Origin of the sequence: Streptococcus mitis, from assembly GCF_000722695.1 — a bacterium.
GTDB lineage: Bacteria > Bacillota > Bacilli > Lactobacillales > Streptococcaceae > Streptococcus > Streptococcus mitis_O.
The window spans coordinates 230,686-287,831 of sequence record NZ_JPFU01000013.1 but is presented as its reverse complement, the minus strand read 5'-3'; the positions used below and the strand labels follow the sequence as shown (position 1 = coordinate 287,831).

Genomic DNA, 57,146 nt, shown 5'->3' with positions numbered 1-57,146 from the left:
TTACAAAAGCCAATAAGTCTTAGCAGGTTTACGAAACGAAGCTTGGGGATATGGAGAAACTTCTTGAGACCTTGCAAGCTGGTTTGCACCGTTCCAAGTCCAGTCAAACGGTGGCTAGTCTGGAAGCGTCTGATTGTGAGCGTGATGATGCGCTTTCTACCTTGACTGGTTTGGTCGAGGCCTTCTCTCGTGTGAAAGAGGCAAGTAGCAAGGAAGCTTACGACAAACTCAGCAAACTTTTCAAAAATTATGCTGGGCTAACGAGTATGAGCTACGAAAAAGAGACAGAAGCTATTAACCATTTGCTCAAGGAGCTAAAAGATACTGACTACCAAACTGCTCTTTCAACCCTGCATTTGACAACTCATGTGGAAACCTTGACAAAGGCGCAGGCTCAGTTTGAAAAAGCCTATAAGGAGCGCTTGGCTGAGCAAAAAGGCAAGGCACCTAGTCAAAACAAAGAAGTCCGTGCGAAACTACAAGAAATCTATGACTTCCTTGTGGACTTTACTGCAATCAACGCCTATGCTTATCCAGATAAGAAGCACTATGCCGATCTCCGTGACCGTCTCAACGCTATCCGTAGTCGCTATAAAAAACGCAAACCAAGCAAAAAAATTGCCCCAACACAACCAGAAGAAGCTAAGTAGGTTGTTCTGTTTAATTTATGTCAGTCAAAATAAATCTTAGAAAGTGAATATAGGATATAAAGATGAATGAATTAGTGATTGGATTATTTGCGGCTCTGTTAGGTGCAATTGTGTCAATCTTTACCTTATATACCAATTATAGAAGTTCTTTAGATAGCATTTCAGGCTGGCGCTCAAAGCTTTTTGATGCAGCTTCTGCTAAAGAAATTACGCTTAAAGAAGTTCAGGTGTTAAGGACAGCTCTACGCTATGAACTAACTAGGGAAGTCCAAGAATACACTTTTGCTTGGATATCTAATATCATGATTTACTATTGTGATTATATTTCGTTAAAGTATTTTGAACATCATGAAACAAGTCTTTTGTATCAAGAACAGGAAATCATTAGAGTATTTATCAGGTGTCTGTTGAAGAACCATTGGGAATACAATGCTTCTATGGTATCTTCGTTGAAATTCTTGAAGATTCATTACAAAGCTTCAAAACAACCAGAATTTATTCGTGAAACGTATGATAAAGCAAAGGCAATAAGTAGGACCTTAGAGAATGACGATGAAGAATACGATCTGATTGAAAAAATCAATAAAAAGATGATGGGAAGTGCATGAAATGAAACTTGAACTAGATGTTAAAATTAATAAAAATGGTGAAGATAAGATAAATAAATTTTCTGCTCAAGATTATTTGGATAAATATGTAAAGCTTGATACGCCTAATCCCGATTCATTTAGCTCGGCAGATGAATCATGCTGCAAGAAAATTGGAGGATGGCTATTGACTAATATATTTAGCATGTATTTGATTTTCTTATATGTAATTGTAGGGGTTAATTTTGCAAGTGATCAAGGCTGGCTAGGGTTGAAGGAAATTAAACATCAAACAAATGTATTAGCTGTTTTGTTAGTAGTTTTTCTTATTATTAATAATCTGTTTAAAAAGAAGAAATAAAAACAAAGATGTCTGTCAAAGTCATGAAAAAACTAGTCATGGGATTTTTCAAAGAATTTGATAACGAAAAAGTTCCAGCTGATAGTCCGCTTTATAGACATACCCTCTACAGAATCGAGAGTTTTCACTAAAAAGGCAGGTATTCCTATGAGAACTGAACCCGAAATGCTAGATTTAATTTTGCAAACTGCAAAAGTGCTACAAGTCGACGCTATCGCCATGTCTGGTTCACGAACTGATACAAAAGCACCAAAAGATGAGTTTCAGGATTACGACGTGGTCTATATTGTGGATGATTTTGATAATCTGACAAGTGACCTTTCTTGTCTAGACCAGTTTGGCAAACGCATTATCGAGCAAGAGATTAGGTTGGGACATCGCCGTTTATTTCTTATGCTCTTTGAAGATGGCAATCGCATTGATTTGACCCTCTGCCCCAAAGACTACATTCAAGAGTGGATAGACAGTGAGGCCGGATTCACTGTTTTAGAAGATCCAGAGCATTTATTTGAACCCTATTCCCCAAATATAGAGCGTTACTGGATAAGTCCAGCTAGCGAGATAGATTTTGAAAAAGTCTGCAATGAATTTTGGTGGGTGTCGGCTTATGTAGTCAAAGGCATTTGTCGTAATCAAGTCATCTATGCGACCGACCATCTCTATGGCATTTGTCAACAAGAACTCCTGAAAATCTTAGCTTGGCAGGTAGCAAGTGATAATGGGGCTGTTGATGTTGGCAAGAACTATAAATATCTATTTAACTATTTACCTGCTGAGAAAAAGAAAGAATTCTCAAATCAGCTTGATTTTTCAAGTAAAGAGAAAATCACTCAGTCTTTGTATGCTACAATGCAACTTTTCCACCAAGAAGCTCAATCCCTTGCTCAAAAAATGGGCTTTGGCTACGATAAGGAAGTGGCTGAGAAGATGATTGAGTATGCTGAGGAAAGAGTGAAGAAGTTTGGTAATAACTAGAAAAATGAAAAAGCGAGAGGAGAAGACTCATGATTGAAAAAGTGGAACGCCTCATTACAGAGATTAATCGTATTCATCTAGAATATTCTAAAGATTATTTTGAAACGGGTAAGGTGGAAAAAATCAATCTCAAGCATACCTTTTCAAAAGTTCCGACGAAAGCGATTTTGTCCTACCGTCTGAATTTACATGAGTCAATTAATGACTATCTGATGAAAGCAGATGTTCAAGATATTGCCTATGTTTATCGTGTCAAGACTTCTGAGTCTATTTTAGATAAAATTACACGTTTTTCAGAGCGTCAAGAGGGCTATCCTGTGAATTCCATTCTTAATGATATTTTTGGTGCTCGTATGATTTTAAGTTCCAAAGAGATAGCTCAAGTCATGGATAAATTAGATGATTGGCAAGAGTTGTACGGACTAAAAAACTGGTATTTACGTGATAAAGATGGCTATGTTGGTATTCATATCTATTTTAAAAATAAGAGTAATTTTTACTACCCATGGGAACTTCAACTTTGGGATAAGAAAGATGTAGATAGCAATATCGCCAGTCATATTAAGTATAAACGAGGATTTGTGGAGTAGACATTTCAAGTGGAAATGACGGTATAGGCATTGGATGAAGCTCACTTATTCTATATTTTTTCTTTTTCCATAATATTTACTTTCCATTCTTCGAAAGGAGTTGAACACGCCCTAAATGCTATGTGAAATTCCTTATTACTCGCTGAAGAAACAAATTTTAAACACATTAAACTACAGAAAGGGTCGTTTGATTAGTTATAGTAACTGAACACGGGACTAATCCTTTCTACATTCTTTTATCATTACACACTCTACATTCTTTGAAAGGAGTTGAACATGCTCTAGATACTGTGTAAAAAAAATAAATTCTCTTGAGAGCTTACTTCAAGAATTTATCTTTACACTTGGTATTTTACGGGCTTTATATCTTATGTCTAACATTCAAAATATGTCCCTGGAGGACATCATGGGAGAGCGCTTTGGTCGCTACTCCAAGTATATTATTCAAGACCGGGCCTTGCCAGACATTCGGGATGGATTGAAGCCGGTTCAGCGTCGTATTCTTTATTCGATGAATAAGGATGGCAATACCTTTGACAAGAGCTACCGTAAGTCGGCCAAGTCAGTCGGGAACATCATGGGGAATTTCCATCCACACGGGGATTCTTCTATCTATGATGCCATGGTTCGTATGTCTCAGGATTGGAAAAATCGTGAGATTCTAGTCGAAATGCACGGTAATAACGGTTCTATGGACGGAGATCCGCCTGCGGCTATGCGTTATACTGAGGCGCGTTTGTCTGAGATTGCAGGCTTTCTTCTTCAGGATATCGAGAAAAAGACCGTTCCTTTTGCATGGAACTTTGACGATACGGAGAAAGAACCGACTGTTTTGCCAGCAGCCTTTCCAAACCTCTTGGTCAATGGATCTACTGGTATTTCAGCTGGATATGCCACAGATATTCCTCCCCATAATTTGGCTGAGGTCATTGATGCTGCGGTTTACATGATTGACCACCCAACAGCCAAGGTTGACAAGCTGATGGAATTCTTACCTGGACCAGATTTTCCGACAGGAGGAATTATTCAGGGCCGTGATGAAATCAAGAAAGCCTATGAAACTGGGAAAGGGCGCGTGGTTGTTCGTTCCAAGACTGAGATTGAAAAGCTAAAAGGTGGTAAGGAACAAATCGTTATTACTGAGATTCCCTATGAGATTAATAAGGCTAACTTAGTCAAGAAAATCGATGAAGTTCGTGTCAATAACAAGGTGGCAGGTATCGCTGAGGTTCGTGATGAATCTGACCGTGACGGTCTTCGTATCGCTATTGAGCTCAAGAAAGACGCAAATACCGAGCTTGTTCTCAACTATCTATTCAAATATACTGACCTACAAATCAATTACAACTTTAACATGGTGGCGATTGACAATTTCACACCTCGTCAGGTCGGGATTGTCCCAATTTTGTCTAGCTACATCGCCCACCGTCGTGAAGTGATTCTGGCTCGTTCCCGCTTTGACAAGGAAAAGGCTGAGAAACGTCTCCATATCGTCGAAGGTTTGATTCGAGTGATTTCGATTTTGGATGAAGTCATTGCCCTTATCCGTGCTTCTGAGAATAAGGCTGACGCCAAGGAAAACCTCAAGGTCAGCTATGAATTTACAGAGGAGCAGGCTGAGGCCATCGTGACCTTACAGCTTTACCGTTTGACTAATACAGACGTGGTTGTCTTGCAGGAGGAAGAAGCAGAACTTCGTGAAAAGATTGCCATGCTTGCGGCGATTATTGGTGATGAACGGACTATGTACAATCTTATGAAGAAAGAACTTCGTGAGGTCAAGAAGAAATTTGCGACTCCACGTTTGAGTTCTCTAGAAGACACTGCGAAAGCAATCGAGATTGATACAGCTAGTCTTATCGCTGAGGAAGATACCTATGTCAGCGTGACCAAGGCAGGTTACATCAAGCGTACCAGTCCACGTTCCTTTGCTGCTTCAACGCTGGAAGAAATTGGCAAACGTGACGACGATCGTTTGATTTTTGTTCAATCTGCCAAGACAACACAGCATCTTTTGATGTTCACAAGTCTTGGAAATGTCATCTACAGACCAATCCATGAATTGGCAGATATTCGCTGGAAGGACATCGGAGAGCATCTGAGCCAGACCATTACAAACTTTGAAACCAACGAAGAAATCCTTTATGTGGAAGTGGTGGATCAGTTTGATGATGCCACAACCTACTTTACTGCAACTCGTCTCGGTCAAATCAAACGCGTAGAACGAAAAGAATTCACTCCATGGCGGACCTATAAATCTAAGTCTGTCAAGTATGCTAAGCTCAAAGACGAGACAGACCAGATTGTAGCAGTGGCTCCAATTAAACTAGATGATGTTCTCTTGATTAGTCAAAACGGTTATGCCCTTCGTTTCAATATCGAAGAGGTTCCAGTTGTGGGTGCCAAGGCGGCAGGGGTCAAGGCTATGAATCTGAAAGAAGATGATGTACTCCAATCGGCCTTTATCTGCAACACCTCATCCTTCTACCTCTTGACTCAGCGTGGTAGCTTGAAACGTGTTTCTATTGAGGAAATTCCAGCAACCAGCCGTGCCAAACGAGGGCTACAAGTCTTGCGTGAGTTGAAAAACAAACCACATCGAATTTTCTTGGCAGGAGCAGTTGCCGAGCAAGACTTCGTTGGTGACCTCTTTAGTACGGAAGTAGAAGAAAATGATCAAATTCTGCTTGTCCAATCCAACAAAGGAACTGTCTATGAAAGCCGATTGCAAGACTTGAATTTGTCAGAACGAACTAGCAACGGTAGCTTCATCTCTGACACGATTTCAGATGAAGAAGTTTTTGACGCTTATCTTCAGGAAGCTTATACAGAATTTTAATCTAAGAAATGATAAAAACAATGAAAAGCTTTTCAGTAAGAAATTTCTTAAGCTATAGATTTAAAAGTTGAATTTGATTATATATACAAAAACGAACAGTGCTACGTCCCAACTGATAGGGACGTAAGCCTGGTCGTTTTCTTGTTTTTATTGGTATAGACCACTCGGTTTTTGAATATTTATATGTTAATGTATTAGCAGCTATATAAGTTGACCTAATAAAAAATACTAGCTTTTTTAAAGTAAACGATTGCGTCTATAATATTTTTATGATATAATCTTGTCGTTTAAAGAAAGCGCGCTTAAGAAATAATTAGCTCAAATATATTAAAGGAGTTTTGTATGATTAAAAATAAAGGGATTAGTAAGCGTAGTATTGGAGTATGTGGCGTTGTCATTGCAACATTTTTACTAGGTTCTGGACTAATTTTTCAATCAAATGTAGTAAAAGCTACAGAGCCAAGTGTAGCTACAGTTTCTGGTGAAAACATTGCTGCTCACAAACCTGCAAGTCAAAGTTCAATTGCCTATGGCGGAGATGCTTCTAGAGCAGTTGATGGCAATCGTGATAACGCATGGAGCCACCGTTCCGTTACCCATACAGATTTTCAAGATCATTCTTGGTGGAAAGTTGATTTAGAGAAAGAAGAATCAGTAGGAACTGTTCGTATCTACAATCGTGGAGATGGGGATGTAGCAAAGCGTTTATCTAATTTTGATGTTATTTTGTTGGATAAAGCTGGAAATGAAGTAACTCGTCAACATATCGATAGCTTAAACAATCAACCAACAATTGATGTTCAATTTTCTGGAGTTCATGCGCAATATGTTAAAATTGAACTAAATAACCCCAAAACACCTCTTAGTTTGGCAGAAGTCGAAGTGTATCGCTCTGTAAAAGAAAAGAGTGTAACAAGCAATAAATCAGAAAATAGATCAAAAACAGATTTTACTGCTGAACTCAATCACTATTTGTTTGATTTGAATTATGATAAAACAGATATTTTAACTAGACGGGGTGAGGCGATAGAAAATTACACGAATACAAGCACAAAGCAACAAGGAAATGAGTTTGTGGTTGTAGAGAAAGTGAAGAAGAGTCTTTCCAATGGTTCTTCTGATGTTGCCATTAATAGCAATGGGGATATTTACCTAGGTGCTTTGTTTAAAGTAAATCAAGACCTTCTAGAAAATAAACCACAACAAATTAGTTTAGATCGTAGCAAAGGTAGGATTAGTGTTGACTTACCAGGAATGGTAGGCGGAGATAGCTATGTAGATGCTAATCCAACTGTAAGTGGTATGCAGGAAGGTGTGAATACCTTGTTAAATCGTTGGCATGAAAAGTATGCTGCGAAAAACGCTACTCCAGCACGTATGCAATACGAATCAACTTCTGCTTATAGTATGAATCAATTGAAAGCAAAATTTGGAAGTGATTTTGAAAAAGTAGGAGCGAACTTAAAATTTGACTTTGAGGCTGTGAACAAGGGTGAGAAACAAATTGAGGTCGTCGATTTTAAACAAATTTACTATACTGCTAACTTTGATGCTCCAAAAAATCCATCAGATGTATTTGCTCCAGGAGTAACGGTTGATCAATTGAAAGCACGTGGAATTGATGAAAAAACACCTCCTGTATACGTGTCAAGTGTTTCATACGGACGTCAAATGTATGTCAAATTTGAAACAACAAGCAAGAGTACAGAATTGAAAGCAGCTATCGATGCTGTAATTAAGGGAGTACCGATTAAAGCCGAATCTGAATGGGCGCGTGTCTTGAAGGATACCAAGGTAACAGTTTCAATCGTAGGTGGAAATGCTGATAGAGCTGGACGTGTTGTGACAGGTACAGTAGAAGATTTGAAGAGTTTGATTCAAGAAGGAGCTACTTTCAGTACACAAAACCCTGCTGTTCCAATTTCTTATAAGACTGCATTCTTGAAAGATAATCAAGTGGCCACAATTCAAAGCAATACAGACTACATTGAAACGAAAGTCACTTCATACAAAAATGGTTTCCTCAATTTACATCATAAGGGAGCCTATATCGCTCGTTACTATGTTTACTGGGATGAAGTAACTTATGACAAGGATGGTATCGAAAGTATCCGCTCACGTCAATGGGAAGATAATGGTAAAAGTAGAACAGCTGGTTTCCAAACTGAAATTCAATTTAGAGGAAATGTGCGCAATATACGTGTGAAGATTCAAGAAAAAACAGGTCTTGTTTGGGAACCATGGCGTACAGTTTATAATCGCACAGACCTTCCTCTTGTTCAAAAACGTACCATTGTTAACTCAGGTACAACAATCAGACCAAAATACGAGGAAAAAGTTGAAAATAACTAATTTTTAACTTGTAAAAGGAATCAGTTCTTAGAGCTGGTTCTTTTTATTGAAGAAATTTTCTGAAAATTACAAAATATACTTGCTATTTTAGAAAAATAGTGTAGAATAAAAGAAATAAGTTTTTAGAATAAGGAGTGGAATATGACAGTAACGATTGATTGGGAAAACCTTGGTTTCTCCTATATGAAATTACCTTATCGCTATATTGCTCATTTTAAAAATGGACAATGGGATCAAGGAGAGCTTACAGAGGATGCAACTTTGCATATTTCAGAGTCTTCTCCAAGTCTTCACTATGGACAACAAGCGTTCGAAGGTTTAAAAGCCTATCGTACTAAGGATGGTGGTATTCAACTTTTCCGTCCTGATGAAAATGCTAAACGCTTGCAACGTACTTGTGACCGTCTCTTGATGCCACAAGTTCCGACAGACATGTTTGTAGAAGCTTGTAAGGCAGTTGTCCGCGCCAATGAAGAATACGTACCACCATATGGAACAGGTGGAACCCTTTATCTTCGTCCACTTTTGATTGGTGTTGGAGATATCATCGGGGTAAAACCAGCAGAGGAGTATATTTTTACTATCTTTGCTATGCCAGTTGGAAATTACTTTAAGGGTGGTTTGGTTCCAACCAACTTCTTGATTCAGGATGAATACGACCGTGCAGCGCCAAATGGTACAGGTGCGGCTAAGGTTGGTGGGAACTATGCTGCCAGTCTCTTGCCAGGGAAATTGGCCAAGTCACGTCATTTTTCAGATGTTATCTATCTAGACCCATCAACTCATACAAAGATTGAAGAAGTCGGTTCAGCTAACTTCTTTGGAATTACAGCTGATAATGAATTTGTAACACCATTGAGTCCATCTATCTTGCCATCTATTACCAAGTATTCCTTGCTTTATTTGGCAGAACATCGCTTGGGCTTAACTCCTATTGAGGGAGATGTCCCAATTGATAACCTTGACCGTTTTGTAGAGGCAGGTGCCTGTGGTACAGCAGCAGTTATTTCGCCAATTGGTGGAATTCAGCACGGTGATGATTTTCATGTGTTCTATAGTGAAACAGAAGTTGGCCCTGTGACTCGTAAACTCTATGATGAATTGACAGGTATTCAGTTTGGTGATATTGAAGCGCCAGAAGGTTGGATTGTAAAAGTAGATTAAAATAAACAAAAGGAGATTTTTGATGAAATCGAAAAAGTGGCTCTTAACAGCAGGAGTAGTCCTGAGCACAACAGCTTTTTTAGTAGCTTGTGGAAAAGCTGATAAAGAAGCAGATGCACCGACAACATTTTCTTATGTCTATGCAGTGGATCCAGCATCTTTGGACTACAGTATAGCGACTCGGACATCGACGACAGACGTTATTGGAAATGTTATCGATGGCTTGATGGAAAACGACCAATACGGAAATGTTATTCCTTCCTTGGCTGAAGATTGGTCTGTGTCAAAAGATGGTTTGACTTATACTTATAAACTTCGTAAAGGAGTGAAATGGTACACTTCTGAGGGTGAAGAATATGCAGAAGTAACAGCCCATGACTTTGTGACAGGACTAAAACACGTAGCTGATGGCAAGTCAGACGGTGTCTCTCTCATCCAGAATTCAATCAAGGGATTAGATGCCTACATGACTGGTGAAACAAATGATTTCTCTACAGTTGGTGTCAGGGCCTTGGACGATTACACAGTCGAATATACCCTAAATAAACCAGAAAGTTTTTGGAATTCTAAAGTTACAACAGCAACGATGTTACCTGTAAATGAAGAGTTTCTGAAGGCGTCAGGTAAAGATTATGGAGCAGTTACTCCAGCGGGAATTCTCTACAATGGTCCTTATTTCTTGAAGACATTGACTTCTAAATCGTTGATCGAATACGAGAAAAATCCAAACTACTGGGATAAAGAAAAGGTAAAAATTGAGAAGATTAAATTGACTTACTACGATGGTTCAGATCAGGAATCCTTGATTCGAAGCTTCTCTTCTGGTTCCTACACAACAGCCCGTCTCTTCCCAAGTAGCTCAAACTTTGCTTCAACTTTAGAGCAATACGGAGATAAAATCACTTATAGCCCACAGGACTCAAGTAGCTATTACTTCACCTTTAACGTAAATCGTCAGTCATACAATAAAACTGCGAAAACAAGTGAAGAACAAAAGACTTCTACAAAAGAAGCGATGCTTAATAAGGACTTCCGTCAGGCTATCAACTTTGCCTTCAACCGCCATTCTTACGCTGCCCAGCTAAATGGTGAAGACGGTGCGGACAAGATTATTCGTAACAGTTTAGTTCCAGATAACTTCGTGCAAGCAGGTGGTAAGAACTTTGGTCAAATCGCTCAAGCAGAGTTGGTGAACTACGGTGACCAATGGAAAGGTGTTGAGCTAGTTGATGGTAAGGATTCTATCTACAATCCTGACAAGGCTAAGGCTGCCTTTGAAAAAGCTAAGAAAGATTTGGAATCTAAAGGGGTAACCTTCCCAATTCACTTGGATGTCCCAGTTGAACAGACAGATACCATCGCCGTTCAACAAAGCAACTCTTTCAAACAGTCAATCGAATCAACTCTTGGTGCTGAAAATGTTGTTATCGACGTTCTTCAAATGACAGATAATGAAAAGGAAACAATCACTTCTCAAGCGCGTGTTCCTTCTCAAAAAGACTATGATTTGAACAGTACAGGATGGGCTCCAAGCTATCAAGACCCAGCATCTTATTTAACTATCATGGATCCTAAATCAGGTTCTGCTATGAAACACCTTGGTATCACTAAAGGAAAAGATAAGGATGTTGTAGCTAAGATTGGTTTGGATCAGTATAAGAAATTATTAGATGATGCCGATTCAGAAACTACGAATCTTGAAGAGCGCTATGAAAAATATGCCAAGGCTCAAGCTTGGTTGACAGATAGTTCATTATTGATGCCAACAGCCTCATCTGGTGGTTCTCCAGTTGTAAGTAATGTTGTGCCATTCTCAAAACCATACTCACAAGTTGGTATTAAAGGTGACCCATATATCTTTAAAGGAATGAAATTGCAAAAAGATATTGTTACGACCAAAGAATATGAAGAAGCACTGAAAAAATGGCAAAAAGAAAAATTGGAATCAAACGGTAAGTACCAAAAAGAACTAGAAAAACACATTAAATAAAGCAGAAAACTCTATATCAGACACGGAATGATATAGAGTTTTTTCTTGCTAGTTTTTGGATTTTCTTGTAAAATAGAAAAAGTGAAGAGAGGTATGAAATGAGTAAGAAAGATAAGAAAATCGAAATTCAAGTAGCAGATGCCAAAGTTAATGTAGGAAAAGACAGTTTTGAAGGTTATACCTTGACCATTGGTAAAAAAGTTATCGGAGAAATTGCCGAATTAGATGGACAGTTTGCTATTATAAAGAATGGGAATGTCGATAGTTTTTATAAAAAATTGGAAAAAGCTGTGGAAATTTTGATTGAAAATTATAATTTAGCAAAATAAGTCTTGTTTTTTTGAAATTTTCATGATATAATAGTCCATGTTAATTGTAGGAGAGATAGCGAAGAGGCTAAACGCGGCGGACTGTAAATCCGCTCCTTCGGGTTCGGGGGTTCGAATCCCTCTCTCTCCATTTCATCAATGGGGTATAGCCAAGCGGTAAGGCAAGGGACTTTGACTCCCTCATGCGTTGGTTCGAATCCAGCTACCCCAGTTCTTAGGTAATGATCAAGATAAAAAGCAAAATATCTTAGGGTATTTTATTTTTATAATTGAAAGACGTGAACGATATAAACATGTCCTTGCGGGTGCTTAGGAAAAAAATTATAAGTATGTCAAGTTTAAGAAAAACTTGATTGTTGGAGGATTTTTTAGATGAACGAATTTGAAGATTTGCTAAATAGCGTTAGCCAAGTTGAGACTGGTGATGTTGTTAGTGCTGAAGTATTGACAGTTGATGCGACTCAAGCTAACGTTGCAATCTCTGGAACTGGTGTTGAAGGTGTCTTGACTCTTCGCGAATTGACAAACGATCGCGATGCAGATATCAATGACTTTGTTAAATTAGGAGAAGTATTGGATGTTCTTGTACTTCGTCAAGTAGTTGGTAAAGATACTGATACAGTTACATACCTTGTATCTAAAAAACGCCTTGAAGCTCGCAAAGCATGGGACAAACTTGTTGGTCGCGAAGAAGAAGTTGTTACTGTTAAAGGAACTCGTGCCGTTAAAGGTGGACTTTCAGTAGAATTTGAAGGTGTTCGTGGATTCATCCCAGCTTCAATGTTGGATACTCGTTTCGTACGTAACACTGAGCGTTTTGTAGGTCAAGAATTTGACGCTAAAATCAAAGAAGTTGACGCTAAAGAAAACCGCTTCATCCTTTCACGTCGTGAAGTTGTTGAAGCAGCTACAGCAGCAGCTCGCGCTGAAGTATTCGGCAAATTGGCTGTTGGTGATGTAGTAACTGGTAAAGTTGCACGTATCACAAGCTTCGGTGCTTTCATCGATCTTGGTGGTGTTGACGGATTGGTTCACTTGACTGAATTGTCACACGAACGTAACGTTTCACCAAAATCAGTTGTAACTGTTGGTGAAGAAATTGAAGTGAAAATCCTTGATCTTAACGAAGAAGAAGGACGCGTGTCACTTTCACTTAAAGCAACAACACCTGGACCATGGGATGGCGTTGAGCAAAAATTGGCTAAAGGTGATGTAGTAGAAGGAACAGTTAAACGTTTGACTGACTTCGGTGCATTTGTTGAAGTATTGCCAGGTATCGATGGACTTGTTCACGTATCACAAATTTCACACAAACGTATTGAAAATCCAAAAGAAGCTCTTAAAGTTGGTCAAGAGGTTAAAGTTAAAGTTCTTGAAGTTAACGCAGATGCAGAGCGCGTATCACTTTCTATCAAAGCTCTTGAAGAGCGTCCAGCTCAAGAAGAAGGACAAAAAGAAGAAAAACGTGCTCCACGTCCACGTCGTCCAAAACGTCAAGAAAAACGTGATTTCGAACTTCCAGAAACACAAACAGGATTCTCAATGGCTGACTTGTTCGGTGATATCGAACTTTAATCAAATTGAAAATTTATAAAATCCTTTGTTTTCTAAACAAGGGATTTTTCTTTTGTCTGTAAGCCTTTTTTGATATAATAGTTCTATGTTAGAATCAGAAAAACAATCACGTTATCAAATGTTAAATGAAGAACTCTCTTTTTTATTGGAAGGTGAAACCAATGTTTTGGCTAATCTTTCCAACGCCAGTGCTCTTTTAAAATCACGCTTTTCCAATACTGTATTTGCAGGCTTTTATTTGTTTGATGGAAAGGAATTGATTTTAGGTCCCTTCCAAGGCGGTGTTTCCTGCATCCGTATTGCACTAGGAAAGGGTGTTTGTGGTGAGGCAGCTCACTTTCAGGAAACTGTTCTTGTTGGAGATGTGACGACCTATCCCAACTATATTTCTTGTGATAGTCGGGCCAAAAGTGAAATTGTTGTGCCTATGATAAAGAATGGTCAATTACTTGGAGTTCTGGATTTGGATTCTTCAGAGATTGATGATTATGATGCTATGGATCGAGATTATTTGGAACAATTTGTCGCTATTTTGCTTGAAAAGACAGAATGGGACTTTACAATGTTTGGGGAGAAAGCCTAATGTATCAAGCACTTTATCGAAAATATAGAAGTCAAAACTTCTCCCAGTTGGTTGGTCAAGAGGTTGTGGCTAAGACTCTTAAACAAGCAGTGGAGCAAGAGAAAATAAGTCATGCTTATCTTTTTTCTGGTCCTCGTGGAACGGGAAAAACCAGTGTAGCTAAGATTTTTGCCAAAGCTATGAACTGTCCAAATCAAGTGGGTGGGGAACCTTGTAATAACTGCTATATTTGTCAAGCAGTGACGGATGGTAGTTTAGAAGATGTCATTGAAATGGATGCGGCTTCTAATAATGGGGTCGATGAAATTCGTGAAATTCGTGATAAATCTACCTACGCCCCTAGCCTTGCCCGTTATAAGGTTTATATCATAGATGAGGTTCACATGCTGTCTACAGGGGCTTTTAATGCCCTCCTAAAGACGCTGGAAGAGCCAACACAGAATGTGGTCTTTATTTTGGCCACTACTGAATTGCACAAGATTCCTGCCACTATTCTATCCCGTGTGCAACGTTTTGAATTTAAATCAATTAAAACACAGGATATTAAGGAACATATCCACTATATCTTAGACAAAGAAAATATCAGTTCTGAACCAGAGGCTGTGGAAATCATTGCTAGACGGGCTGAAGGTGGGATGCGAGACGCCTTGTCTATTTTGGACCAAGCCCTGAGTTTGACACAGGGAAATGAGCTGACGACTGCCATCTCTGAAGAAATTACTGGCACCATTAGTCTATCAGCCTTGGATAATTATGTGTTTGCCTTATCTCAACAGGATGTTCCCAAGGCTTTGTCTTGCTTGAATCTTCTTTTTGACAATGGTAAGAGCATGACTCGTTTTGTGACTGACCTTTTGCACTATTTAAGAGATTTGTTAATTGTTCAAACAGGGGGAGAAAACACTCATCATAGTCCAGTCTTTGTAGAGAATTTGGCACTTCCCCAGGAAAATTTGTTTGAAATGATTCGCTTAGCGACAGTCAGTTTAACAGATATAAAGTCTAGTTTACAGCCCAAGATTTATGCTGAGATGATGACTATCCGTTTGGCAGAGATTAAGCCTGAAGCAGCTCTTTCAGGGGCGGTTGAAAGTGAAATTTCTGCATTGAGACAGGAAGTTGCGCGTCTTAAGCAAGAACTAGCAAATGTAGGAACTATACCCAAGCCAACTAGTCCAGCACCTAGTCGCCCAGCAGCGGGCAAGACAGTCTATCGTGTGGATCGCAATAAAGTTCAATCTATCCTACAAGAGGCCGTTGAAAATCCTGATTTAGCACGTCAAAACCTGATTCGTCTGCAGAATGCCTGGGGAGAGGTGATTGAAAGTCTAGGAGGCCCTGATAAGGCTCTACTAGTTGGCTCTCAACCGGTTGCGGCCAATGAACACCATGCTATTCTTGCTTTTGAGTCTAACTTCAATGCTGGTCAAACCATGAAACGGGACAATCTTAACACCATGTTTGGAAATATCCTCAGTCAAGCAGCAGGTTTTTCACCTGAGATTTTAGCTATTTCTATGGAAGAATGGAAAGAAGTTCGCGCAGCCTTTTCAGCCAAAGCTAAATCTTCTCAAGCTGAAAAAGAATCCGAAGAAAGTCTGATTCCGGAAGGATTTGAATTTTTGGCAGATAAAGTGAAGGTAGAGGAAGACTAAAGAAAGATTTCATGATACAATAAGTTTATGAATAGACAACAATTTATTATCATAGCACTGTTTACAGCTGCTGAGACCTATTTTTTTAATGAAGCCTGGATGACTGGTCGCTATATTATGGCAGCCTTTTGGGCCATTTTGCTCTTTAGAAATTTTCGAGTCAGTTACTTGATGGGGAAAATAGTAGATGTCATTGACCAGCACTTGAAAGGAAAAGACTAGTCCTCAGCTTCTAGACAAAATCAAAGCCATTTAGGCTTTTTTTGTTATACTATAAAAGTATATTTATTGACCTTTTATACTCTTCGAAAATCTCTTCAAACCACGTCAGCTTTATCTGCAACCTCAAAGCGGTACTTTGAGCAGCCTGCGGCTAGCTTCCTAGTTTGTTCTTTGATTTTCATTGAGTATTACCGTATTTTCTAGAGACAACTAGTATGTTTTTAGTAAGCACTGTAAAGGTCTTGAAAAAGAAAGGAACTATCATGTCAGTATTAGAGATCAAAGATCTTCACGTTGAGATTGAAGGAAAAGAAATTTTAAAAGGGGTTAACCTGACCCTTAAAACAGGAGAAATTGCCGCTATCATGGGACCAAATGGTACTGGTAAATCAACTCTTTCAGCCGCTATCATGGGAAATCCAAACTATGAAGTTACCAAAGGTGAAGTCTTGTTTGACGGTGTAAATATCCTTGAGTTGGAAGTAGACGAGCGTGCGCGTATGGGACTTTTCCTTGCTATGCAATATCCGTCTGAAATTCCTGGAATTACCAATGCTGAGTTTCTTCGTGCAGCCATGAATGCTGGTAAAGAAGATGATGAGAAGATTTCAGTTCGTGAGTTCATTACTAAACTGGATGAGAAAATGGAATTGCTCAATATGAAAGAAGAAATGGCTGAGCGTTATCTCAACGAAGGCTTCTCTGGTGGTGAGAAAAAACGTAATGAAATTCTTCAGCTTTTGATGTTGGAACCAACTTTCGCTCTTTTGGACGAAATTGACTCTGGTCTTGATATTGACGCCCTTAAAGTTGTATCTAAAGGTGTGAATGCCATGCGTGGTGAAGGTTTTGGTGCTATGATTATCACTCACTACCAACGTCTTTTGAACTACATCACACCTGATGTGGTACACGTGATGATGGAAGGGCGTGTTGTCCTTTCTGGTGGTCCAGAATTGGCTGCGCGTTTGGAGCGTGAAGGATACGCAAAACTAGCTGAAGAACTTGGCTACGACTACAAGGAAGAATTGTAATTCCCTCGTATCTTTTAGGAGAAGTAAATGACTAAAGAAAATATTAAACTTTTTTCAGAAATGCACGCTGAACCAAGCTGGTTGGCTGACCTCCGTCAAAAAGCTTTTGATAAGATTGAGAGCCTAGAATTACCAGTTATTGAGCGTGTTAAATTCCACCGTTGGAATCTGGGCGATGGAACGATTACAGAAAGTGAGCCATCAGCAAATGTTCCAGATTTCACTGCACTAGATAACCACTTGAAGTTGGTTCAAGTAGGGACTCAGACTGTTTTTGAGCAAATTCCAGTTGAGTTGGCTCAACAGGGTGTCGTCTTCACAGACTTCCACTCAGCTTTAGAAGAAATTCCAGAGCTGATCGAAGAATTCTTCATGTCATCTGTCAAGTACGATGATGATAAATTAGCAGCCTACCATACAGCTTATTTCAATAGTGGTGCTGTTCTCTATATTCCTAATAACGTGGAAATTGCTGAACCAATCGAAGGAATTTTCTATCAAGACAGTGATAGTGATGTGCCGTTTAACAAGCATATTATGATTATCGCTGGTAAAAATTCTAAGATTAGTTATCTGGAGCGTCTAGAGTCACGCGGTGAAGGAAATGCCAAAGCAACTGCTAATATCACAGTCGAAGTAATTGCACGTTCTGGTGCTCAAGTGAAGTTTGCAGCTATTGACCGTCTAGGTGAAAACGTCACTGCCTACATTAGCCGTCGAGGTAAATTAGGCAACGATGCAAGCATTGACTGGGCTATTGGTGTCATGAACGAAGGGAATGTCGTTGCTGATTTTGATAGTGACTTGATTGGTAACGGTAGCCATGCAGATCTCAAAGTTGTAGCTCTTTCAAGTGGCCGTCAGGTACAAGGGATTGATACTCGAGTGACTAACTATGGTTGTAACTCAATCGGAAATATCCTTCAACATGGGGTTATTCTTGAAAAAGCAACCTTAACCTTCAATGGTATTGGCCACATTATCAAGGGTGCCAAGGGAGCAGATGCGCAACAAGAAAGTCGAGTTCTCATGCTTTCAGACCAAGCGCGTTCAGATGCCAATCCAATTCTTTTGATTGATGAAAATGACGTAACTGCAGGACACGCGGCTTCTATCGGTCAGGTAGATCCAGAAGATATGTATTACCTCATGAGCCGTGGCTTGGACAAGGCAACTGCAGAACGCTTGGTTGTCCGTGGTTTCCTTGGTTCTGTTATCGTTGAGATTCCAGTCAAGGAAGTTCGTGATGAAATGATTGCAACTATTGAAGAAAAATTGTCAAAACGCTAAGGGGTAGCCTATGATAGATGTAGAAGCGATTCGCAAGGATTTTCCGATTTTAGACCAGATTGTTAACGATGAACCTCTGGTCTATCTGGACAATGCTGCGACAACACAAAAACCACTAGCAGTTCTGGAGACGATTAACCGCTACTATGAGAACGACAATGCCAATGTTCATCGTGGCGTTCATACCTTGGCTGAAAGGGCGACAGCATCTTATGAAGCTGCCCGTGAAACCATTCGTAAGTTTATCAATGCAGGCTCTACAAAGGAAGTCCTCTTTACCAGAGGAACGACAACCAGTCTTAACTGGGTGGCACGCTTTGCTGAGGAAATTCTGACTGAGGGAGACCAGGTCTTGATTTCTATCATGGAACACCATTCCAATATCATTCCATGGCAGGAAGCCTGTCGCAAGACTGGAGCGGAGCTTGTCTATCTCTATCTCAAGGATGGATCCTTGGATATGGAGGATTTGCGAGCTAAATTGACTGACAAGGTCAAGTTTGTTTCGCTAGCCCATGTCTCAAATGTCCTAGGTGTGGTCAATCCAATCAAAGAAATCACTCAATTGGCCCATCAAGTTGGAGCCATCATGGTGGTGGATGGTGCTCAATCTACGCCTCATATGAAGATTGATGTTCAGGACTTGGATGTGGACTTCTTTGCCTTTTCAGGTCACAAGATGGCTGGTCCGACTGGTATCGGTGTTCTTTATGGCAAAGAAAAGTATCTGGAGCAAATGTCACCAGTTGAATTTGGTGGTGAGATGATTGATTTCGTCTATGAGCAATCTGCTAGTTGGAAGGAATTGCCTTGGAAATTTGAGGCTGGAACTCCTAACATGGCAGGTGCGATTGGACTTGCTGCCGCAGTGGATTATCTAGAAAACATCGGTATGGCTGCCATTGAAACCCATGAACAGGAACTGATTGAATACGTCTTTCCAAAACTGCAGGCGATTGAGGGATTGACTATTTATGGTTCGCAGGATTTGGCTCAACGTTCAGGTGTCATTGCTTTTAACCTAGGCGACCTTCATCCTCACGACCTTGCGACTGCTTTGGATTATGAAGGAGTGGCTGTTCGAGCAGGTCACCACTGTGCGCAACCCTTGCTTCAGTATTTGGATGTCCCAGCAACAGCTCGCGCAAGTTTTTATATCTACAATACCAAGGCAGATTGCGATAAACTAGTCGATGCCTTACAAAAGACAAAGGAGTTTTTCAATGGCACTTTCTAAACTAGATAGCCTTTATATGGCAGTGGTAGCAGACCATTCGAAAAATCCACATCACCAAGGAAAGTTAGAAGACGCTGAACAAATCAGTCTCAACAATCCAACCTGTGGGGATGTCATCAATCTCTCTGTCAAGTTTGATGCAGAGAATCGTTTGGAGGATATCGCTTTTCTAAACTCAGGCTGTACCATCTCAACTGCCTCTGCTAGTATGATGACAGATGCAGTTTTGGGAAAGACCAAACAAGAAATCTTAGAACTTGCGACTATTTTTTCTGAAATGGTTCAAGGGCAAAAAGATGACAGACAAGATAGTCTTGGAGATGCAGCCTTCTTGTCAGGTGTTGCTAAATTCCCTCAACGAATTAAGTGTGCAACCCTAGCTTGGAATGCCCTGAAGAAAACAATTGAAAATCAAGAAAATCAGTAAGACAAGTTTCTTTTGTCTTATGAATCAGTAGAAATGAAGAATGAAAGAAAGGATATTATGGCTGAAGAAAGAGTAGAACCAAAACCAATTGACCTTGGTGAATATAAATTTGGTTTCCATGACGATGTAGAGCCTGTCCTATCGACAGGAAAAGGATTGAATGAAGATGTCATTCGTGAACTATCAGCTGCAAAGGGAGAACCTGAGTGGATGTTAGAATTCCGTTTGAAGTCTTACGAAACCTTCAAAAAAATGCCTATGCAAACTTGGGGAGCAGACTTGTCAGAGATTGATTTTGATGACTTGATCTACTACCAAAAACCATCTGATAAGCCAGCCCGTTCTTGGGATGATGTTCCTGAAAAAATCAAAGAAACCTTTGAACGTATCGGGATTCCAGAAGCTGAGCGTGCTTATCTAGCTGGTGCCTCTGCCCAGTACGAGTCAGAGGTGGTTTACCACAATATGAAGGAAGAGTTCCAAAAATTGGGGATTGTATTTACAGATACGGATTCTGCCCTCAAGGAATACCCAGACTTGTTTAAACAATACTTCGCTAAGTTGGTACCGCCGACAGATAATAAGTTGGCTGCCCTTAACTCAGCAGTATGGTCAGGTGGAACCTTTATCTACGTACCAAAAGGGGTCAAAGTGGATATTCCACTTCAAACTTACTTCCGTATCAACAACGAGAATACTGGTCAGTTTGAACGTACCTTGATTATCGTTGATGAGGGAGCAAGTGTCCACTACGTAGAAGGATGTACAGCGCCAACTTATTCAAGTAACAGTTTGCATGCTGCCATCGTAGAAATTTTTGCCTTGGATGGTGCTTATATGCGTTATACAACCATCCAAAACTGGTCTGATAACGTCTATAACTTGGTAACCAAACGTGCTAAAGCTCAAAAGGATGCTACTGTTGAGTGGATTGATGGGAACTTGGGTGCCAAAACGACTATGAAATACCCATCTGTTTACCTTGATGGAGAAGGAGCGCGTGGTACTATGCTTTCTATTGCCTTTGCTAATGCAGGGCAACACCAGGACACTGGTGCTAAGATGATTCACAACGCTCCACATACAAGCTCGTCTATCGTGTCTAAATCAATCGCTAAAGGTGGAGGTAAGGTTGACTACCGTGGACAAGTAACCTTTAATAAAAACTCTAAGAAATCTGTCTCTCACATCGAGTGTGATACCATTATCATGGATGACTTGTCAGCATCAGATACTATTCCATTTAATGAAATTCACAACTCGCAAGTGGCTTTGGAACACGAAGCCAAAGTATCTAAGATTTCAGAAGAACAATTGTATTACCTCATGAGCCGTGGATTGTCAGAATCTGAGGCAACTGAGATGATTGTTATGGGATTTGTAGAACCATTTACAAAAGAGCTTCCAATGGAATATGCAGTTGAGCTTAATCGTTTGATTAGCTATGAGATGGAAGGATCAGTTGGGTAAAATTTGATTTTAGATTTACCCAAAATCAAGAACTTTGAAGATGAACTTGTAACAAAAAATCACGGTTTAAATCGCGATTTTTTTATAATTTTTCGTTGATGAAGCGGATAAACTGATTCCACCAAACTTTTAAGAAGAAGGCTTTTTCAACATTCTTTTCTGCTAGCATTTCGAAACTAGGACGTTCAGTGGTAATGTAACCTTGACCAATCAAATCCTTGTCTTCATAATTCAAATGGCCAACTACTGTTCCAGCTTCAAGTGGTGCTGGGATTGCTTTGGAATCAGGTGTGAATTGAACAGATTGGGAAGATTGATTCCCAACACGTTCAATTAGAGTGATATCATCTTTGGCAACAGCAGTGACGGTATCTTCTTTTCCATCTTGTACAGGGACTTTGCTATCTTGATAGGCATCGCCTTTTTGAACGATTTTGCGAAGTGTGAATGTAGAAGAGATATAATCCATTAGTGAAGATGTAGCTGTAAACCGAGCGTAAGGATTATTGTCTTGATGGTCTGCATTCAAAACAACTGTAATAACCCTCATTCCTTTCTCGACAGTAGTACCAACAAAAGATTCACCAGCTTTGTCTGTCGTTCCTGTCTTAAGTCCGTCAAAGCCCCCCCGATGAGCAGGCATTCCTTCTAACATGTAGTTAGTAGAAGTGATTGTCATTCCAGCAAAAGTAGAAGAAGGTTTTTTGGTGATTTCCAAGACTTGTGGGTACTTTTTGATGAGGTTACGAGCAACAATAGCGACATCATAAGCACTAAGCTTATTTTCTTCATCTTTTTTAGAACCTGGGTAAATGTTATCCCCTAGAGTTTCATTGTTAAGACCTGTCGTATTGACAACAGTGGCATCCTGAATTCCCCATTCCAAGAGTTTTGCCCGCATCATATCGACGAAGTCTTTTTCTGAGCCAGCAATTTTCTCAGCTAGAGCAATGGCGGCGCTGTTGGCACTAGATACTAGTGTTGCTTCCAGTAGTTGTTCGACGGTATAATTACGAGCTTCCATAGGAACGTTACTTGCTTCAGAATTTGTTGTTAGCTTATAAGGATAATCAGAAATATCTACAGGAGTTGATAAGGTGATTGTTCCTTTATCTAATGCATCATAAACAAGGTAGACTGTCAGTAGTTTTGTAATAGAAGCGATTTCGACTGGCTGGGTTGCATCTTTCTCATAGAGAATTTTACCAGTATTTGCTTCAACAGCAATGGCATGTTTTGCAGCAATATTAAAATCTTGAGCAGCAACAGTAGATGCTGAGCCAATCACGGATAAGCTTAGTAGAGTTAAAATGATTTTTTTCATAGTAAGTTTATTCTAACATAAAGGAAAAAATATTCCCAGTTTCATGATAGAAGAAAGAAGCTTTTTTGAAAGTATGGTAAAATAGATGAATGGAGGTAGCTCATGTTTCGTAAGAATAAATTATTTTTTTGGACCAGTGAGATTTTATTATTAACCATCATCTTTTATTTATGGAGAGAGATGGGGGCGATTATTACGCCTTTTGTAAGTGTAGCGAACACCATAATGATTCCATTTTTATTGGGTGGTTTTTTATATTATTTGACCAATCCTATTGTAAATTTTTTACAAAAGTATTTCAAAATTAATCGTATCATTGGTATTCTACTAACTTTGTGTTCTTTGGTTTGGGGGCTTGTCATTGGGATAGTCTATCTCTTACCGATTTTGGTCAATCAGTTGACCAGCTTGATTGCGACTAGCCAGACTATCTACAGCCGTTTACAAGATTTGATTTTGGATTTATCTACTTATCCAGCCTTTCAAAATTTAGATATTCAAGCGACTATTCAACAGTTAAATCTCTCCTATGTGGATATTTTACAAAATATCCTAAATAGTGTGACGAATAGTGTAGGAAGTATCCTATCAGCTCTTTTTAGTACTATTTTAATTATTATCATGACACCTGTGTTTTTGGTTTATTTTTTGTTAGATGGTCACAAATTTTTACCGATGCTTGAACGTACTGTTTTAAAGAGAGATAAGTTGCATATTGCAGGCCTCTTAAAAAATTTGAATGCGACAATTGCTCGATATATTAGTGGAGTCGCCATTGATGCGATTATTATTGGTTGTTTGGCCTTTATCGGATATAGCGTAATCGGTTTAAAATACGCTTTGGTCTTTGCCATCTTTTCAGGATTGGCCAATCTCATTCCGTATGTAGGACCAAGTATCGGCCTGATTCCAATGATTATCGCAAATGTCTTTACTGATCCTCATAGAATGCTGATTGCAGTTATTTATATGCTGATTGTTCAGCAAGTGGATGGGAACATCCTTTACCCTCGAATCGTTGGCGGAGTGATGAAGGTTCATCCAATTACGATTTTAGTATTACTTTTATTATCAAGTAACATCTATGGCGTCATTGGTATGATTGTCGCTGTACCAACTTATTCTATCTTAAAAGAAATTTCTAAGTTCTTATCTCGCTTGTATGAAAATCATAAAATAATGAAAGAACGAGAAAGAGAATTATCCAAGTAAAAGTCAGGAAATTCCTGATTTTTCTTTTTGGTACGACGGGCATGTCGTACATCTGAGGTGTAAGTCCTCCGTGGGCACCCGCTACCGGTGAACCCAATAGCGATTCCCAAGCCTGACTATCGTGAGGTAGCGGGGAGAGGAAGGGATAGCGAAATCGTGGCTCTACGAACAGGAACGTGATAGTAAGGCGTATATAGCGGATAAGGGGGCCTAAAACTCTAAAGTCCAAAAAGGTAGTCGTAACCTATATGCGTAAATCACGAGAGTAAACGAGGAAAGATGTACAACTTATCCCGTGAGGTCTCATGAGCGCTGAAAGCGTAGTAACAACGAATCATGAGAAGTCAGCCGAGCCCATAGTAGTGAGGAAACTTCTGTAATGGAAGTGGAGCGAAGGGGTGAACAACTAATTGAAGTAATCCTACTTCACTTGTGTCTGTAAAACGAGCGGTCTGATAGAACTGGACTCTATCACGTATTGACTAGATGAAGGTTCACCAATATAAGATGTCCCTCAGGCACCAAAACAAGAAAGGAATACGCACATGTCAAAATTGCTAGATAAGATATTATCACGCGAAAATATGCTGGAAGCCTACAATCAAGTAAAATCCAATAAGGGCTCAGCTGGGATTGATGGAATTACTATCGAAGAGATGGATAATTATCTCAGACAAAACTGGCGCCCGACTAAGGAACGGATAAAACAAAGAAAATATAAGCCTCAACCAGTTCTCAGAGTTGAGATTCCCAAACCAAACGGAGGCATCCGTCAACTAGGAATTCCAACGGTTATGGATAGAATGATTCAACAGGCCATTGTTCAAGTCATTAGCCCTATTTGTGAACCCCATTTCTCTGAAACGAGTTATGGGTTCCGACCAAATCGGTCATTTGAAAAAGCCATCATGAAGCTCTTAGAGTACTTAAATGACGGCTATGAGTGGATAGTGGATATAGACCTAGAGAAATTCTTCGATACAGTTCCTCAAGATAGATTGATGTCCTTAGTACATAACATTATCGAAGACGGAGATACGGAATCCTTGATTCGTAAGTATCTTCATTCAGGTGTTATCATTAACGGTAAGCGTCATAAAACGCTAATTGGCACACCACAGGGAGGAAATTTATCTCCTCTCTTATCCAATATCATGCTTAATGAATTGGATAAGGAATTAGAAAAGAGGGGACTTCGATTTGTGCGCTACGCAGATGATTGTGTGATTACGGTCGGAAGCGAGGCTGCCGCTAAGCGTGTGATGTATTCAGTCAGTCGTTTTATTGAGAAACGGCTAGGTTTGAAAGTAAACATAACCAAGACTAAGATTACCAGACCAAGAGAGTTGAAATATTTAGGTTTCGGGTTCTGGAAATCATCAGCTGGTTGGAAAAGTCGCCCCCATCAAGATAGTGTTCGGAGATTTAAGCTTAAATTGAAGAAACTAACACAGAGGAAGTGGAGTATAGACTTAACAAGACGTATTGAGCAACTGAATTTGTCTATTCGAGGATGGATAAACTATTTCTCATTGGGAAATATGAAAAGTATAGTCACCAGCATAGATGAGCGCTTGCGCACTCGCCTACGAGTGATTATCTGGAAGCAATGGAAGAAGAAATCTAGACGATTATGGGGATTGCTTAAGTTAGGGGTTCCTAAATGGATAGCAGATAAGGTATCTGGCTGGGGTGACCACTATCAATTAGTAGCTCAGAAGTCGGTACTTAAACGTGCTATATCAAAACCAGTCCTTGAAAAACGTGGACTGGTTTCGTGTTTGGATTATTACCTTGAACGACATGCGTTAAAAGTTAGTTGAACCGCCGTATGCCGAACGGCACGTACGGTGGTGTGAGAGGGGCTAGAGATTATCCCCTACTCGATTTTAGCTAAGTGATAGGAGTAGAAGTGTCGTTTAGATTAGCAGATTAAGAATAATTCACAAAAACTTTGTAAAACACTTGCAATTTAGCTGAAATTTGATAAAATAGTAAGGAAAGTTAGACTGTATTGCCTACTGTCTATCTATAAAATATATTTTATTGGAGGCTTTTACTCAAATGGCAAAAGAAAAATACGATCGTAGTAAACCACACGTTAACATTGGTACTATCGGACACGTTGACCACGGTAAAACTACCCTAACTGCAGCTATCACAACTGTTTTGGCACGTCGCTTGCCTTCATCAGTTAACCAACCTAAAGACTATGCGTCTATCGATGCTGCTCCAGAAGAACGCGAACGCGGTATCACAATCAACACTGCGCACGTTGAGTACGAAACTGAAAAACGTCACTACGCTCACATCGACGCTCCAGGACACGCGGACTACGTTAAAAACATGATCACTGGTGCTGCTCAAATGGACGGAGCTATCCTTGTAGTAGCTTCAACTGACGGACCAATGCCACAAACTCGTGAGCACATCCTTCTTTCACGTCAGGTTGGTGTTAAACACCTTATCGTCTTCATGAACAAAGTTGACTTGGTTGACGACGAAGAATTGCTTGAATTGGTTGAAATGGAAATCCGTGACCTATTGTCAGAATACGACTTCCCAGGTGACGATCTTCCAGTTATCCAAGGTTCAGCTCTTAAAGCCCTTGAAGGTGACTCTAAATACGAAGACATCGTTATGGAATTGATGAACACAGTTGATGAGTACATCCCAGAACCAGAACGTGACACTGACAAACCATTGCTTCTTCCAGTCGAGGACGTATTCTCAATCACTGGACGTGGTACAGTTGCTTCAGGACGTATCGACCGTGGTATCGTTAAAGTCAACGACGAAATCGAAATCGTTGGTATCAAAGAAGAAACTCAAAAAGCAGTTGTTACTGGTGTTGAAATGTTCCGTAAACAACTTGACGAAGGTCTTGCCGGAGATAACGTAGGTGTCCTTCTTCGTGGTGTTCAACGTGATGAAATCGAACGTGGACAAGTTATCGCTAAACCAGGTTCAATCAACCCACACACTAAATTCAAAGGTGAAGTTTACATCCTTACTAAAGAAGAAGGTGGACGTCACACTCCATTCTTCAACAACTACCGTCCACAATTCTACTTCCGTACTACTGACGTTACAGGTTCAATCGAACTTCCAGCAGGTACTGAAATGGTAATGCCTGGTGATAACGTGACAATCGACGTTGAGTTGATCCACCCAATCGCCGTAGAACAAGGTACTACATTCTCTATCCGTGAGGGTGGACGTACTGTTGGTTCAGGTATGGTTACAGAAATCGAAGCTTAATTCGATTTAGTTCCCAGAAGAACAATTATTTAAGTCAGACACTAAAAGAATCTTGCTTTGCAAGGTTCTTTTTTTCTGATATTGAACTAAAATGAAAGAATTGCTTACAGAAAAAGCTCCATACACTAGATGTGCATAGAGCAATTGGGCTTTATTTGATATAGAGTTCTTGATTTTTTAGGACAATTTCACGTACGATTGCAAACTTCTTGAGTTTTTTGATTTCTTCTGGATGAGTGACGAGAGTGATAACATAACCTTCCTTGCCCATACGACCTGTACGGCCAGCACGGTGAGTATATGTTTCGATATCTCTAGGGACATCAAAGTTTACAACACATTCGAGGCTATCGATATCAATTCCACGAGCCAAAAGGTCTGTTGCAAGAAGCAGGGTTAGTTGTTTGTCTTTAAACTTTTCTAAGATGACTTTTCTAAATTTAACATTGACATCACTAGCTAGAGAAACAGCCAAGATATCCCGATACTGTAGTTTTTCTTCTGCGCTTCCAAGGTCTGATAGACTGTTAAAGAAGACCAGACCACGAAAATCCTCTACATGAGCTAGTTTTCGTAGCATATCCACTCTGTGACGTTGATCTACCTGCATATAGAAATGTTGGATGTTGTCCAATTTTTGGTCAGAAAGATCAATGATACGTGTGTTAGGCGCAATCTTTTCTTGGTCAAACTTGGTCGTCGCACTCATGTAGACCAGTTGGTGGTCACGCGGTGCGTAGTGAGTGATTTTCTCGACAAAGTGAATCTGAGAATCATCTAGCAATTGGTCGAATTCATCCAGGATGATGGTTTCCACATTCATCATCTTGATTTTTTTCAATTTAATCAACTCAAAGATACGACCAGGAGTACCGATTAGAATTTCTGGTCCTTTTTTGAGTCGTTCAATTTGGCGTTTCTGACTTGAACCCGATAGGAAGAGTTGGGCTGTCAAACCGATGGCTTCTGCCCATGTTTTACATACATCAAAAATCTGTCCAGCTAGTTCTGTATTTGGTGCTAGAATCAAGAGTTGCTGGGCTTTTTTCTTTTGTAGTCGGAGAAGACTTGGTAGGAGGTAAGCTAGGGTCTTACCAGTTCCAGTTGGGCTCACTCCTAGAAGGTTCTCTCCAGCAAGAAAGGGCTCAAATAGTTGGGTTTGAATGGGGGTGAATTCTTGGAAACCGAGTTGGTCACTCAGTTCTTGCCATTCAGTCGGTAGTTTGGTTTTCATTTTTCTGCCTCAAATCTAATGCCAGCAGTCTGGCGCATGGTATATAGTAGGTCATGAACAGAGCCTGCATCGTCTAGCCAAGTTTGGTAAAGTTTCTGGTCTGGTTGCTGAATCATCTGTGCAAATGCAGCGACTTCCTCAGTCATCGTATGAGGAGCCTGTTGGATAGGAAGATGGACTTGATTTCCTTGGTGGTCGCTAAAAATAGCTGAGCTGACATGTTCAATCGTGTTGAGTGTCAAGGTTCCATTTGCTGTATAAATCTCACAAGGAAGATTGGAAGTGATGTTTTTTCCTGCCTTGATGTGAACTTGAAAGTCAGGGTAGAAGAGAGTGCCGTCTCCATTTAGGTCAATGCTATTGTCAAGCTGTTGCCCCTGATAGGTTGCGTCCTGAGCCTTTCCAAAGAGACGAACGGCAGCGTAGAGGGGATAAATCCCCAAATCCATAAGGGCTCCACCGGCAAAACGGTCTGAAAAGACATTTGGTGTCTGACCAGCCAACAAGTCAGGCATCTTGGAAGAGTATTTGGCATAATTGAAATCAGCCCCTAACACTTGCTTGTCTGCTAAGAAGTTTTTGATAGTTGTGAAAGCTTCCTCGTGATAATTACGAGCTGCTTCGAAGATAAAACAGTGATTTTTCTCAGCTGTATGAATCAGATCCAGCCATTCTTGTGGCTGAGTGACAGCTGGCTTTTCAAGAATGACATGTTTACCTGCAGACAATGCAGTTTTTGCCTGAGCAAAATGCAAGGAGTTTGGGCTAGCAATATAGACTACATCAAAGGAGCTTTTGAAGAAGTCCTCTACTTGATCAAAGAGTTGGATATCCTGGTAGCGAGAAGCAAAGGTTGCCGCAGTTTCTAGTTGTCTAGAATAGACTGCGACCAGCTTGTATTCTCCACTGGTATGGGCTGCTTCTATGAAGTGGTGGCTGATAGCTCCTGTTCCGATGATACCTAATTTAAGCATAGTTACTCCTTTTCTGATTTCAAATCCTTCTTTCATTATAACATAGATAGACGGGACTATCCAACAGAGGGGAAAAAATTTCAAATAAGCTACTAGGTCTTTTCCAAAGAAAGTGGTACAATAATGAGATGAGTAAATGAAATGGGAGGGAAAATGAGGTTATTACCGATAAGAAAAATATCACGTCAGTCTAAGAGGCTAGCGCTTTTTTTGACTTTTTGTGCAGGTTATGTAGATGCCTATACGTTTATTGTGCGAGGGAACACTCTTGTAGCTGGACAAACTGGGAATGTTGTCTTTCTTTCAGTAGAATTAATCCAGAATAATGTTTCAGATGTTAGGGACAAGGTTCTCACCTTGCTAGCTTTTATGATGGGGGTCTTTTTATTAACTGTTTATAAGGAAAAATTGAGAATTGTGAAAAAACCGATTCTGTCACTGATTCCTTTGGCAATCTTATCAATCATTATTGGTTTTGTGCCGCAAACTGTGGATAATATCTATCTAGTACCACCCTTGGCTTTCTGTATGGGACTGGTGACAACTGCTTTTGGAGAAGTGTCGGGTATTGCCTATAATAACGCTTTTATGACAGGGAATATCAAACGGACCATGCTAGCTTTTGGGGATTATTTTAGAACCAAGCACACTCCTTTTTTGCGTGAAGGATTCATCTTTGTTAGCCTGCTTACTAGTTTTGTCCTTGGCGTTGTCTTTTCAGCCTATTTGACGATTTTCTATCATGAAAAGACTATTCTTGGTGTTCCTATTATGATGAGCATTTTTTACCTCAGCATGCTTTTTGCCTCGTGGCAGAAAAAAATAAAAGAAAAAGCTTGATTTTAGGTGTTATTACTTGTAAGAAAATATGAGATATGCTATACTTGAAGAGTTGACTATGCACGTTCCTGTGCAACCGCACGAACATCGTTGCTCGTAGTATAACAAATTTAAACTTTGTTCTACATAGAGTTCTTCTTTTAAGTGGTTCGTCCCACGATGCTAGGCGAGTCTTCACAAAAAAATCGGGGAAACCCATAAAAATCATAGGAGGTGCATAATGAGCACATACGCAATTATCAAAACTGGCGGAAAACAAGTTAAAGTTGAAGTTGGTCAAGCAGTTTACGTTGAAAAATTGAACGTTGAAGCTGGTCAAGAAGTTACTTTTAACGAAGTTGTTCTTGTTGGTGGTGAAAACACTGTTGTCGGAACTCCACTTGTTGCTGGAGCTACTGTAGTTGGAACTGTTGAAAAACAAGGAAAACAAAAGAAAGTTGTTACTTACAAGTACAAACCTAAAAAAGGTAGCCACCGTAAACAAGGTCACCGTCAACCATATACAAAAGTTGTCATCAACGCAATCAACGCTTAATTTTAAGGAGAACACATGATACAAGCAGTCTTTGAGAGAGCCGAAGATGGCGAGCTGAGGAGTGCGGAAATTACTGGACACGCCGAGAGTGGCGAATACGGCTTAGATGTCGTGTGTGCATCGGTTTCTACGCTTGCCATTAACTTTATCAATTCTATTGAAAAATTTGCAGGCTATGAACCAATCCTAGAATTAAACGAAGATGAAGGTGGCTATCTGATGGTTGAAATTCCAAAAGATCTTCCTTCACACCAGAGAGAAATGACCCAGTTATTCTTTGAATCATTTTTCTTAGGTATGGCAAACTTATCGGAGAACTCTTCTGAGTTCGTCCAAACCAGAGTTATCACAGAAAACTAACACGGAGGAAAACATTATGTTAAAAATGACTCTTAACAACTTGCAACTTTTCGCCCACAAAAAAGGTGGAGGTTCTACATCAAACGGACGTGATTCACAAGCAAAACGTCTTGGAGCTAAAGCAGCTGACGGACAAACTGTAACAGGTGGATCAATCCTTTACCGTCAACGTGGTACACACATCTATCCAGGTGTAAACGTTGGACGTGGTGGAGACGATACTTTGTTCGCTAAAGTTGAAGGCGTAGTACGCTTTGAACGTAAAGGACGCGATAAAAAGCAGGTTTCTGTTTACCCAATCGCTAAATAAAAAGGTCCAGTGAACCTTTTTATCCCGAGCCTTAAAATATAAAGGTGGGGAAGCTAGAACTAGCATAAAATCAGGCTTTCCGAGTTTTCGGAGAGCCTATTTTTTGTTTTGGTATCCATATTATGGGAATTGTATTTGCATCATATTATAAACGGTAAATCAACAAGATTTGCTGTTTTTATTTTCTATAAATCAGATAAGGACTGAAAAAAGATATCATTCTAATTCTTGTATTGGGATGTTAGAGTCTTCATTGAGACTTGACAATTTCCAGACTTTTTTCCTTTTTGGAAAACTTCTAAAATATGGTATAATGATAAGATAAAGAAGTTGGGGGTAGAAGATGAACATTCAACAATTACGCTATGTTGTGGCTATTGCCAATAGCGGTACTTTCCGTGAAGCTGCTGAAAAGATGTATGTTAGTCAGCCGAGTCTGTCCATTTCTGTTCGTGATTTGGAAAAAGAATTAGGATTTAAGATTTTCCGTCGGACGAGTTCAGGGACTTTCTTGACTCGTCGTGGTATGGAATTTTATGAAAAAGCGCAAGAATTGGTTAAAGGATTTGATATTTTTCAAAATCAGTATGCCAATCCTGAGGAAGAAAAAGATGAATTTTCCATTGCCAGTCAGCACTATGACTTCTTGCCACCAACCATTACGGCCTTTTCAGAGCGTTATCCGGATTATAAGAACTTCCGTATTTTTGAATCAACTACTGTTCAAATCTTAGACGAAGTGGCTCAAGGGCATAGTGAGATTGGCATTATCTACCTCAACAATCAAAACAAAAAGGGGATCATGCAACGGGTTGAAAAGCTAGGTTTGGAGGTCATTGAATTGATTCCCTTCCATACCCACATTTATCTCCGCGAGGGGCATCCTTTGGCTCAGAAAGAGGAATTGGTCATGGAGGATTTAGCAGATCTACCGACAGTTCGTTTTACTCAAGAGAAAGACGAGTACCTTTATTATTCAGAGAATTTTGTCGATACTAGTGCTAGCTCACAGATGTTTAATGTGACAGACCGTGCTACCTTGAATGGTATTTTGGAGCGGACGGACGCCTATGCGACAGGGTCTGGATTTTTAGATAGTGACAGTGTTAATGGCATTACAGTTATTCGTCTCAAGGATAACCTAGATAATCACATGGTTTATGTCAAACGTGAAGAAGTGGAGCTGAGTCAAGCTGGGACTCTCTTCGTAGAAGTCATGCAAGAATATTTTGATCAAAAGAGGAAATCATGAAAAAAAGAGGAATAGTGGCAGTCATTGTACTGCTTTTGATTGGGCTGGATCAGTTGGTCAAATCCTATATCGTCCAGCAGATTCCACTGGGTGAAGTGCGCTCTTGGATTCCCAATTTCGTTAGCTTGACCTACCTGCAAAATCGAGGGGCAGCCTTTTCTATCTTACAAGATCAGCAGTTGTTATTCGCTGTCATTACTCTGGTTGTCGTGGTAGGTGCCGTTTGGTATTTACATAAACATATGGAGGACTCACTCTGGATGGTCTTAGGTTTGACCTTGATCATCGCAGGTGGTCTTGGAAACTTTATTGACAGGATCAGTCAGGGATTTGTTGTGGATATGTTCCACCTTGACTTTATCAATTTTGCAATTTTCAATGTTGCAGATAGCTATCTGACAGTTGGAGTGATTATTTTATTGATTGCAATGCTAAAAGAGGAAATAAATGGAAATTAAAATTGAAACTGGTGGTCTGCGTTTGGATAAGGCTTTGTCGGATTTGACAGAATTATCACGTAGTCTTGCGAATGAACAAATTAAATCAGGCCAGGTCTTGGTCAATGGCCAAGTCAAGAAAGCTAAATACACTGTCCAAGAGGGCGATATCGTCACTTACCATGTGCCAGAACCAGAGGTCTTAGAGTATGTGGCTGAGGATATTCCGCTAGAGATTATCTACCAAGATGAGGATGTGGCTGTCGTTAACAAGCCTCAGGGGATGGTTGTGCATCCGAGTGCTGGTCATACTAGTGGGACCCTAGTAAATACCCTCATGTATCATATTAAGGACTTGTCGGGTATCAATGGGGTTCTGCGCCCAGGAATTGTTCACCGTATTGACAAGGATACGTCAGGTCTTCTTATGATTGCTAAAAATGATGAGGCGCATTTGGCTCTTGCCCAAGAACTCAAGGATAAAAAGTCTCTCCGCAAATATTGGGCCATTGTTCATGGAAATCTGCCCAATGATCGTGGTGTCATTGAAGCGCCGATTGGTCGAAGTGAAAAAGACCGTAAGAAACAGGCCGTGACTGCGAAAGGGAAGCCAGCAGTGACTCGTTTCCACGTCTTGGAACGCTTTGGTGATTATAGCTTAGTGGAGTTGCAGCTGGAGACAGGCCGCACCCATCAAATCCGTGTTCACATGGCTTATATTGGCCATCCAGTCGCTGGTGATGAGGTCTATGGTCCACGTAAGACTCTGAAAGGACATGGACAATTTCTTCATGCCAAGACCCTAGGCTTTACCCATCCACGAACAGGTGAGACCTTAGAATTTACAGCAGATATCCCAGAGATTTTTAAGGAAACTTTGGAGAAATTAAGGAAGTAAGAATGAAAAAGAAATTGATTAGTTTAGCACTTGCAAGCACTTTTTTAGGTTTGTCATGGTATGGGAATGTTCAAGCTCAAGAAAGTTCAGAAAATAAAATCCACTTTATAAATGTTCAAGAAGGTGGCAGTGATGCGATTATTCTTGAAAGCAATGGACATTTTGCCATGGTGGATACAGGAGAAGATTATGATTTCCCAGATGGAAGTGATTCTCGCTATCCATGGAGAGAAGGAATTGAAACGTCTTATAAGCATGTTCTGACAGACCGTGTCTTTCGTCGTTTGAAGGAATTGGGTGTCCAAAAACTTGATTTTATTTTGGTGACCCATACCCACAGTGATCATATTGGAAATGTTGATGAATTACTGTCTACCTATCCAGTTGACCGAGTCTATCTTAAAAAATATAGTGATAATCGTATTACTAATTCTGAACGTTTATGGGATAATCTGTACGGTTATGATAAGGTTTTACAGACTGCCGCAGAAAAAGGTGTTTCAGTGATTCAAAACATCACACAAGGAGATGCTCATTTTCAGTTTGGAGACATGGATATTCAGCTCTATAATTATGAAAATGAAACTGATTCATCAGGTGAATTAAAGAAAATTTGGGATGACAATTCCAATTCCTTGATTAGCGTAGTGAAAGTCAATGGCAAGAAAATTTACCTTGGGGGCGACTTAGATAATGTTCATGGAGCAGAAGACAAGTATGGTCCTCTCATTGGAAAAGTTGATTTGATGAAGTTTAATCATCACCATGATACCAACAAATCAAATACCAAGGATTTCATCAGAAATTTGAGTCCGAGTTTGATTGTTCAAACTTCGGATAGTCTACCTTGGAAAAATGGTGTTGATAGTGAGTATGTTAATTGGCTCAAAGAACGAGGAATTGAGAGAATTAACGCAGCCAGCAAAGACTATGATGCAACAGTTTTTGATATTCGACAAGACGGTTTAGTAAACATTTCAACTTCCTACAAGCCGATTCCAAGTTTTCAAGCTGGTTGGCATAAAAGTGCTTATGGAAACTGGTGGTATCAAGCACCTGATTCTACAGGAGAGTATGCTGTCGGTTGGAATGAAATTAAGGGTGACTGGTATTACTTTAACCAAACGGGTATCTTGTTACAGAATCAATGGAAAAAATGGAACAATCATTGGTTCTATTTAACAGACTCTGGTGCTTCTGCTAAAAATTGGAAGAAAATTGATGGAATCTGGTATTATTTCAACAAAGAAAATCAGATGGAAATTGGCTGGGTAAATACTGGAGGTCAGTCCTATTATTTATCAAACGATGGCTCTATGAAGACAGGTTGGCTTCAATATAAGGGGCAATGGTATTACTTTGCTCAATCAGGAGAAATGAAAACGGGCTGGGTAAAAGATAAAGAAACCTGGTACTATATGGATTCTACTGGTATCATGAAGACAGGCGAGATAGAAGTTGCTGGTCATCATTACTATCTAGAAGATTCAGGAGCTATGAAGCAAGGTTGGCTTAAAAAGGCAAACGATTGGTATTTCTACAAGACAGACGGTTCACGAGCTGTGGATTGGATTAAAGACAAGGATAAATGGTACTTCTTGAAAGAAAATGGTCAATTACTTGTGAATGGTAAGACACCAGAAGGCTATACTGTTGATTCAAGTGGAGCCTGGTTAGTGGATATTCCGGTCGAGAAATCTTCTACAACTAGAACTACAAGTCATTCAGAAATAAAAGAATCCAAAGAAGTAGTTAAAAAAGAACTAGAAAATAAAGAAACGAGTCAACACGAAAGTATTACAAGTTCTTCAACTAGTCAAGATTTGACTTCTTCAACTTCACAAATCTCTGAAACGAGTGCAAACAAATCGGAATCAGGACAATAGTAAAAAAGAAGGTTTTAGGGCCTTCTTTTTCCTATCAACTCTTTTCTATTTTCTGTCATTCATGTTATAATGGATAAATATGAAGAATCGGAGTGAGACTATGAAATACAAACGAATTGTCTTTAAGGTGGGAACTTCTTCTCTGACGAATGAGGATGGAAGTTTATCACGTAGTAAGGTAAAGGCTATTACCCAGCAGTTAGCTATGTTGCACGAGGCTGGCCATGAATTGATTTTGGTGTCGTCAGGTGCCATTGCTGCAGGTTTTGGTGCCTTAGGATTTAAAAAGCGTCCGACTAAGATTGCTGATAAACAGGCTTCAGCAGCGGTAGGGCAAGGGCTCTTGTTGGAAGAATACACGACCAATCTTCTCTTGCGCCAAATCGTTTCTGCACAAATCTTGCTGACCCAGGATGACTTTGTGGATAAGCGTCGTTATAAAAATGCCCATCAGGCTTTGTCAGTTCTACTTAGCCGTGGGGCAATTCCAATCATCAACGAGAATGATAGTGTCGTCATTGATGAGCTCAAGGTTGGGGACAATGATACTCTGAGTGCACAGGTAGCGGCCATGGTCCAAGCTGATCTTTTGGTTCTCTTGACAGATGTGGACGGTCTTTATACTGGAAATCCTAATTCAGACCCAAGAGCCAAACGCTTGGAGAAAATTGAGACCATCAATCATGAGATTATTAATATGGCTGGTGGAGCAGGTTCGTCTAATGGGACAGGTGGTATGTTGACTAAGATTAAAGCAGCTACGATCGCGACAGAATCAGGAGTTCCTGTTTATATCTGTTCATCATTGAAGTCAGATGCCATGATTGAGGCAGCGGAGAAGAGCAAGGATGGTTCCTACTTTGTTGCTCAAGAAAAGGGACTTCGTACCCAGAAACAATGGCTGGCTTTTTATGCTCAGAGCCAAGGTTCTATTTGGGTTGATAAAGGGGCTGCTGAAGCTCTCTCTCAACATGGAAAGAGTCTTCTCTTATCTGGTATTGTTGACGCAGAAGGCGCCTTTTCTTACGGTGATATCGTGACAGTATTTGACAAGGAAAGTGGGAAATCACTTGGAAAAGGACGCGTACAATTTGGAGCATCTGCTCTGGAGGATATGTTGCGTTCTCAAAAAGCCAAGGGTGTCTTGATTCATCGTGACGACTGGATTTCCATTACTCCTGAAATCCAACTACTCTTTACAGAATTTTAGAGGTAAACTATGGTAAGTACACAAGAACAATTTGAACAGGTACAGGCTGTTAAAAAATCGATCAACACAGCTAGTGAAGAGGTGAAAAACCAAGCCTTGCTAGCCATGGCTGATCATTTATTAGTAGCTACTGAGGAGATTTTAGCGGCCAATGCCCTCGATATGGAAGCGGCTAAGGGTAAAATCTCAGATGTGATGCTGGATCGTCTTTATTTGGATGCTGGGCGTATAGAAGCAATGGCAACTGGGATTCGTGAAGTGGTTGCTTTACCAGATCCAATCGGTGAAGTTTTAGAAACAAGTCATCTTGAAAACGGTTTGGTTATCACCAAGAAACGGGTGGCTATGGGTGTTATCGGCATTATCTATGAAAGTCGTCCAAATGTGACGTCTGATGCGGCTGCTTTGGCTCTTAAAAGTGGAAATGCAGTTGTTCTTCGTAGTGGTAAGGATGCCTATCAAACAGCCCATGCCATTGTCACAGCTTTGAAGAAGGGCTTGGAGACGACTACCATTCATCCAGATGTGATTCAACTGGTGGAAGATACCAGCCGTGAAAGTAGCTATGCTATGATGAAGGCCAAGGGCTATCTAGACCTTCTTATTCCTCGTGGAGGGGCAGGTTTGATTAATGCCGTGGTTGAAAATGCTATCGTACCTGTTATCGAGACAGGAACAGGGATTGTCCATGTTTATGTCGATAAGGATGCAGACGAAGACAAGGCTCTATCAATCATCAACAATGCCAAAACCAGTCGTCCTTCTGTCTGCAATGCCATGGAGGTTCTCCTCGTTCATGAAGACAAGGCAGCAAGCTTCCTTCCTCGTTTGGAGCAAGTTCTAGTTGCGGATCGTAAAGAAGCTGGACTGGAACCAATTCAATTCCGTTTGGATGAGAAGGCTAGTCAGTTTGTATCTGGCCAAGCAGCTGGGGCTCAAGACTTTGATACCGAGTTTTTAGACTATGTCCTAGCTGTTAAAGTAGTGAGCAGTTTAGAAGAAGCGGTTGCGCATATTGAAGCACACAGTACTCATCATTCGGATGCCATTGTGACGGAAAATGCTGAGGCTGCAGCTTACTTTACAGATCAAGTGGACTCTGCAGCAGTCTATGTCAATGCTTCAACTCGTTTTACAGATGGAGATCAATTTGGTCTTGGTTGTGAAATGGGGATTTCTACTCAGAAATTGCATGCGCGTGGTCCAATGGGCTTAAAAGAATTAACCAGTTACAAGTATGTAGTTGCTGGTGATGGACAGATAAGGGAGTAAAAAATGAAGATTGGATTTATCGGTTTGGGGAATATGGGTGCTAGTTTGGCAAAGGTTGTTTGGCAAGCTAATAGGACAGATAAGTTTCTTCTTTCTAATCTAAGTCAAGATAGAGTGGATGATTTTATTGCTAGCTACGGAGGTCAAGTTTCTAGTAATGAGGAAATCTTTGCGGAAGCAGATGTGATTTTTCTAGCTGTCAAGCCAGCACAGATATCTACTTTACTTGCAGAATATCAAGATATTCTTGAAAAACGGGAGAGTCTGCTCTTAATTTCCATGGCAGCGGGTATAAAGCTGGAAAAACTAGCTAGTCTTGTTCCAAGTCAGCACCGTTTAATTCGCATGATGCCCAACACTCCAGTTTCTATCGGTCAAGGAGTCATTAGTTATGCCTTGTCAGCTAACTGCCAAGTAGATGATAAGGAAGTCTTTTGTCAACTTTTACAACATGCTGGTTTATTGTTTGAAATCAGTGAAGGGTTAATCGATGCTGCAACGGGTCTTGCAGGTTGTGGACCAGCCTTTGTCTATCTTTTCATTGAAGCTTTGGCGGATGCAGGTGTTCAGACAGGATTGCCACGAGAAACTGCTCTACAAATGGCAGCTCAAACAGTTATTGGAGCAGGTCAATTGGTCCTAGATACTCAAGAACATCCGGGAGTATTGAAAGACAAGGTTTGTAGTCCAGGGGGGTCTACTATTGCTGGTGTAGCTAGTTTAGAAGCACATGCCTTTAGAGGAACCGTTATGGAGGCAGTCAAAAAAGCCTACAAACGAACTAAAAAACTAGGTAAATAAGAGGTGGCTTTGACTGCCTCTTTTATGGTGGCTGAAATGAGAAGACAAAAAGATTGTCACAAACCCCTATTTTTTTGATAGAATAGAAGTAGTAAAAAAAGAAATGAGTTAGACATGTCAAAAGGATTTTTAGTCTCTCTTGAGGGACCAGAGGGAGCAGGAAAGACCAGTGTTTTAGAGGCACTGTTACCAATTTTAGAGGAAAAAGGGGTAGAGGTGCTGACGACCCGTGAACCTGGCGGAGTCTTGATAGGAGAGAAGATTCGGGAAGTGATTCTGGATCCAAGTCATACTCAGATGGATGCTAAAACAGAGCTTTTGCTCTATATCGCTAGTCGCAGACAGCACTTGGTGGAAAAAGTTCTTCCAGCACTTGAAGCTGGTAAGTTGGTCATTATGGACCGCTTCATCGATAGTTCCGTCGCATATCAGGGATTTGGCCGTGGTTTGGACATTGATGCCATTAATTGGCTCAATAAGTTTGCGACAGATGGCCTTAAACCCGATTTGACACTCTATTTTGACATCGAGGTGGAAGAAGGACTGGCTCGCATTGCTGCTAATAGTGACCGCGAGGTCAATCGTTTGGACTTGGAAGGGTTGGACTTGCATAAAAAAGTTCGTCAAGGCTACCTTTCTCTTCTGGACAAAGAAGGAAATCGCATTGTCAAGATTGATGCCAGTCTTCCTTTGGAGCAGGTTGTGGAAACTACCAAGGCAGTTTTGTTTGAGAGAATGGACTTGGCTAAATGAAACAAGATCAACTAAAGGCTTGGCAACCAGCCCAGTTTGACCGCTTTGTCCGTATCCTAGAACAAGACCAGCTCAATCATGCCTATCTCTTTTCAGGTTTCTTTGGAAGCTTGGAAATGGCGCAGTTTTTGGCTAAGAGCCTCTTTTGTACAGATAAAGTAGGTGTGTTACCATGTGAGAAATGCCGAAATTGTAAGCTGATTGAACAGGGAGAATTTCCCGATGTCACTTTGATTAAGCCGGTCAATCAGGTCATCAAGACAGAACGGATTCGAGAATTGGTGGGGCAGTTTTCCCAAGCAGGGATTGAAAGCCAGCAACAGGTCTTTATTATCGAGCAAGCTGATAAAATGCATCCTAACGCAGCCAATTCTCTGCTCAAGGTCATCGAAGAACCCCAGAGTGAGGTTTATATTTTCTTCTTGACCAGCGATGAGGAAAAGATCTTACCAACAATTCGAAGTCGGACCCAGATTTTCCACTTTAAAAAGCAAGAAGAAAAGCTGATATTGCTCTTAGAACAAATGGGACTGGTTAAGAAAAAAGCGACTCTTTTAGCCCAGTTTAGTCAATCGCGAGCTGAAGCAGAAAAGTTGGCACATCAGGCAAATTTTTGGACCTTGGTCGATGAAAGTGAACGCCTGCTAACTTGGTTAGTGGCTAAGAAAAAAGAAAGTTATTTGCAAGTGGCTAAATTAGCTAGCTTGGCAGATGACAAGGAAAAACAAGATCAGGTTTTACGGATTCTTGAAGTTCTCTGTGGGCAAGATATCTTGCAAACAAGAGTACGGGTGATTCTACAAGATTTGCTAGAAGCTAGAAAAATGTGGCAGGCTAATGTTAGTTTTCAAAATGCCATGGAATATCTGGTCTTGAAAGAAATGTAAATTCAAAAATGAACGATAAAGAAAGGAAAGAGCTGGTTTATGGACAAAAAAGAATTATTTGACGCGCTGGATGATTTTTCCCAACAGTTATTGGTGACCTTGGCCGACGTGGAAGCCATCAAGAAAAATCTCAAGAGCCTGGTAGAGGAAAATACAGCTCTTCGCTTGGAAAATAGTAAGTTGCGCGAACGCTTGGGTGAGGTGGAGGCAGATGCTCCTGTCAAGGCCAAGCATGTTCGTGAAAGTGTCCGTCGCATTTACCGTGATGGATTTCACGTATGTAATGATTTTTATGGACAACGTCGAGAACAGGACGAAGAATGTATGTTCTGTGATGAGTTGTTATACAGGGAGTAGGCATGCAGATTCAAAAAAGTTTTAAGGGGCAGTCTCCCTATGGCAAGCTGTATCTAGTGGCAACGCCGATTGGCAATCTAGACGATATAACCTTTCGAGCTATCCAGACCTTGAAAGAAGTGGACTGGATTGCTGCTGAGGACACGCGCAATACAGGGCTTCTGCTCAAGCATTTTGACATTTCCACCAAGCAAATCAGTTTTCATGAGCACAATGCCAAGGAAAAGATTCCTGATTTGATTAGTTTTTTGAAAGCAGGGAAAAGTATTGCTCAGGTATCCGATGCGGGTCTACCTAGCATCTCAGACCCTGGTCATGATTTGGTTAAGGCAGCCATTGAGGAAGATATTGCTGTTGTCACAGTTCCAGGTGCCTCTGCAGGAATTTCTGCTTTGATTGCTAGTGGTTTAGCGCCACAGCCACATATCTTTTACGGCTTTTTACCGAGAAAATCAGGCCAGCAAAAGCAATTTTTCGACTCGAAAAAAGACTATCCTGAAACTCAGATTTTCTATGAATCGCCTCATCGTGTGGCAGATACGTTAGAAAATATGCTAGAAGTCTACGGTGACCGCTCGGTTGTCTTGGTCAGAGAATTGACTAAAATCTATGAAGAATACCAAAGAGGAAAGATCTCTGAATTGCTGGAAAGAATAGCTGAAACGCCACTTAAGGGAGAATGCCTTCTCATCGTTGAAGGTACCAGTCAGGATGTGGAGGAAAAAGACGAGGAGGACTTGTTCTTAGAAATCCAAGCCCGCATCCAGCAAGGCATGAAGAAAAATCAAGCTATTAAGGAAGTCGCTAAGATTTACCAGTGGAATAAAAGCCAGCTATACGCTGCCTATCACGACTGGGAAGAAAACCAAGAAAATGACTAAACAGGGAAGTTTGCCTTCTTCCCTTTTTTTGTTATACTAGTAGAAGAAAAAATAGAAAGATTTGTGGGTGTTAAACAAGTCAGTGCCTTGTTTTGATATGAACTTAGGTTCCACCCAAAGAGGTATTAGTGTCGTGTCTCAATCTTATGTCAATGTTATTGGTGCTGGTTTGGCAGGTTCTGAAGCAGCCTACCAAATTGCAGAGCGTGGTATTCCAGTTAAACTCTATGAAATGCGTGGTGTAAAGCCTACACCTCAGCACAAAACAGATAATTTTGCTGAGTTAGTTTGTTCTAATTCCCTACGTGGGGATGCTCTGACAAACGCCGTAGGGCTTCTCAAGGAAGAAATGCGTCGCTTGGGTTCAGTCATTTTGGAATCTGCTGAAGCTACACGAGTTCCCGCAGGTGGTGCCCTTGCGGTGGATCGTGATGGTTTCTCCCAAATGGTGACCCAAAAAGTTGCCAACCACCCCTTGATTGAGGTGGTTCGTGATGAAATTACAGAATTGCCAACTGACGTTATTACTGTGGTCGCTACTGGTCCTTTGACCAGCGATGCCCTGGCTGAGAAGATTCATGCCCTTAATGACGGCGATGGCTTCTATTTCTACGATGCGGCAGCGCCTATTATCGATGTCAACACCATCGATATGAGCAAGGTCTATCTCAAGTCTCGTTATGACAAGGGAGAGGCGGCCTACCTCAATGCCCCTATGACCAAACAAGAATTTATGGATTTCCATGAAGCCTTGGTCAATGCGGAGGAAGCACCGCTGAATTCTTTTGAAAAAGAAAAGTACTTTGAAGGATGTATGCCTATCGAAGTCATGGCCAAGCGTGGCATAAAAACCATGCTTTATGGTCCTATGAAGCCAGTCGGTCTTGAGTATCCAGACGACTACACAGGACCTCGTGATGGCGAATTCAAAACACCTTACGCAGTTGTTCAACTTCGTCAGGACAATGCAGCTGGTAGCCTCTACAATATCGTCGGTTTCCAGACCCACCTCAAATGGGGAGAACAAAAGCGTGTTTTCCAAATGATTCCAGGTCTTGAAAATGCTGAGTTTGTTCGTTATGGTGTCATGCACCGCAATTCTTATATGGATTCACCAAATCTTCTTGAGCAGACTTACCGTTCTAAGAAACAACCGAATCTCTTCTTTGCTGGTCAAATGACGGGTGTGGAAGGCTATGTTGAATCAGCGGCGTCAGGCTTAGTTGCGGGGATTAACGCTGCTCGTCTCTTCAAGGGAGAAAGTGAGGCTATTTTCCCAGAAACAACAGCGATTGGAAGTCTAGCTCATTACATCACCCATGCGGATAGCAAACATTTCCAACCGATGAATGTCAATTTTGGGATTATCAAGGAGTTGGAAGGTGAACGTATCCGTGACAAGAAGGCTCGTTATGAAAAAATTGCAGAGCGTGCCCTCAGCGATTTAGAGGAATTTTTAACTGTCTAATTTTTTTGAAAGAATTGCTCATGATACTATAAAAATCTTAGAAATTGTGATAAAATAGGTAGGATAAAAAAAGGAGAGTGAAAATGGCGAATCCCAAGTATAAACGTATTTTAATCAAGTTATCAGGTGAAGCCCTTGCTGGTGAACGTGGCGTAGGGATTGATATCCAAACAGTTCAAACAATCGCAAAAGAGATTCAAGAAGTTCATAGCTTAGGTATCGAAATTGCCCTTGTTATCGGTGGAGGAAATCTCTGGCGTGGAGAACCTGCTGCAGAAGCAGGAATGGACCGTGTTCAGGCAGATTACACAGGAATGCTTGGGACTGTTATGAATGCTCTTGTGATGGCAGATTCATTGCAACAAGTTGGTGTCGATACGCGTGTGCAAACAGCCATTGCCATGCAACAAGTGGCAGAGCCTTATGTACGTGGACGTGCCCTTCGTCACCTTGAAAAAGGCCGTATCGTTATCTTTGGTGCTGGAATTGGTTCACCTTACTTCTCAACAGATACAACAGCGGCTCTTCGTGCAGCTGAAATCGAAGCAGATGCCATCCTTATGGCTAAAAATGGCGTAGACGGTGTTTACAATGCCGATCCTAAGAAGGACAAGACAGCCGTTAAGTTTGAAGAATTGACCCACCGTGACGTGATCAATAAAGGTCTTCGTATCATGGACTCAACAGCTTCAACCCTCTCAATGGACAACGACATTGACTTGGTTGTCTTCAACATGAACCAACCAGGCAACATCAAACGTGTCGTATTTGGGGAAAATATCGGAACAACAGTTTCAAATAATATCGAAGAAAAGGAATAAGAAAGATTATGGCTAACGCAATTATTGAAAAAGCTAAAGAGAGAATGACCCAGTCTCACCAATCACTTGCTCGTGAATTTGGTGGTATCCGTGCCGGTCGTGCCAATGCAAGCTTGCTTGACCGTGTACATGTAGAATACTATGGAGTAGAAACTCCCCTTAACCAAATCGCTTCAATTACCATTCCAGAAGCGCGTGTTTTGTTGGTAACACCATTTGACAAGTCTTCATTGAAAGATATCGAACGTGCCTTGAACGCTTCTGATCTTGGAATCACACCAGCTAACGATGGTTCTGTGATTCGTTTGGTTATCCCAGCTCTTACAGAAGAGACTCGTCGTGACCTTGCTAAAGAAGTGAAGAAGGTCGGTGAGAATGCTAAAGTGGCTGTCCGCAATATCCGTCGCGATGCTATGGACGAAGCTAAGAAACAAGAAAAAGCAAAAGAAATCACTGAAGACGAATTGAAGACTCTTGAAAAAGACATTCAAAAAGTAACAGACGATGCTGTTAAACACATCGACGACATGACTGCCAACAAAGAGAAAGAACTTTTGGAAGTCTAAAAATAAACAGAAAAACTCAGTTGGCATTGCTGGCTGAGTTTTATTCGAAAGAAGGAAATATGAATACAAATCTTGCAAGTTTTATCGTTGGACTCATCATCGATGAAAACGACCGTTTTTACTTTGTGCAAAAGGATGGTCAAACCTATGCTCTTGCTAAGGAAGAAGGTCAGCATACAGTAGGTGATACAGTCAAAGGTTTCGCCTATACAGATATGAAGCAAAAGCTCCGCCTGACAACCTTAGAAGTGACTGCAACTCAGGACCAATTTGGTTGGGGACGTGTTACAGAGGTTCGTAAGGACTTGGGTGTCTTTGTGGATACGGGCCTTCCTGACAAGGAAATCGTTGTGTCACTCGATATTCTCCCTGAGCTCAAAGAACTTTGGCCTAAGAAGGGTGACCAACTCTACATCCGTCTTGAAGTGGACAAGAAAGACCGTATCTGGGGACTCTTGGCCTATCAAGAAGACTTCCAACGTCTGGCTCGTCCTGCCTACAACAACATGCAGAACCAAAACTGGCCAGCCATTGTTTACCGCCTCAAGCTGTCAGGAACTTTTGTTTACCTGCCAGAAAATAATATGCTTGGCTTTATTCACCCAAGTGAGCGCTACGCAGAGCCACGTTTGGGGCAAGTTCTAGATGCGCGTGTCATTGGTTTCCGTGAAGTGGATCGTACCTTGAACCTCTCCCTCAAACCACGTTCTTTTGAGATGTTGGAAAATGATGCTCAGATGATTTTGACTTACTTGGAAAGCAATGGCGGTTTCATGACCTTAAATGATAAGTCATCTCCAGACGACATCAAGGCAATCTTTGGCATTTCTAAAGGTCAGTTCAAGAAAGCACTCGGTGGCTTGATGAAGGCTGGCAAAATCAAGCAAGACCAGTTTGGTACAGAGTTGATATAGGGAGACATATGAGAAAATCATTTTACGCTTGGCTCATGACTGAGCGCAATCCTAAAAGTAACAGTCCCAAAGCTATCTTGGCAGACCTAGCTTTTGAAGAGTCAGCCTTTCCAAAACACACAGATGATTTTGATGAGGTGAGTCGCTTTTTGGAGGAACATGCCAGTTTCTCTTTCAACCTAGGAGATTTTGACGCTATCTGGCAAGAATACTTAGAACACTAGCATGATTCACTGGGTTTGGGCTAGTAATTTCTCCACCCCTTTGCTATAATAAAAAGAAATAAACGGATTAGAGAGGTTCTTTATTTGAAGGAACATTCAATAGACATTCAACTGAGTCATCCAGATGACCTGTTTCATCTTTTTGGTTCCAATGAGCGCCATCTTCGTTTGATGGAAGAAGAGCTTGATGTGGTGATTCATGCTCGTACGGAGATTGTCCAGGTTTTGGGAGAAGAGACTGCCTGTGAGGAAGCTCGTCAGGTTATTCAAGCTCTCATGGTCTTGGTAAATCGTGGGATGACCGTTGGTACGCCAGATGTGGTGACTGCAATTAGCATGGTCAAAAACGATGAAATTGACAAGTTTGTCGCCCTTTACGAAGAAGAAATTATCAAGGACAATACAGGGAAGCCTATCCGTGTCAAAACACTGGGTCAAAAACTTTATGTGGATAGTGTTAAACATCATGATGTGACCTTTGGAATTGGGCCAGCAGGGACAGGGAAGACCTTCCTTGCAGTTACTTTGGCAGTTACTGCCCTTAAACGTGGGCAAGTCAAGCGGATTATCCTAACTCGCCCAGCGGTGGAAGCAGGAGAGAGTCTAGGTTTTCTTCCGGGTGATCTTAAAGAGAAGGTAGATCCTTACCTTCGACCTGTTTATGATGCCTTGTATCAGATTCTGGGAAAAGACCAGACTACTCGTCTCATGGAGCGTGAAATTATCGAGATTGCTCCCCTTGCCTATATGCGTGGACGGACTTTGGATGATGCCTTTGTCATTCTCGATGAGGCGCAAAATACGACCATCATGCAGATGAAGATGTTTTTGACTCGTTTAGGCTTTAATTCTAAGATGATTGTCAATGGAGATATCAGTCAGATTGACCTTCCGCGTAACGTCAAGTCCGGTTTGATTGATGCTCAAGAAAAACTCAAGAACATCCATCAGATTGACTTTGTTCATTTTTCAGCTAAGGATGTGGTTCGCCATCCTGTTGTCGCTCAGATTATCCGAGCTTATGAACCAGCTCCAGTTAAAAAAGAAGAGAGTGAAGAATTAGATCCTCAACCTCTATCTGAAGGATAGTTCTTTTGTACTTAAAGTTATCTCAATACCAAGTATAAATTTGCCTTTTAAATGTTTTATTTAATATCCTTATATTAGATTAGAAATGTTTTAAGTGGAAGAAATATATGGAATCAATCTTTTTAAAACTAGCTCAGTATCCCATAGTCGAGACAGAGCGTTTATTGCTTAGACCTGTAACCTTGGATGATGCGGAAGCAATGTTTGACTATGCCTCGGACAGAGAAAATACGCGTTACACTTTTCTAACCAATCAAAGCTTGGAAGAAACCAAGAATAACATTGCTCAGTTCTACTTGACCAATCCCTTGGGACGCTGGGGAATAGAACTAAAAAGCAATGGCAAATTTATTGGAACCATTGACTTGCACAAGATTGATCCTATTCTTAAGAAGGCAGCTATTGGCTACATTATCAATAAAAAGTATTGGAATCAAGGATTGACGACAGAAGCCAATCGTGCCGTAATTAAGCTAGTTTTTGAGAAAATAGGAATGAACAAGTTAGTTGCTCTTCACGATAAGGATAATCCTGCGTCAGGAAAGGTCATGGAGAAATCAGGAATGCGTTTTTCCCACGAAGAAGCTTATGCTTGTATGGACCAGCATGAAGAAGGCCGAATCGTGACAAGAGTTCATTATGTCTTGACCAAGGAAGACTATTTTGCAAATAAATAAGCAGTTGAGAAGAAATTTTCAACTGTTTTTTCTTTCTCTTACGAATAATCTAAGAGAGGAGAAAATATGGAATCAATTATCGAGAAAATAAAAGAGTATAAAATCATTGTCATCTGTACTGGTCTAGGCTTGCTTGTAGGCGGATTTTTCCTACTAAAACCAGTTCCACAAACACCTGTCAAGGAAACGAATTTACAGGCAGAAGTTGCAGCTGTTTCCAAGGATTCATCGACCGAAAAGGATGTGAAGAAGGAAGAAAAGGAAGAATCCCTTGAACAAGAACTAATCACAGTAGATGTAAAAGGAGCTGTTAAAGCACCAGGAATTTATGATTTGCCTGTAGGTAGTCGGGTCAATGATGCCGTTCAGAAGGCTGGTGGCTTGACAGAGCAAGCGGATAGCAAGTCGATCAATCTAGCTCAGAAAGTCAGTGATGAGGCTCTGGTTTACGTTCCAACTAAGGGAGAAGAAGTAGCTAATCAACAGACTGCTTCGGGGACAGCTTCTTCAACAAGCAAGGAAAAGAAGGTTAATCTCAACAAAGCCAGTCTGGAAGAACTCAAGCAGGTCAAGGGTCTGGGTGGCAAACGAGCTCAGGATATTATCGACCATCGTGAATCAAATGGAAAATTCAAGTCAGTTGATGAACTAAAGAAGGTTTCTGGTATTGGTGCTAAAACGATAGAAAAGCTAAAAGATTATGTTACAGTGGATTAAGAATTTCCCCATTCCCCTAATTTACCTGAGTTTTCTATTACTCTGGCTTTACTACGCTATTTTTTCAGCCTCCTATCTTGCTTTGTTGGGCTTCGTTTTTCTGCTAGTTTGTCTCTTTATCCAATTTCCGTGGAAATCTGCTGGTAAAGTTCTAGTGATTTGTGGAATCTTTGGATTTTGGTTTCTGTTTCAAACTTGGCAACAGAGTCAAGTTAGTCAAAATCTAGCAGATTCTGTTGAAAGGGTACGGATTTTACCTGACACTATTAAGGTCAATGGTGACAGTCTATCCTTTCGAGGCAAGTCTAGCGGTCGTACTTTTCAAGTCTATTATAAACTCCAATCCGAGGAGGAGAAAGAAGCCTTTCAAGCCTTAACAGACCTTCATGAGATAGGACTTGAAGGAAAACTTTCGGAGCCAGAGGGGCAGAGGAATTTTGGTGGATTTAACTATCAAGCCTATCTGAAAACTCAGGGGATTTACCAGACTCTCAATATCAAAAAAATCCAGTCTATGCAAAAGGTTGGCAGTTGGAATATAGGTGAAAACCTGTCTAGTTTACGCCGTAAGGCTGTGGTTTGGATTAAGACGCACTTTCCAGACCCTATGCGTAACTACATGACGGGGCTTCTATTAGGACATTTGGATACGGACTTTGAGGAGATGAATGAGCTTTATTCCAGTCTAGGAATTATCCATCTTTTTGCATTGTCCGGTATGCAGGTAGGATTTTTCATGGATGGCTTTAAGAAACTACTTTTGCGATTGGGCTTGACTCAAGAAAAGTTGAAATGGCAGACTTATCCCTTTTCCCTTATCTATGCAGGGCTGACAGGATTTTCAGCATCAGTCATTCGCAGTCTCTTGCAGAAGCTACTGGCTCAGCATGGGGTTAAGGGATTGGATAATTTTGCCTTAACGGTGCTCATTCTCTTTATTGTCATGCCCAACTTTTTCTTGACAGCAGGAGGTGTCTTGTCCTGTGCCTATGCTTTTATCTTGACTATGACCAGCAAAGAAGGGGAGGGGCTCAAGGCTGTTGCTAGAGAAAGTCTAGTCATTTCCTTGGGGATATTACCCATTTTAGCCTTCTATTTTGCGGAATTTCAGCCTTGGTCCATCCTTTTGACCTTTGTCTTTTCCTTTCTATTTGACTTGGTCTTCTTACCGCTCTTGTCTATCTTATTTGCCCTTTCCTTTCTCTATCCAGTCACTCAACTGAACTTTATCTTTGAATGGTTAGAGGGCATTATTCGCCTGGTATCGCAGGTGGCAAGTAGGCCTCTGGTCTTTGGACAACCCAATGCATGGCTTTTAATCTTATTATTAATTTCTTTGGCTTTGGTCTATGATTTAGGGAGAAACATTAAAAGTCTAGCAGTATTGAGCTTATTGATTACAGGTCTCTTTTTTCTGACCAAGCATCCACTGGAAAATGAAATGACCATGCTGGATGTGGGGCAAGGGGAAAGTATTTTCCTACGGGATATAACTGGTAAAACCATTCTCATAGATGTCGGTGGCAAGGCAGAATCTGATAAGAAAATCGAAAAATGGCAAGAAAAGACGACGACCAGCAATGCCCAGCGAACTTTGATCCCCTATCTCAAAAGTAGGGGAGTAGCCAAGATTGACCAGCTAATTTTGACCAATACGGACAAGGAACATGTTGGAGATTTGCTGGAGGTGACCAAGGCATTCCATGTAGGCGAAATTTTAGTGTCAAAAGGCAGTTTGAAACAGAAGGAGTTTGTGGCAGAACTAGAGGCGACTCAAACCAAGGTTCGTAGTGTGTCAGTGGGAGAGAAGTTGCCAATTTTCGGAAATCAGTTAGAAGTCTTATCTCCAAGGAAAATTGGAGACGGAGGTCATGAAGATTCCCTTGTTCTGTATGGGAAACTCTTGGATAAGCACTTTCTCTTCACTGGAAATTTGGAGGAGAAAGGAGAGAAGGACTTTCTGAAGCACTATCCTGACCTAGAGGTGGATGTTTTGAAAGCAGGCCAACATGGTTCTAAAAAGTCATCAAGTTCAGCCTTTCTAGAAAAACTCAAACCAGAGCTTACTCTTATCTCAGTTGGAAAGAACAATCGAACGAAACTCCCCCATCAGGAGACTGTGACACGACTGGAAACTATCAATAGCAAAGTTTACCGAACTGACCAGCAAGGAGCTATACGCTTTAAGGGGTGGAAAAGTTGGAAAATCGAAAGCGTTCGATAGAAAGGATAAATACTATATATTAGTAAAATAAACTAAAAATCTGTTGCATAATAATGATAAATACGATATAATAAAAGCGTTTACAATATCGATTATATAAATGCAATGAAATCATTAAAAATTTTCAAAAGTCGTTTAATTAGTTAATTTATTGTTGGTCTTTTTCAGTTCAGTGTATCTATTATAAGCGTTCTTAAAAGTTATCGGTATGATTAGAAAATATAGTACGAACTATCATAGTCTCGTTATGATAGATATGATGATTATAACGTTGATGGTGGTTGAAATTACGATTTTTTAGAGACATAAATTATTACAACGGTGGTTGTTAATCCTTAAAGAGTGATAAAAAGGAGGGCTAGATATGTTGCAGCTTACTCATGTGACCTTAAAAACGCGACAAGTCATCTTACAAGATGTTGATTTTACATTTGAAAAGGGTAGGATTTATGGTATTCTTGCTATAAATGGCTCTGGAAAGACGACACTGTTCCGCGCCATTAGCAATTTAATTCCTATAAGTAGCGGAAATATCGCAGTCTCTCCTTCTTTGTTTTATTATGAGAGTATTGAATGGCTGGATGGAAACTTAAGTGGGATGGACTATCTTCGCCTGATCAAGAACATCTGGAAGTCAGGGTTGAACTTGGGGGATGAAATTGCCTATTGGGAAATGTCTGACTATATCAGCCTTCCCATTCGCAAGTATTCCTTAGGCATGAAGCAACGCTTGGTGATTGCCATGTATTTCCTGAGTCAGGCGAAATGCTGGCTCATGGATGAGATTACAAATGGCTTAGATGAGTATTATCGACAGAAGTTTTTTGATAGGCTAGCACAAATCGATAGACAAGAGCAGCTGGTTCTTTTAAGTTCCCACTATAAGGAAGAGTTGCTTGATGTCTGCGATAGAGTAGTAACCATTCATCGGGGAAAGATAGAAGAGGTTTAGTTTATGAAAGATGTTGGTCTATTTTTATTAAAAAAAGTTTTCAAAAGTCGCTTAAATTGGATTATCTTAGCTTTATTTGTATCTGTACTCGGTGTTACCTTTTATTTCAATAGTCGGACTGCAAACTCCGTCAGCTTGGAGAGAGAGTTGGAAACTAGTCTTGTAGACCGTGAGAGAGTCATCAATGGATATGAAGAGAAACTCTCCCAAATATCTGACACCAACTCGGAGGAATACCAGATTGCTAAAATTAATTTAGAATCGCAAAAAAATCTTTTGACTCAAAAGACAGAAATTCTGGCTTTGTTAAAAGAAGGACGCTGGAAAGAAGCTTACTATTTGCAGTGGCAAGCTTTGGATAAGAGTTATGAAATTTTATCAAAGGAACCGAATTCTAGCTCTGACTTAAAAATGGCGGTTGACCGCGAACGAAAGACTTACCAAACCCTATATCCCTTGAACATAAAAGCGCACAATTTAGATTATCCGACCCACGGGATTGATCAGATTGTCTGGATTTTAGTGGTTATCATCCCAAGCTTTTTTGTGATTGCTATTATTTTTATGCTAACGCAACTATTCGCAGAAAGATATCAAAATCATCTGGACACAGCTCAGTTATATCCTTTTTCAAAAGTGACATTTGCCATGTCCTCTCTTGGAGTTGGGGTGAGCTATGTAACTGTGCTGTTTATTGGAATCTGTGGTTTTTCTTTCCTAGTGGGAAGTCTGATAAGTGGTTTTGGACAGTTAGATTATCCCTACCCGATATATAGCTTAACAAATCAAGAAGTAACTATTGGGAAAATACAAGATGTGTTATTTCCTGGCTTGTTCTTAGCTTTCTTAGCCTTTATCGTCATTGTGGAAGTTGTGTATTTGATTACTTACTTTTTCAAGCAAAAAATGCCTGTCCTCTTTCTGTCACTTATTGGGATTGTTGGCTTATTGTTTGGCATCCAAACAATTCAGCCTCTTCAAAGGATTGCACATCTGATTCCCTTTACTTACTTGCGATCAGTGGAGATCTTATCTGGAAGATTACCTAAGCAGATTGATAATGTCAATCTAAATTGGAGCATGGGGCTAGTTTTACTTCCTTGCCTGATTATCATTTTGTTAGTGGGGATTCTATTTATCGAAAGATGGGGAAATTCACGTAAAAAAGAAGTTTTTAAGGCTTAGTTTTTATATAGGGAAGCTAAGGAAAAACTAACATAGGGAGAGAATCAATATGATTCTCTCTTTTGATGTGGAAACCAAGCCAAAATATAAACACAAACACAAACTTTTCAAAAAAATAACTTTTTATCTTGACAAGGGCTAGAAAACTTGGTATCATATAAAAGTTGAGAAAAGCAGAAGTGAGAGCTTCTCGCCTTGTGACATTAAGTTGCCTGGCCCTACGGATGAAAAGTTTCTAAGAAACGCTATCATAACGTGCGGGCTTGTATATTTACGAGTCCGCTATTGTTTTTCTCTAATAAAACAAAAGAGGTGAAAACCATAGCAAAGCAAGACTTATTCATCAATGATGAGATTCGTGTACGTGAAGTTCGCTTGATTGGTCTTGAAGGAGAACAGCTAGGCATCAAGCCACTCAGTGAAGCGCAAGCTTTGGCTGATAACGCTAATGTTGACCTAGTATTGATTCAACCCCAAGCCAAACCGCCTGTTGCAAAAATTATGGACTACGGTAAGTTCAAATTTGAGTACCAGAAGAAGCAAAAAGAACAACGTAAAAAACAAAGTGTTGTTACCGTGAAAGAAGTTCGTCTAAGTCCAACTATTGACAAGGGTGACTTTGATACAAAACTTCGCAATGCACGCAAATTCCTTGAAAAAGGAAATAAAGTTAAGGTATCTATTCGCTTTAAGGGTCGTATGATTACCCATAAAGAGATTGGTGCAAAAGTTTTAGCCGAGTTTGCTGAAGCAACTCAAGATATTGCCATCATCGAACAACGTGCTAAAATGGATGGACGTCAAATGTTCATGCAATTGGCGCCAGCGACTGACAAAAAATAATTGTCAGAAAGTTAAATAAAGGAGAAAAAATCATGCCAAAACAAAAAACACACCGCGCATCAGCTAAACGTTTCAAACGTACAGGTTCTGGTGGACTTAAACGTTTCCGTGCTTACACTTCTCACCGTTTCCACGGAAAAACTAAGAAACAACGTCGTCATCTTCGCAAAGCATCTATGGTGCATTCAGGAGATTACAAACGTATCAAAGCAATGCTTACTCGCTTGAAATAATAGCTTGACTGTAAGTAAAGAATTCTAGGAAATATTTGGAGGAAATAAAACATGGCACGTGTTAAAGGTGGCGTTGTATCACGCAAACGTCGTAAACGTATTCTTAAATTAGCAAAAGGTTACTATGGAGCTAAACACATCTTGTTCCGTACTGCAAAAGAACAAGTAATGAACTCTTACTACTATGCATACCGTGACCGTCGTCAGAAAAAACGTGACTTCCGCAAATTGTGGATCACTCGTATCAACGCGGCAGCTCGTATGAACGGACTTTCATACTCACAATTGATGCATGGTTTGAAATTGGCTGAAATCGAAGTTAACCGTAAAATGCTTGCTGACTTGGCTGTTAACGATGCAGCAGCTTTCACAGCTCTTGCAGATGCAGCTAAAGCAAAACTTGGTAAATAATAACTGATAAGACTGGAACAAGATTGTCCCAGTCTTTTTAAAAATAAAGGAGAAAAATATGGCTTCAAAAATGCTACATACTTGCTTGCGAGTAGAAAATCTTGAAAAATCAATCGCATTTTATCAAGATGCTTTTGGATTTAAAGAATTGCGTCGCAGAGATTTTCCAGACCATGCCTTCACGATTGTCTATCTAGGTCTTGAGGGTGATGACTATGAGTTGGAGTTGACTTATAACTACGATCATGGTCCTTATGTGGTTGGAGATGGATTTGCCCATATCGCCCTAAGTACACCTGATCTTGAGGCGCTTCATCAAGAGCACAGTGCCAAAGGTTATGAAGTTACTGAGCCAAATGGCCTACCAGGAACTGCACCTAACTATTACTTTGTCAAAGACCCTGATGGATACAAGGTCGAAGTCATTCGTGAAAAATAATCTCGTGAAGTCAAGTAGAATGTTCGTTTTCTACTTGACTTTTTTTAGCTGAAAGAGTATACTAATAAAAATTTAACCTTTAAGGGGAGTCCAGAGAGACTCACAAGGTGTCAGATAAAAGAATAGTACAATTTTCTAGAGGAGACTTTTTGAGTGTGCTCTCTTGTCTTGTACGATTTTAACTGAGGCCTTGCAATCGCAAGGTCTTTTATTTATCTGGTCCCCTTAAAATTTAAGGAGGAAAAGTCATGAATCCCACATGTAAGAAACGTTTGGGTGCCATTCGTTTGGAAACCATGAAGGTGGTTGCACAAGAGGAAATCGCACCAGCAATCTTTGAATTAGTCCTAGAAGGGGAAATGGTTGAAGCCATGCGAGCAGGCCAATTTCTTCATCTGCGTGTGCCTGATGATGCCCATCTTTTGCGTCGCCCTATTTCGATTTCGTCTATTGACAAGGTTAATAAGCAGTGTCATCTCATTTATCGGATTGAGGGAGCTGGGACAGCTATTTTCTCAATCTTAAGTCAGGGAGATACTCTTGATGTGATGGGGCCTCAGGGAAATGGTTTTGACTTGTCTGACCTTGATGAGCAGAGTCAGGTTCTTCTCGTTGGTGGTGGGATTGGTGTTCCACCCTTGCTTGAGGTGGCCAAGGAATTGCATGGACGTGGAGTGAAAGTAGTGACAGTCCTTGGTTTTGCCAACAAGGATGCTGTTATTTTAGAGACGGAATTGGCTCAGTATGGGCAGGTCTTTGTAACGACAGATGATGGTTCTTATGGCATTAAGGGGAATGTTTCTGTTGTCATCAATGATTTAGATAGTCAGTTTGATGCTGTTTACTCATGTGGGGCGCCTGGAATGATGAAGTATATCAATCAAACCTTTTATGACCACCCAAGAGCCTATCTATCTCTGGAATCCCGTATGGCCTGTGGGATGGGGGCTTGCTATGCCTGTGTCCTAAAAGTCCCAGATAGTGAAACCGTCAGCCAACGCGTCTGTGAAGATGGCCCTGTTTTCCGCACAGGAACAGTTGTATTATAAGGAGAAAATCATGACTACAAATCGTTTACAAGTTTCTCTACCTGGTTTGGATTTGAAAAATCCCATTATTCCAGCATCAGGCTGTTTTGGTTTTGGCCAAGAGTATGCCAAGTACTATGATTTAGATCTTTTAGGTTCTATTATGATTAAGGCGACAACGCTTGAACCACGTTTTGGCAATCCTACTCCAAGGGTGGCAGAGACGCCTGCTGGTATGCTCAATGCAATCGGTTTGCAAAATCCTGGTTTGGAAGTTGTTTTGGCTGAAAAGCTACCTTGGTTGGAAAGAGAATATCCAAATCTTCCTATTATCGCCAATGTAGCTGGTTTTTCAAAACAAGAGTATGCTGCTGTTTCTCATGGTATTTCTAAGGCAGCTAATGTGAAGGCTATTGAGCTCAATATTTCTTGTCCCAACGTAGATCACTGTAATCATGGACTCTTGATTGGTCAAGATCCAGATTTAGCTTATGATGTGGTGAAAGCAGCTGTGGAAGCCTCTGATGTACCAGTTTATGTCAAACTAACTCCTAGTGTGACCGATATCGTCACTGTTGCAAAAGCTGCAGAAGATGCGGGAGCAAGTGGCTTGACTATGATTAATACTCTGGTTGGAATGCGTTTTGACCTCAAAACCAGAAAACCAATCTTGGCCAATGGAACAGGTGGGATGTCTGGTCCAGCAGTTTTTCCAGTAGCCCTCAAACTCATCCGTCAAGTAGCCCAAACAACAGACCTGCCTATCATTGGAATGGGGGGAGTGGATTCGGCAGAAGCTGCCTTAGAAATGTATCTGGCTGGAGCCTCTGCCATCGGAGTTGGAACAGCCAACTTTACCAATCCATATGCCTGTCCTGATATCATTGAAAATCTGCCAAAAGTCATGGACAAATACGGCATTAGCAGTTTGGAAGATATACGCAAGGAAGTAAAAGAGTCTCTGAGGTAAACTGTAATCAATCTGTTCTTGATTTTTTATTAGCTTGTAATATGGATTATAGAGAATTTTGATATAATGAAATGGATAAGAACAGAGGAAGAAAGATAATGAAGAAATTGAGATTTATTTTTTTAGCCCTGCTATTTTTCTTAGCCAGACCAGAGAGTGCAATGGCTAGCGATGGTACTTGGCAAGGAAAACAATATCTGAAAGCAGGTGGCAGTCAAGCAGCCAATGAGTGGATTTTTGATGCTCATTATCAATCTTGATTTTATATAAAAGCAGATGCTAACTATGCTGAAAATGAATGGTTGAAACAAGGTGACGACTATTTTTACCTCAAATCTGGTGGCTATATGGCCAAGTCAGAATGGGTAGAA

The 57,146-nt window shown here is 40.5% G+C and carries 57 protein-coding genes, 2 tRNA genes, 3 pseudogenes and 2 other annotated features (2 of these 64 only partly in view); of the genes and pseudogenes, 58 read left to right on the top strand and 4 right to left on the bottom strand.

Going from position 1 to position 57,146, the window contains the following annotated elements; all coding sequences use genetic code 11:
• The 22 genes and pseudogenes from SK629_RS12480 to sufB form a co-directional block, all read left to right on the top strand.
• Nucleotides 1-650: pseudogene (locus SK629_RS12480) on the top strand (DUF6261 family protein); it begins 100 nt to the left of the window's first position.
• Nucleotides 651-712: 62 nt separating this feature from the next.
• On the top strand, nt 713-1,258 hold the full coding sequence (locus SK629_RS06680) for a hypothetical protein (RefSeq protein ID WP_042901135.1): 546 nt from the start codon (nt 713-715) through the stop codon (nt 1,256-1,258).
• Nucleotide 1,259: 1 nt separating this feature from the next.
• Nucleotides 1,260-1,598 carry a hypothetical protein gene (locus SK629_RS06675; RefSeq protein WP_042901134.1) on the top strand — a complete coding sequence of 113 codons (339 nt, stop codon included), beginning with the start codon at nt 1,260-1,262 and terminating at the stop codon, nt 1,596-1,598.
• Nucleotides 1,599-1,606: 8 nt separating this feature from the next.
• Nucleotides 1,607-1,729 carry a hypothetical protein gene (locus SK629_RS12840; protein WP_265182586.1) on the top strand — a complete coding sequence of 41 codons (123 nt, stop codon included), beginning with the start codon at nt 1,607-1,609 and terminating at the stop codon, nt 1,727-1,729.
• A gap of 16 nt (nt 1,730-1,745) precedes the next feature.
• Nucleotides 1,746-2,573: an aminoglycoside 6-adenylyltransferase gene (locus tag SK629_RS06670; protein ID WP_042901133.1), complete on the top strand. Its 828-nt coding sequence runs from the start codon at nt 1,746-1,748 to the stop codon at nt 2,571-2,573.
• 29 nt (nt 2,574-2,602) lie between these two features.
• A complete protein-coding gene (locus SK629_RS06665; protein ID WP_042901132.1) occupies nt 2,603-3,163 on the top strand; it encodes a GTP pyrophosphokinase in 561 nt (186 codons plus the stop codon).
• Nucleotides 3,164-3,533: 370 nt separating this feature from the next.
• Nucleotides 3,534-6,002 carry a DNA topoisomerase IV subunit A gene (parC, locus tag SK629_RS06660; RefSeq protein ID WP_080710236.1) on the top strand — a complete coding sequence of 823 codons (2,469 nt, stop codon included), beginning with the start codon at nt 3,534-3,536 and terminating at the stop codon, nt 6,000-6,002.
• 342 nt (nt 6,003-6,344) lie between these two features.
• Nucleotides 6,345-8,354 (top strand): thiol-activated cytolysin family protein, encoded by a 2,010-nt coding sequence (locus SK629_RS06655; RefSeq protein WP_080710235.1) that lies wholly within the window; start codon nt 6,345-6,347, stop codon nt 8,352-8,354.
• A gap of 141 nt (nt 8,355-8,495) precedes the next feature.
• Nucleotides 8,496-9,518 carry a branched-chain amino acid aminotransferase gene (locus SK629_RS06650; RefSeq protein WP_042901130.1) on the top strand — a complete coding sequence of 341 codons (1,023 nt, stop codon included), beginning with the start codon at nt 8,496-8,498 and terminating at the stop codon, nt 9,516-9,518.
• 22 nt (nt 9,519-9,540) lie between these two features.
• On the top strand, nt 9,541-11,508 hold the full coding sequence (locus tag SK629_RS06645; RefSeq protein ID WP_042901129.1) for a peptide ABC transporter substrate-binding protein: 1,968 nt from the start codon (nt 9,541-9,543) through the stop codon (nt 11,506-11,508).
• Nucleotides 11,509-11,606: 98 nt separating this feature from the next.
• A complete protein-coding gene (locus tag SK629_RS06640) occupies nt 11,607-11,837 on the top strand; it encodes a DUF2969 domain-containing protein (RefSeq protein ID WP_000037113.1) in 231 nt (76 codons plus the stop codon).
• A gap of 49 nt (nt 11,838-11,886) precedes the next feature.
• Nucleotides 11,887-11,967 (top strand) — tRNA-Tyr (locus SK629_RS06635).
• 9 nt (nt 11,968-11,976) lie between these two features.
• Nucleotides 11,977-12,048 (top strand) — tRNA-Gln (locus tag SK629_RS06630).
• Nucleotides 12,049-12,209: 161 nt separating this feature from the next.
• Complete coding sequence (rpsA, locus tag SK629_RS06625) at nt 12,210-13,412, top strand: 30S ribosomal protein S1 (protein WP_042901128.1); 1,203 nt, start codon at nt 12,210-12,212, stop codon at nt 13,410-13,412.
• Between the two features lie 85 nt (nt 13,413-13,497).
• Nucleotides 13,498-13,995 carry a GAF domain-containing protein gene (locus SK629_RS06620; RefSeq protein WP_042901127.1) on the top strand — a complete coding sequence of 166 codons (498 nt, stop codon included), beginning with the start codon at nt 13,498-13,500 and terminating at the stop codon, nt 13,993-13,995.
• Complete coding sequence (gene dnaX, locus SK629_RS06615; RefSeq protein WP_042901126.1) at nt 13,995-15,650, top strand: DNA polymerase III subunit gamma/tau; 1,656 nt, start codon at nt 13,995-13,997, stop codon at nt 15,648-15,650. The genes SK629_RS06620 and dnaX overlap by 1 nt, the downstream gene beginning before the upstream one ends.
• A 27-nt stretch (nt 15,651-15,677) precedes the next feature.
• A complete protein-coding gene (locus SK629_RS06610; RefSeq protein WP_001081602.1) occupies nt 15,678-15,872 on the top strand; it encodes a DUF3272 domain-containing protein in 195 nt (64 codons plus the stop codon).
• 263 nt (nt 15,873-16,135) lie between these two features.
• Nucleotides 16,136-16,906, top strand: coding sequence for a Fe-S cluster assembly ATPase SufC (sufC, locus tag SK629_RS06605; protein ID WP_000114489.1), 771 nt, complete (start codon nt 16,136-16,138; stop codon nt 16,904-16,906).
• A gap of 27 nt (nt 16,907-16,933) precedes the next feature.
• On the top strand, nt 16,934-18,196 hold the full coding sequence (gene sufD, locus SK629_RS06600) for a Fe-S cluster assembly protein SufD (protein ID WP_042901125.1): 1,263 nt from the start codon (nt 16,934-16,936) through the stop codon (nt 18,194-18,196).
• Between the two features lie 10 nt (nt 18,197-18,206).
• Entirely contained in the window at nt 18,207-19,433 is a 1,227-nt protein-coding gene (locus SK629_RS06595) for a cysteine desulfurase (protein ID WP_042901124.1), read from the top strand.
• Entirely contained in the window at nt 19,420-19,860 is a 441-nt protein-coding gene (sufU, locus tag SK629_RS06590) for a Fe-S cluster assembly sulfur transfer protein SufU (protein ID WP_042901123.1), read from the top strand. Before SK629_RS06595 ends, sufU begins: the two co-directional genes overlap by 14 nt.
• Before the next feature lie 57 nt (nt 19,861-19,917).
• Entirely contained in the window at nt 19,918-21,330 is a 1,413-nt protein-coding gene (sufB, locus tag SK629_RS06585) for a Fe-S cluster assembly protein SufB (RefSeq protein WP_042901122.1), read from the top strand.
• An 82-nt stretch (nt 21,331-21,412) separates the two neighbouring features.
• Here sufB and pbp3 read toward each other — a convergent pair whose 3' ends face one another.
• On the bottom strand, nt 21,413-22,654 hold the full coding sequence (pbp3, locus tag SK629_RS06580; RefSeq protein WP_042901121.1) for a D-alanyl-D-alanine carboxypeptidase PBP3: 1,242 nt from the start codon (nt 22,652-22,654) through the stop codon (nt 21,413-21,415).
• Between the two features lie 102 nt (nt 22,655-22,756).
• On the opposite strand from pbp3, the gene SK629_RS06575 reads away from it, so the two are divergent.
• From SK629_RS06575 to tuf, 3 genes are all read left to right on the top strand, one after another.
• Complete coding sequence (locus SK629_RS06575; protein ID WP_042901120.1) at nt 22,757-23,866, top strand: AI-2E family transporter; 1,110 nt, start codon at nt 22,757-22,759, stop codon at nt 23,864-23,866.
• Between the two features lie 545 nt (nt 23,867-24,411).
• On the top strand, nt 24,412-25,689 hold the full coding sequence (gene ltrA, locus SK629_RS06570; RefSeq protein WP_042901119.1) for a group II intron reverse transcriptase/maturase: 1,278 nt from the start codon (nt 24,412-24,414) through the stop codon (nt 25,687-25,689).
• A gap of 241 nt (nt 25,690-25,930) precedes the next feature.
• Nucleotides 25,931-27,127, top strand: coding sequence for an elongation factor Tu (gene tuf / locus SK629_RS06565; protein ID WP_001040724.1), 1,197 nt, complete (start codon nt 25,931-25,933; stop codon nt 27,125-27,127).
• Between the two features lie 151 nt (nt 27,128-27,278).
• Here the strand turns inward: tuf and SK629_RS06560 are convergent, their stop codons facing one another.
• On the bottom strand, nt 27,279-28,361 hold the full coding sequence (locus SK629_RS06560) for a DEAD/DEAH box helicase (protein ID WP_042901118.1): 1,083 nt from the start codon (nt 28,359-28,361) through the stop codon (nt 27,279-27,281).
• A complete protein-coding gene (locus SK629_RS06555; protein WP_042901117.1) occupies nt 28,358-29,335 on the bottom strand; it encodes a Gfo/Idh/MocA family protein in 978 nt (325 codons plus the stop codon). The genes SK629_RS06560 and SK629_RS06555 overlap by 4 nt, the downstream gene beginning before the upstream one ends.
• A 141-nt stretch (nt 29,336-29,476) precedes the next feature.
• On the opposite strand from SK629_RS06555, the gene SK629_RS06550 reads away from it, so the two are divergent.
• The 4 genes from SK629_RS06550 (at nt 29,477) to rpmA (ending at nt 31,380) form a co-directional block, all read left to right on the top strand.
• Nucleotides 29,477-30,175 carry a YoaK family protein gene (locus SK629_RS06550; protein WP_080710234.1) on the top strand — a complete coding sequence of 233 codons (699 nt, stop codon included), beginning with the start codon at nt 29,477-29,479 and terminating at the stop codon, nt 30,173-30,175.
• 64 nt (nt 30,176-30,239) lie between these two features.
• Nucleotides 30,240-30,359: a sequence feature (ribosomal protein L21 leader region), on the top strand.
• Between the two features lie 36 nt (nt 30,360-30,395).
• Complete coding sequence (gene rplU / locus SK629_RS06545) at nt 30,396-30,710, top strand: 50S ribosomal protein L21 (RefSeq protein ID WP_000109141.1); 315 nt, start codon at nt 30,396-30,398, stop codon at nt 30,708-30,710.
• A gap of 15 nt (nt 30,711-30,725) precedes the next feature.
• Nucleotides 30,726-31,070 (top strand): ribosomal-processing cysteine protease Prp, encoded by a 345-nt coding sequence (locus SK629_RS06540; protein WP_000613699.1) that lies wholly within the window; start codon nt 30,726-30,728, stop codon nt 31,068-31,070.
• 16 nt (nt 31,071-31,086) lie between these two features.
• Nucleotides 31,087-31,380: a 50S ribosomal protein L27 gene (gene rpmA / locus SK629_RS06535; RefSeq protein WP_000916509.1), complete on the top strand. Its 294-nt coding sequence runs from the start codon at nt 31,087-31,089 to the stop codon at nt 31,378-31,380.
• 276 nt (nt 31,381-31,656) lie between these two features.
• Here rpmA and SK629_RS12630 read toward each other — a convergent pair.
• A pseudogene (locus tag SK629_RS12630) lies at nt 31,657-31,731 on the bottom strand (AraC family transcriptional regulator); the annotation flags it as partial.
• Here SK629_RS12630 and SK629_RS06530 point away from each other — a divergent pair.
• From SK629_RS06530 to SK629_RS06390, 29 genes and pseudogenes are all read left to right on the top strand, one after another.
• Nucleotides 31,724-32,632, top strand: coding sequence for a LysR family transcriptional regulator (locus tag SK629_RS06530; protein ID WP_042901116.1), 909 nt, complete (start codon nt 31,724-31,726; stop codon nt 32,630-32,632). The pseudogene SK629_RS12630 and the gene SK629_RS06530 overlap by 8 nt on opposite strands.
• Nucleotides 32,629-33,090 carry a signal peptidase II gene (lspA, locus tag SK629_RS06525; protein ID WP_042901115.1) on the top strand — a complete coding sequence of 154 codons (462 nt, stop codon included), beginning with the start codon at nt 32,629-32,631 and terminating at the stop codon, nt 33,088-33,090. Before SK629_RS06530 ends, lspA begins: the two co-directional genes overlap by 4 nt.
• Nucleotides 33,080-33,967 (top strand): RluA family pseudouridine synthase, encoded by an 888-nt coding sequence (locus SK629_RS06520; protein ID WP_042901114.1) that lies wholly within the window; start codon nt 33,080-33,082, stop codon nt 33,965-33,967. The genes lspA and SK629_RS06520 overlap by 11 nt, the downstream gene beginning before the upstream one ends.
• A gap of 2 nt (nt 33,968-33,969) precedes the next feature.
• A complete protein-coding gene (gene cbpE / locus SK629_RS06515; protein ID WP_042901113.1) occupies nt 33,970-35,853 on the top strand; it encodes a phosphorylcholine esterase CbpE in 1,884 nt (627 codons plus the stop codon).
• Nucleotides 35,854-35,953: 100 nt separating this feature from the next.
• The gene (gene proB / locus SK629_RS06510; protein WP_042901112.1) at nt 35,954-37,063 is read left to right on the top strand and encodes a glutamate 5-kinase; all 1,110 of its coding nucleotides are present in this window, start codon (nt 35,954-35,956) and stop codon (nt 37,061-37,063) included.
• A 9-nt stretch (nt 37,064-37,072) separates the two neighbouring features.
• Nucleotides 37,073-38,335, top strand: a complete 1,263-nt coding sequence (locus SK629_RS06505; RefSeq protein ID WP_042901111.1) for a glutamate-5-semialdehyde dehydrogenase — start codon at nt 37,073-37,075, stop codon at nt 38,333-38,335.
• Between the two features lie 3 nt (nt 38,336-38,338).
• A complete protein-coding gene (gene proC / locus SK629_RS06500; RefSeq protein WP_042901110.1) occupies nt 38,339-39,136 on the top strand; it encodes a pyrroline-5-carboxylate reductase in 798 nt (265 codons plus the stop codon).
• Between the two features lie 114 nt (nt 39,137-39,250).
• Nucleotides 39,251-39,889 carry a dTMP kinase gene (tmk, locus tag SK629_RS06495; RefSeq protein WP_042901109.1) on the top strand — a complete coding sequence of 213 codons (639 nt, stop codon included), beginning with the start codon at nt 39,251-39,253 and terminating at the stop codon, nt 39,887-39,889.
• Nucleotides 39,886-40,776, top strand: a complete 891-nt coding sequence (locus tag SK629_RS06490; protein WP_042901108.1) for a DNA polymerase III subunit delta' — start codon at nt 39,886-39,888, stop codon at nt 40,774-40,776. Before tmk ends, SK629_RS06490 begins: the two co-directional genes overlap by 4 nt.
• A 39-nt stretch (nt 40,777-40,815) precedes the next feature.
• On the top strand, nt 40,816-41,133 hold the full coding sequence (yabA, locus tag SK629_RS06485; protein WP_000358228.1) for a DNA replication initiation control protein YabA: 318 nt from the start codon (nt 40,816-40,818) through the stop codon (nt 41,131-41,133).
• A 2-nt stretch (nt 41,134-41,135) separates the two neighbouring features.
• Complete coding sequence (rsmI, locus tag SK629_RS06480; RefSeq protein WP_042901107.1) at nt 41,136-42,014, top strand: 16S rRNA (cytidine(1402)-2'-O)-methyltransferase; 879 nt, start codon at nt 41,136-41,138, stop codon at nt 42,012-42,014.
• A gap of 133 nt (nt 42,015-42,147) precedes the next feature.
• On the top strand, nt 42,148-43,482 hold the full coding sequence (trmFO, locus tag SK629_RS06475) for a methylenetetrahydrofolate--tRNA-(uracil(54)-C(5))-methyltransferase (FADH(2)-oxidizing) TrmFO (RefSeq protein WP_042901106.1): 1,335 nt from the start codon (nt 42,148-42,150) through the stop codon (nt 43,480-43,482).
• Nucleotides 43,483-43,565: 83 nt separating this feature from the next.
• Nucleotides 43,566-44,303 (top strand): UMP kinase, encoded by a 738-nt coding sequence (pyrH, locus tag SK629_RS06470; protein WP_000002996.1) that lies wholly within the window; start codon nt 43,566-43,568, stop codon nt 44,301-44,303.
• An 8-nt stretch (nt 44,304-44,311) separates the two neighbouring features.
• On the top strand, nt 44,312-44,869 hold the full coding sequence (gene frr, locus SK629_RS06465) for a ribosome recycling factor (RefSeq protein ID WP_001262225.1): 558 nt from the start codon (nt 44,312-44,314) through the stop codon (nt 44,867-44,869).
• Between the two features lie 59 nt (nt 44,870-44,928).
• The gene (gene cvfB, locus SK629_RS06460) at nt 44,929-45,783 is read left to right on the top strand and encodes an RNA-binding virulence regulatory protein CvfB (RefSeq protein WP_042901105.1); all 855 of its coding nucleotides are present in this window, start codon (nt 44,929-44,931) and stop codon (nt 45,781-45,783) included.
• Nucleotides 45,784-45,791: 8 nt separating this feature from the next.
• A complete protein-coding gene (locus SK629_RS06455; protein ID WP_042901104.1) occupies nt 45,792-46,007 on the top strand; it encodes a YozE family protein in 216 nt (71 codons plus the stop codon).
• A gap of 84 nt (nt 46,008-46,091) precedes the next feature.
• The gene (locus tag SK629_RS06450) at nt 46,092-47,096 is read left to right on the top strand and encodes a PhoH family protein (RefSeq protein WP_042901103.1); all 1,005 of its coding nucleotides are present in this window, start codon (nt 46,092-46,094) and stop codon (nt 47,094-47,096) included.
• Between the two features lie 107 nt (nt 47,097-47,203).
• Complete coding sequence (locus SK629_RS06445) at nt 47,204-47,773, top strand: GNAT family N-acetyltransferase (protein WP_042901102.1); 570 nt, start codon at nt 47,204-47,206, stop codon at nt 47,771-47,773.
• 66 nt (nt 47,774-47,839) lie between these two features.
• Complete coding sequence (locus SK629_RS06440) at nt 47,840-48,490, top strand: helix-hairpin-helix domain-containing protein (RefSeq protein WP_042901101.1); 651 nt, start codon at nt 47,840-47,842, stop codon at nt 48,488-48,490.
• On the top strand, nt 48,474-50,714 hold the full coding sequence (locus tag SK629_RS06435; RefSeq protein ID WP_042901100.1) for a DNA internalization-related competence protein ComEC/Rec2: 2,241 nt from the start codon (nt 48,474-48,476) through the stop codon (nt 50,712-50,714). The genes SK629_RS06440 and SK629_RS06435 overlap by 17 nt, the downstream gene beginning before the upstream one ends.
• A 364-nt stretch (nt 50,715-51,078) precedes the next feature.
• Entirely contained in the window at nt 51,079-51,666 is a 588-nt protein-coding gene (locus tag SK629_RS06430; protein WP_042901099.1) for an ATP-binding cassette domain-containing protein, read from the top strand.
• A 3-nt stretch (nt 51,667-51,669) separates the two neighbouring features.
• A complete protein-coding gene (locus tag SK629_RS06425) occupies nt 51,670-52,851 on the top strand; it encodes a membrane protein (protein WP_042901098.1) in 1,182 nt (393 codons plus the stop codon).
• 165 nt (nt 52,852-53,016) lie between these two features.
• Nucleotides 53,017-53,148: a sequence feature (ribosomal protein L20 leader region), on the top strand.
• A gap of 15 nt (nt 53,149-53,163) precedes the next feature.
• The gene (gene infC / locus SK629_RS06420) at nt 53,164-53,694 is read left to right on the top strand and encodes a translation initiation factor IF-3 (protein ID WP_000848180.1); all 531 of its coding nucleotides are present in this window, start codon (nt 53,164-53,166) and stop codon (nt 53,692-53,694) included.
• A 32-nt stretch (nt 53,695-53,726) separates the two neighbouring features.
• Nucleotides 53,727-53,927 (top strand): 50S ribosomal protein L35, encoded by a 201-nt coding sequence (gene rpmI / locus SK629_RS06415; RefSeq protein ID WP_001125943.1) that lies wholly within the window; start codon nt 53,727-53,729, stop codon nt 53,925-53,927.
• Nucleotides 53,928-53,978: 51 nt separating this feature from the next.
• A complete protein-coding gene (rplT, locus tag SK629_RS06410; RefSeq protein ID WP_000124834.1) occupies nt 53,979-54,338 on the top strand; it encodes a 50S ribosomal protein L20 in 360 nt (119 codons plus the stop codon).
• Between the two features lie 58 nt (nt 54,339-54,396).
• Complete coding sequence (locus SK629_RS06405) at nt 54,397-54,777, top strand: VOC family protein (protein ID WP_000157153.1); 381 nt, start codon at nt 54,397-54,399, stop codon at nt 54,775-54,777.
• Nucleotides 54,778-55,025: 248 nt separating this feature from the next.
• Nucleotides 55,026-55,826: a dihydroorotate dehydrogenase electron transfer subunit gene (locus SK629_RS06400; RefSeq protein WP_042901097.1), complete on the top strand. Its 801-nt coding sequence runs from the start codon at nt 55,026-55,028 to the stop codon at nt 55,824-55,826.
• Nucleotides 55,789-56,775 carry a dihydroorotate dehydrogenase gene (locus tag SK629_RS06395; RefSeq protein WP_200872340.1) on the top strand — a complete coding sequence of 329 codons (987 nt, stop codon included), beginning with the start codon at nt 55,789-55,791 and terminating at the stop codon, nt 56,773-56,775. Before SK629_RS06400 ends, SK629_RS06395 begins: the two co-directional genes overlap by 38 nt.
• A 98-nt stretch (nt 56,776-56,873) precedes the next feature.
• Nucleotides 56,874-57,146: pseudogene (locus tag SK629_RS06390) on the top strand (glucosaminidase domain-containing protein); it runs 1,440 nt beyond the window's last position.

Bases quoted from the DNA above. Each gene is read 5' to 3' on its own strand.
- SK629_RS12840 (WP_265182586.1), top strand. From the start codon at position 1,607: ATGTCTGTCAAAGTCATGAAAAAACTAGTCATGGGATTTTTCAAAGAA.
- SK629_RS06620 (WP_042901127.1), top strand. From the start codon at position 13,498: ATGTTAGAATCAGAAAAACAATCACGTTATCAAATGTTAAATGAAGAA.
- frr (WP_001262225.1), top strand. From the start codon at position 44,312: ATGGCTAACGCAATTATTGAAAAAGCTAAAGAGAGAATGACCCAGTCT.
- SK629_RS06405 (WP_000157153.1), top strand. From the start codon at position 54,397: ATGGCTTCAAAAATGCTACATACTTGCTTGCGAGTAGAAAATCTTGAA.
- SK629_RS06530 (WP_042901116.1), top strand. From the start codon at position 31,724: ATGAACATTCAACAATTACGCTATGTTGTGGCTATTGCCAATAGCGGT.
- SK629_RS06550 (WP_080710234.1), top strand. From the start codon at position 29,477: ATGGGAGGGAAAATGAGGTTATTACCGATAAGAAAAATATCACGTCAG.
- SK629_RS06490 (WP_042901108.1), top strand. From the start codon at position 39,886: ATGAAACAAGATCAACTAAAGGCTTGGCAACCAGCCCAGTTTGACCGC.
- rpsA (WP_042901128.1), top strand. From the start codon at position 12,210: ATGAACGAATTTGAAGATTTGCTAAATAGCGTTAGCCAAGTTGAGACT.
- SK629_RS06650 (WP_042901130.1), top strand. From the start codon at position 8,496: ATGACAGTAACGATTGATTGGGAAAACCTTGGTTTCTCCTATATGAAA.
- lspA (WP_042901115.1), top strand. From the start codon at position 32,629: ATGAAAAAAAGAGGAATAGTGGCAGTCATTGTACTGCTTTTGATTGGG.
- rpmA (WP_000916509.1), top strand. From the start codon at position 31,087: ATGTTAAAAATGACTCTTAACAACTTGCAACTTTTCGCCCACAAAAAA.
- cbpE (WP_042901113.1), top strand. From the start codon at position 33,970: ATGAAAAAGAAATTGATTAGTTTAGCACTTGCAAGCACTTTTTTAGGT.
- sufC (WP_000114489.1), top strand. From the start codon at position 16,136: ATGTCAGTATTAGAGATCAAAGATCTTCACGTTGAGATTGAAGGAAAA.
- SK629_RS06445 (WP_042901102.1), top strand. From the start codon at position 47,204: ATGGAATCAATCTTTTTAAAACTAGCTCAGTATCCCATAGTCGAGACA.
- pbp3 (WP_042901121.1), bottom strand. From the start codon at position 22,654: ATGAAAAAAATCATTTTAACTCTACTAAGCTTATCCGTGATTGGCTCA.
- rplT (WP_000124834.1), top strand. From the start codon at position 53,979: ATGGCACGTGTTAAAGGTGGCGTTGTATCACGCAAACGTCGTAAACGT.
- tmk (WP_042901109.1), top strand. From the start codon at position 39,251: ATGTCAAAAGGATTTTTAGTCTCTCTTGAGGGACCAGAGGGAGCAGGA.
- SK629_RS06680 (WP_042901135.1), top strand. From the start codon at position 713: ATGAATGAATTAGTGATTGGATTATTTGCGGCTCTGTTAGGTGCAATT.
- SK629_RS06440 (WP_042901101.1), top strand. From the start codon at position 47,840: ATGGAATCAATTATCGAGAAAATAAAAGAGTATAAAATCATTGTCATC.
- SK629_RS06610 (WP_001081602.1), top strand. From the start codon at position 15,678: ATGAATAGACAACAATTTATTATCATAGCACTGTTTACAGCTGCTGAG.
- SK629_RS06400 (WP_042901097.1), top strand. From the start codon at position 55,026: ATGAATCCCACATGTAAGAAACGTTTGGGTGCCATTCGTTTGGAAACC.
- SK629_RS06665 (WP_042901132.1), top strand. From the start codon at position 2,603: ATGATTGAAAAAGTGGAACGCCTCATTACAGAGATTAATCGTATTCAT.
- SK629_RS06595 (WP_042901124.1), top strand. From the start codon at position 18,207: ATGATAGATGTAGAAGCGATTCGCAAGGATTTTCCGATTTTAGACCAG.
- sufU (WP_042901123.1), top strand. From the start codon at position 19,420: ATGGCACTTTCTAAACTAGATAGCCTTTATATGGCAGTGGTAGCAGAC.
- rplU (WP_000109141.1), top strand. From the start codon at position 30,396: ATGAGCACATACGCAATTATCAAAACTGGCGGAAAACAAGTTAAAGTT.
- SK629_RS06435 (WP_042901100.1), top strand. From the start codon at position 48,474: ATGTTACAGTGGATTAAGAATTTCCCCATTCCCCTAATTTACCTGAGT.
- SK629_RS06455 (WP_042901104.1), top strand. From the start codon at position 45,792: ATGAGAAAATCATTTTACGCTTGGCTCATGACTGAGCGCAATCCTAAA.
- dnaX (WP_042901126.1), top strand. From the start codon at position 13,995: ATGTATCAAGCACTTTATCGAAAATATAGAAGTCAAAACTTCTCCCAG.
- yabA (WP_000358228.1), top strand. From the start codon at position 40,816: ATGGACAAAAAAGAATTATTTGACGCGCTGGATGATTTTTCCCAACAG.
- ltrA (WP_042901119.1), top strand. From the start codon at position 24,412: ATGTCAAAATTGCTAGATAAGATATTATCACGCGAAAATATGCTGGAA.
- parC (WP_080710236.1), top strand. From the start codon at position 3,534: ATGTCTAACATTCAAAATATGTCCCTGGAGGACATCATGGGAGAGCGC.
- SK629_RS06670 (WP_042901133.1), top strand. From the start codon at position 1,746: ATGAGAACTGAACCCGAAATGCTAGATTTAATTTTGCAAACTGCAAAA.
- tuf (WP_001040724.1), top strand. From the start codon at position 25,931: ATGGCAAAAGAAAAATACGATCGTAGTAAACCACACGTTAACATTGGT.
- cvfB (WP_042901105.1), top strand. From the start codon at position 44,929: ATGAATACAAATCTTGCAAGTTTTATCGTTGGACTCATCATCGATGAA.
- SK629_RS06430 (WP_042901099.1), top strand. From the start codon at position 51,079: ATGTTGCAGCTTACTCATGTGACCTTAAAAACGCGACAAGTCATCTTA.
- proC (WP_042901110.1), top strand. From the start codon at position 38,339: ATGAAGATTGGATTTATCGGTTTGGGGAATATGGGTGCTAGTTTGGCA.
- SK629_RS06640 (WP_000037113.1), top strand. From the start codon at position 11,607: ATGAGTAAGAAAGATAAGAAAATCGAAATTCAAGTAGCAGATGCCAAA.
- SK629_RS06655 (WP_080710235.1), top strand. From the start codon at position 6,345: ATGATTAAAAATAAAGGGATTAGTAAGCGTAGTATTGGAGTATGTGGC.
- rpmI (WP_001125943.1), top strand. From the start codon at position 53,727: ATGCCAAAACAAAAAACACACCGCGCATCAGCTAAACGTTTCAAACGT.
- SK629_RS06395 (WP_200872340.1), top strand. From the start codon at position 55,789: ATGGCCCTGTTTTCCGCACAGGAACAGTTGTATTATAAGGAGAAAATC.
- SK629_RS06520 (WP_042901114.1), top strand. From the start codon at position 33,080: ATGGAAATTAAAATTGAAACTGGTGGTCTGCGTTTGGATAAGGCTTTG.
- SK629_RS06555 (WP_042901117.1), bottom strand. From the start codon at position 29,335: ATGCTTAAATTAGGTATCATCGGAACAGGAGCTATCAGCCACCACTTC.
- SK629_RS06645 (WP_042901129.1), top strand. From the start codon at position 9,541: ATGAAATCGAAAAAGTGGCTCTTAACAGCAGGAGTAGTCCTGAGCACA.
- pyrH (WP_000002996.1), top strand. From the start codon at position 43,566: ATGGCGAATCCCAAGTATAAACGTATTTTAATCAAGTTATCAGGTGAA.
- rsmI (WP_042901107.1), top strand. From the start codon at position 41,136: ATGCAGATTCAAAAAAGTTTTAAGGGGCAGTCTCCCTATGGCAAGCTG.
- SK629_RS06675 (WP_042901134.1), top strand. From the start codon at position 1,260: ATGAAACTTGAACTAGATGTTAAAATTAATAAAAATGGTGAAGATAAG.
- SK629_RS06505 (WP_042901111.1), top strand. From the start codon at position 37,073: ATGGTAAGTACACAAGAACAATTTGAACAGGTACAGGCTGTTAAAAAA.
- proB (WP_042901112.1), top strand. From the start codon at position 35,954: ATGAAATACAAACGAATTGTCTTTAAGGTGGGAACTTCTTCTCTGACG.
- SK629_RS06560 (WP_042901118.1), bottom strand. From the start codon at position 28,361: ATGAAAACCAAACTACCGACTGAATGGCAAGAACTGAGTGACCAACTC.
- sufD (WP_042901125.1), top strand. From the start codon at position 16,934: ATGACTAAAGAAAATATTAAACTTTTTTCAGAAATGCACGCTGAACCA.
- sufB (WP_042901122.1), top strand. From the start codon at position 19,918: ATGGCTGAAGAAAGAGTAGAACCAAAACCAATTGACCTTGGTGAATAT.
- SK629_RS06540 (WP_000613699.1), top strand. From the start codon at position 30,726: ATGATACAAGCAGTCTTTGAGAGAGCCGAAGATGGCGAGCTGAGGAGT.
- SK629_RS06425 (WP_042901098.1), top strand. From the start codon at position 51,670: ATGAAAGATGTTGGTCTATTTTTATTAAAAAAAGTTTTCAAAAGTCGC.
- SK629_RS06575 (WP_042901120.1), top strand. From the start codon at position 22,757: ATGTTTCGTAAGAATAAATTATTTTTTTGGACCAGTGAGATTTTATTA.